The organism is uncultured Psychroserpens sp., assembly GCF_947492715.1.
Taxonomy (GTDB): domain Bacteria; phylum Bacteroidota; class Bacteroidia; order Flavobacteriales; family Flavobacteriaceae; genus Psychroserpens.
In genome coordinates this window covers 230686-288356 of record NZ_CANLNS010000005.1, presented here as the reverse complement: position 1 = coordinate 288356, position 57671 = coordinate 230686, and the positions used below count along the sequence as shown (strand labels likewise).

Annotated in this window: 67 protein-coding genes and 1 riboswitch (2 of these 68 only partly in view); of the genes, 46 read left to right on the top strand and 21 right to left on the bottom strand. The window is 33.7% G+C overall.

What is annotated here, in order from left to right:
* From Q0787_RS13905 to Q0787_RS13875, 7 genes are all read left to right on the top strand, one after another.
* Positions 1-70: the end of a GNAT family N-acetyltransferase gene (locus Q0787_RS13905; RefSeq protein ID WP_298903441.1), read on the top strand. The gene continues 470 nt to the left of window position 1, outside the view; the window shows 70 of its 540 coding nt (coding positions 471-540); the start codon falls outside the window, past its left edge; its stop codon occupies positions 68-70.
* A complete protein-coding gene (locus tag Q0787_RS13900; RefSeq protein WP_298903440.1) occupies positions 54-545 on the top strand; it encodes a hypothetical protein in 492 nt (163 codons plus the stop codon). Before Q0787_RS13905 ends, Q0787_RS13900 begins: the two co-directional genes overlap by 17 nt.
* A gap of 150 nt (positions 546-695) precedes the next feature.
* Positions 696-1235 carry a GRAM domain-containing protein gene (locus Q0787_RS13895; protein ID WP_298903439.1) on the top strand — a complete coding sequence of 180 codons (540 nt, stop codon included), beginning with the start codon at positions 696-698 and terminating at the stop codon, positions 1233-1235.
* Between the two features lie 225 nt (positions 1236-1460).
* Positions 1461-3242, top strand: coding sequence for a hypothetical protein (locus Q0787_RS13890; RefSeq protein ID WP_298903438.1), 1782 nt, complete (start codon positions 1461-1463; stop codon positions 3240-3242).
* 43 nt (positions 3243-3285) lie between these two features.
* The gene (locus Q0787_RS13885) at positions 3286-3867 is read left to right on the top strand and encodes an HAD family hydrolase (protein WP_298903436.1); all 582 of its coding nucleotides are present in this window, start codon (positions 3286-3288) and stop codon (positions 3865-3867) included.
* Between the two features lie 131 nt (positions 3868-3998).
* Positions 3999-4556, top strand: a complete 558-nt coding sequence (locus Q0787_RS13880; RefSeq protein ID WP_298903434.1) for a hypothetical protein — start codon at positions 3999-4001, stop codon at positions 4554-4556.
* Between the two features lie 420 nt (positions 4557-4976).
* A complete protein-coding gene (locus tag Q0787_RS13875) occupies positions 4977-5348 on the top strand; it encodes a DUF2200 domain-containing protein (RefSeq protein ID WP_298903433.1) in 372 nt (123 codons plus the stop codon).
* 59 nt (positions 5349-5407) lie between these two features.
* Here the strand turns inward: Q0787_RS13875 and Q0787_RS13870 are convergent, their stop codons facing one another.
* Positions 5408-6889 (bottom strand): PLP-dependent aminotransferase family protein, encoded by a 1482-nt coding sequence (locus Q0787_RS13870; protein WP_298903432.1) that lies wholly within the window; start codon positions 6887-6889, stop codon positions 5408-5410.
* 91 nt (positions 6890-6980) lie between these two features.
* On the opposite strand from Q0787_RS13870, the gene Q0787_RS13865 reads away from it, so the two are divergent.
* The 22 genes from Q0787_RS13865 to Q0787_RS13760 all read left to right on the top strand — a co-directional run bounded on the left by Q0787_RS13865 (position 6981) and on the right by Q0787_RS13760 (position 23981).
* On the top strand, positions 6981-7499 hold the full coding sequence (locus tag Q0787_RS13865) for a DinB family protein (RefSeq protein WP_298903431.1): 519 nt from the start codon (positions 6981-6983) through the stop codon (positions 7497-7499).
* Between the two features lies 1 nt (position 7500).
* Complete coding sequence (locus tag Q0787_RS13860) at positions 7501-7791, top strand: DUF1272 domain-containing protein (RefSeq protein ID WP_298903430.1); 291 nt, start codon at positions 7501-7503, stop codon at positions 7789-7791.
* A 3-nt stretch (positions 7792-7794) separates the two neighbouring features.
* A complete protein-coding gene (locus tag Q0787_RS13855; RefSeq protein WP_298903429.1) occupies positions 7795-8022 on the top strand; it encodes a hypothetical protein in 228 nt (75 codons plus the stop codon).
* A 1-nt stretch (position 8023) separates the two neighbouring features.
* Complete coding sequence (locus tag Q0787_RS13850; RefSeq protein ID WP_298903428.1) at positions 8024-8539, top strand: GNAT family N-acetyltransferase; 516 nt, start codon at positions 8024-8026, stop codon at positions 8537-8539.
* A gap of 2 nt (positions 8540-8541) precedes the next feature.
* The gene (locus Q0787_RS13845; RefSeq protein ID WP_298903427.1) at positions 8542-9201 is read left to right on the top strand and encodes a pyridoxamine 5'-phosphate oxidase family protein; all 660 of its coding nucleotides are present in this window, start codon (positions 8542-8544) and stop codon (positions 9199-9201) included.
* 103 nt (positions 9202-9304) lie between these two features.
* Positions 9305-9946, top strand: a complete 642-nt coding sequence (locus Q0787_RS13840) for a hypothetical protein (RefSeq protein ID WP_298903426.1) — start codon at positions 9305-9307, stop codon at positions 9944-9946.
* A gap of 118 nt (positions 9947-10064) precedes the next feature.
* Positions 10065-10469 carry an AraC family transcriptional regulator gene (locus Q0787_RS13835; protein WP_298903425.1) on the top strand — a complete coding sequence of 135 codons (405 nt, stop codon included), beginning with the start codon at positions 10065-10067 and terminating at the stop codon, positions 10467-10469.
* Positions 10470-10498: 29 nt separating this feature from the next.
* Entirely contained in the window at positions 10499-10894 is a 396-nt protein-coding gene (locus Q0787_RS13830; protein WP_298903424.1) for a VOC family protein, read from the top strand.
* 96 nt (positions 10895-10990) lie between these two features.
* On the top strand, positions 10991-11740 hold the full coding sequence (locus Q0787_RS13825) for a hypothetical protein (RefSeq protein WP_298903423.1): 750 nt from the start codon (positions 10991-10993) through the stop codon (positions 11738-11740).
* A 145-nt stretch (positions 11741-11885) separates the two neighbouring features.
* Positions 11886-12677: an alpha/beta hydrolase gene (locus tag Q0787_RS13820; protein WP_298903422.1), complete on the top strand. Its 792-nt coding sequence runs from the start codon at positions 11886-11888 to the stop codon at positions 12675-12677.
* A 5-nt stretch (positions 12678-12682) separates the two neighbouring features.
* Entirely contained in the window at positions 12683-14110 is a 1428-nt protein-coding gene (locus Q0787_RS13815; RefSeq protein ID WP_298903421.1) for a hypothetical protein, read from the top strand.
* Between the two features lie 164 nt (positions 14111-14274).
* The gene (locus Q0787_RS13810; protein WP_298903420.1) at positions 14275-14757 is read left to right on the top strand and encodes a nuclear transport factor 2 family protein; all 483 of its coding nucleotides are present in this window, start codon (positions 14275-14277) and stop codon (positions 14755-14757) included.
* Positions 14757-15125 carry a hypothetical protein gene (locus Q0787_RS13805; RefSeq protein WP_298903419.1) on the top strand — a complete coding sequence of 123 codons (369 nt, stop codon included), beginning with the start codon at positions 14757-14759 and terminating at the stop codon, positions 15123-15125. Before Q0787_RS13810 ends, Q0787_RS13805 begins: the two co-directional genes overlap by 1 nt.
* Positions 15126-15132: 7 nt before the next feature.
* The gene (locus Q0787_RS13800; RefSeq protein ID WP_298903418.1) at positions 15133-15768 is read left to right on the top strand and encodes a hypothetical protein; all 636 of its coding nucleotides are present in this window, start codon (positions 15133-15135) and stop codon (positions 15766-15768) included.
* Between the two features lie 146 nt (positions 15769-15914).
* Entirely contained in the window at positions 15915-16841 is a 927-nt protein-coding gene (locus tag Q0787_RS13795) for a DUF5050 domain-containing protein (protein ID WP_298903417.1), read from the top strand.
* 41 nt (positions 16842-16882) lie between these two features.
* Entirely contained in the window at positions 16883-17518 is a 636-nt protein-coding gene (locus Q0787_RS13790; protein WP_298903416.1) for a pyridoxal 5'-phosphate synthase, read from the top strand.
* A 188-nt stretch (positions 17519-17706) separates the two neighbouring features.
* Positions 17707-18777: a glycine cleavage system aminomethyltransferase GcvT gene (gene gcvT, locus Q0787_RS13785; protein WP_298903415.1), complete on the top strand. Its 1071-nt coding sequence runs from the start codon at positions 17707-17709 to the stop codon at positions 18775-18777.
* A gap of 22 nt (positions 18778-18799) precedes the next feature.
* Entirely contained in the window at positions 18800-19636 is an 837-nt protein-coding gene (locus tag Q0787_RS13780) for a sugar nucleotide-binding protein (RefSeq protein WP_298903414.1), read from the top strand.
* Between the two features lie 112 nt (positions 19637-19748).
* Entirely contained in the window at positions 19749-20039 is a 291-nt protein-coding gene (locus Q0787_RS13775; protein WP_298903413.1) for a 4a-hydroxytetrahydrobiopterin dehydratase, read from the top strand.
* 48 nt (positions 20040-20087) lie between these two features.
* Positions 20088-22145, top strand: a complete 2058-nt coding sequence (locus Q0787_RS13770) for a carboxy terminal-processing peptidase (protein WP_298903412.1) — start codon at positions 20088-20090, stop codon at positions 22143-22145.
* Between the two features lie 2 nt (positions 22146-22147).
* Positions 22148-23182 (top strand): hypothetical protein, encoded by a 1035-nt coding sequence (locus tag Q0787_RS13765; protein ID WP_298903411.1) that lies wholly within the window; start codon positions 22148-22150, stop codon positions 23180-23182.
* A 76-nt stretch (positions 23183-23258) separates the two neighbouring features.
* Positions 23259-23981 carry a YebC/PmpR family DNA-binding transcriptional regulator gene (locus Q0787_RS13760; RefSeq protein ID WP_298903410.1) on the top strand — a complete coding sequence of 241 codons (723 nt, stop codon included), beginning with the start codon at positions 23259-23261 and terminating at the stop codon, positions 23979-23981.
* A 55-nt stretch (positions 23982-24036) separates the two neighbouring features.
* Here Q0787_RS13760 and Q0787_RS13755 read toward each other — a convergent pair whose 3' ends face one another.
* Positions 24037-25266 carry a glycosyltransferase family 4 protein gene (locus Q0787_RS13755; protein ID WP_298903409.1) on the bottom strand — a complete coding sequence of 410 codons (1230 nt, stop codon included), beginning with the start codon at positions 25264-25266 and terminating at the stop codon, positions 24037-24039.
* A gap of 14 nt (positions 25267-25280) precedes the next feature.
* Positions 25281-25751: a heme-binding domain-containing protein gene (locus Q0787_RS13750; protein WP_298903407.1), complete on the bottom strand. Its 471-nt coding sequence runs from the start codon at positions 25749-25751 to the stop codon at positions 25281-25283.
* Positions 25752-25789: 38 nt separating this feature from the next.
* On the opposite strand from Q0787_RS13750, the gene Q0787_RS13745 reads away from it, so the two are divergent.
* Positions 25790-26356, top strand: a complete 567-nt coding sequence (locus Q0787_RS13745; RefSeq protein WP_298903406.1) for an adenylosuccinate lyase — start codon at positions 25790-25792, stop codon at positions 26354-26356.
* Here the strand turns inward: Q0787_RS13745 and Q0787_RS13740 are convergent.
* Positions 26353-27288: a DUF1028 domain-containing protein gene (locus tag Q0787_RS13740; RefSeq protein ID WP_298903405.1), complete on the bottom strand. Its 936-nt coding sequence runs from the start codon at positions 27286-27288 to the stop codon at positions 26353-26355. The two genes, Q0787_RS13745 and Q0787_RS13740, sit on opposite strands and share 4 nt — an antisense overlap.
* 133 nt (positions 27289-27421) lie before the next feature.
* Here Q0787_RS13740 and purB point away from each other — a divergent pair, with 133 nt between their 5' ends.
* Positions 27422-28765: an adenylosuccinate lyase gene (gene purB, locus Q0787_RS13735; RefSeq protein WP_298903404.1), complete on the top strand. Its 1344-nt coding sequence runs from the start codon at positions 27422-27424 to the stop codon at positions 28763-28765.
* A gap of 13 nt (positions 28766-28778) precedes the next feature.
* The gene (locus tag Q0787_RS13730) at positions 28779-28970 is read left to right on the top strand and encodes a hypothetical protein (RefSeq protein ID WP_298903403.1); all 192 of its coding nucleotides are present in this window, start codon (positions 28779-28781) and stop codon (positions 28968-28970) included.
* Positions 28971-29014: 44 nt separating this feature from the next.
* On the opposite strand, the gene Q0787_RS13725 is transcribed toward Q0787_RS13730, so the two are convergent.
* Genes Q0787_RS13725 through Q0787_RS13710 form a run of 4 tightly spaced genes read right to left on the bottom strand, consistent with a single transcriptional unit; the run spans position 29015 to position 31164 of the window.
* On the bottom strand, positions 29015-29563 hold the full coding sequence (locus Q0787_RS13725; RefSeq protein ID WP_298903402.1) for a DUF4252 domain-containing protein: 549 nt from the start codon (positions 29561-29563) through the stop codon (positions 29015-29017).
* 5 nt (positions 29564-29568) lie between these two features.
* The gene (locus tag Q0787_RS13720; RefSeq protein ID WP_298903401.1) at positions 29569-30138 is read right to left on the bottom strand and encodes a DUF4252 domain-containing protein; all 570 of its coding nucleotides are present in this window, start codon (positions 30136-30138) and stop codon (positions 29569-29571) included.
* 5 nt (positions 30139-30143) lie between these two features.
* Positions 30144-30668 carry a hypothetical protein gene (locus tag Q0787_RS13715; RefSeq protein ID WP_298903400.1) on the bottom strand — a complete coding sequence of 175 codons (525 nt, stop codon included), beginning with the start codon at positions 30666-30668 and terminating at the stop codon, positions 30144-30146.
* Entirely contained in the window at positions 30655-31164 is a 510-nt protein-coding gene (locus Q0787_RS13710) for an RNA polymerase sigma factor (protein ID WP_298903399.1), read from the bottom strand. Before Q0787_RS13710 ends, Q0787_RS13715 begins: the two co-directional genes overlap by 14 nt.
* Before the next feature lie 171 nt (positions 31165-31335).
* Here Q0787_RS13710 and Q0787_RS13705 point away from each other — a divergent pair, with 171 nt between their 5' ends.
* Complete coding sequence (locus tag Q0787_RS13705; protein ID WP_298903398.1) at positions 31336-32775, top strand: S41 family peptidase; 1440 nt, start codon at positions 31336-31338, stop codon at positions 32773-32775.
* Positions 32776-32838: 63 nt separating this feature from the next.
* Here the strand turns inward: Q0787_RS13705 and Q0787_RS13700 are convergent, their stop codons facing one another.
* Together Q0787_RS13700 and Q0787_RS13695 are read right to left on the bottom strand one after the other, a co-directional pair.
* Positions 32839-33405, bottom strand: coding sequence for a PAS domain-containing protein (locus Q0787_RS13700; RefSeq protein WP_298903397.1), 567 nt, complete (start codon positions 33403-33405; stop codon positions 32839-32841).
* 82 nt (positions 33406-33487) lie between these two features.
* Positions 33488-35419, bottom strand: coding sequence for a TonB-dependent siderophore receptor (locus Q0787_RS13695; RefSeq protein ID WP_298903396.1), 1932 nt, complete (start codon positions 35417-35419; stop codon positions 33488-33490).
* 64 nt (positions 35420-35483) lie between these two features.
* Positions 35484-35697: riboswitch (cobalamin riboswitch) on the bottom strand.
* A 69-nt stretch (positions 35698-35766) separates the two neighbouring features.
* On the opposite strand from Q0787_RS13695, the gene Q0787_RS13690 reads away from it, so the two are divergent.
* The 4 genes from Q0787_RS13690 to Q0787_RS13675 are packed head-to-tail and all read left to right on the top strand — an operon-like array spanning position 35767 to position 39133.
* Entirely contained in the window at positions 35767-36918 is a 1152-nt protein-coding gene (locus Q0787_RS13690; protein ID WP_298903395.1) for an ABC transporter substrate-binding protein, read from the top strand.
* Complete coding sequence (locus Q0787_RS13685) at positions 36919-37941, top strand: iron ABC transporter permease (protein ID WP_298903393.1); 1023 nt, start codon at positions 36919-36921, stop codon at positions 37939-37941.
* A gap of 2 nt (positions 37942-37943) precedes the next feature.
* Positions 37944-38339, top strand: coding sequence for a VOC family protein (locus tag Q0787_RS13680; RefSeq protein WP_298903392.1), 396 nt, complete (start codon positions 37944-37946; stop codon positions 38337-38339).
* Positions 38339-39133 (top strand): ABC transporter ATP-binding protein, encoded by a 795-nt coding sequence (locus Q0787_RS13675; RefSeq protein ID WP_298903504.1) that lies wholly within the window; start codon positions 38339-38341, stop codon positions 39131-39133. The genes Q0787_RS13680 and Q0787_RS13675 overlap by 1 nt, the downstream gene beginning before the upstream one ends.
* Positions 39134-39162: 29 nt before the next feature.
* On the opposite strand, the gene Q0787_RS13670 is transcribed toward Q0787_RS13675, so the two are convergent.
* Entirely contained in the window at positions 39163-39813 is a 651-nt protein-coding gene (locus tag Q0787_RS13670) for a hypothetical protein (RefSeq protein WP_298903391.1), read from the bottom strand.
* A 141-nt stretch (positions 39814-39954) separates the two neighbouring features.
* Complete coding sequence (locus tag Q0787_RS13665) at positions 39955-40314, bottom strand: hypothetical protein (protein WP_298903389.1); 360 nt, start codon at positions 40312-40314, stop codon at positions 39955-39957.
* A gap of 91 nt (positions 40315-40405) precedes the next feature.
* Here Q0787_RS13665 and rmuC point away from each other — a divergent pair, with 91 nt between their 5' ends.
* Together rmuC and Q0787_RS13655 are read left to right on the top strand one after the other, a co-directional pair.
* Positions 40406-41725, top strand: coding sequence for a DNA recombination protein RmuC (gene rmuC, locus Q0787_RS13660; protein ID WP_298903503.1), 1320 nt, complete (start codon positions 40406-40408; stop codon positions 41723-41725).
* Positions 41726-41732: 7 nt separating this feature from the next.
* Positions 41733-42284 (top strand): acyl-CoA thioesterase, encoded by a 552-nt coding sequence (locus Q0787_RS13655; protein WP_298903387.1) that lies wholly within the window; start codon positions 41733-41735, stop codon positions 42282-42284.
* Here the strand turns inward: Q0787_RS13655 and Q0787_RS13650 are convergent.
* The 3 genes from Q0787_RS13650 to Q0787_RS13640 are packed head-to-tail and all read right to left on the bottom strand — an operon-like array spanning position 42281 to position 46042.
* Positions 42281-44572, bottom strand: coding sequence for a TonB-dependent siderophore receptor (locus Q0787_RS13650; protein ID WP_298903386.1), 2292 nt, complete (start codon positions 44570-44572; stop codon positions 42281-42283). The genes Q0787_RS13655 and Q0787_RS13650 overlap by 4 nt on opposite strands.
* On the bottom strand, positions 44556-45470 hold the full coding sequence (locus Q0787_RS13645) for a FecR family protein (RefSeq protein WP_298903385.1): 915 nt from the start codon (positions 45468-45470) through the stop codon (positions 44556-44558). Before Q0787_RS13645 ends, Q0787_RS13650 begins: the two co-directional genes overlap by 17 nt.
* Positions 45471-45517: 47 nt before the next feature.
* Positions 45518-46042 carry a sigma-70 family RNA polymerase sigma factor gene (locus tag Q0787_RS13640; protein ID WP_298903384.1) on the bottom strand — a complete coding sequence of 175 codons (525 nt, stop codon included), beginning with the start codon at positions 46040-46042 and terminating at the stop codon, positions 45518-45520.
* Positions 46043-46157: 115 nt separating this feature from the next.
* On the opposite strand from Q0787_RS13640, the gene Q0787_RS13635 reads away from it, so the two are divergent.
* The 6 genes from Q0787_RS13635 to Q0787_RS13610 all read left to right on the top strand — a co-directional run bounded on the left by Q0787_RS13635 (position 46158) and on the right by Q0787_RS13610 (position 50406).
* The gene (locus Q0787_RS13635; protein ID WP_298903383.1) at positions 46158-47231 is read left to right on the top strand and encodes a hypothetical protein; all 1074 of its coding nucleotides are present in this window, start codon (positions 46158-46160) and stop codon (positions 47229-47231) included.
* 131 nt (positions 47232-47362) lie between these two features.
* Positions 47363-47743 (top strand): hypothetical protein, encoded by a 381-nt coding sequence (locus tag Q0787_RS13630; RefSeq protein WP_298903382.1) that lies wholly within the window; start codon positions 47363-47365, stop codon positions 47741-47743.
* Positions 47744-47767: 24 nt separating this feature from the next.
* The gene (locus Q0787_RS13625; protein WP_298903381.1) at positions 47768-48535 is read left to right on the top strand and encodes a T9SS type A sorting domain-containing protein; all 768 of its coding nucleotides are present in this window, start codon (positions 47768-47770) and stop codon (positions 48533-48535) included.
* Between the two features lie 61 nt (positions 48536-48596).
* The gene (locus tag Q0787_RS13620; RefSeq protein WP_298903380.1) at positions 48597-49445 is read left to right on the top strand and encodes a DUF5777 family beta-barrel protein; all 849 of its coding nucleotides are present in this window, start codon (positions 48597-48599) and stop codon (positions 49443-49445) included.
* Between the two features lie 47 nt (positions 49446-49492).
* Positions 49493-49855 carry a hypothetical protein gene (locus Q0787_RS13615; protein ID WP_298903379.1) on the top strand — a complete coding sequence of 121 codons (363 nt, stop codon included), beginning with the start codon at positions 49493-49495 and terminating at the stop codon, positions 49853-49855.
* A gap of 14 nt (positions 49856-49869) precedes the next feature.
* Entirely contained in the window at positions 49870-50406 is a 537-nt protein-coding gene (locus tag Q0787_RS13610) for a YceI family protein (RefSeq protein ID WP_298903378.1), read from the top strand.
* Between the two features lie 52 nt (positions 50407-50458).
* Here Q0787_RS13610 and Q0787_RS13605 read toward each other — a convergent pair whose 3' ends face one another.
* The 6 genes from Q0787_RS13605 to rpmH form a co-directional block, all read right to left on the bottom strand.
* Positions 50459-51232, bottom strand: a complete 774-nt coding sequence (locus Q0787_RS13605; RefSeq protein WP_298903377.1) for a T9SS type A sorting domain-containing protein — start codon at positions 51230-51232, stop codon at positions 50459-50461.
* A 131-nt stretch (positions 51233-51363) separates the two neighbouring features.
* The gene (locus Q0787_RS13600; RefSeq protein WP_298903376.1) at positions 51364-52236 is read right to left on the bottom strand and encodes a T9SS type A sorting domain-containing protein; all 873 of its coding nucleotides are present in this window, start codon (positions 52234-52236) and stop codon (positions 51364-51366) included.
* 135 nt (positions 52237-52371) lie between these two features.
* A complete protein-coding gene (locus tag Q0787_RS13595; RefSeq protein ID WP_298903374.1) occupies positions 52372-53172 on the bottom strand; it encodes a T9SS type A sorting domain-containing protein in 801 nt (266 codons plus the stop codon).
* Position 53173: 1 nt separating this feature from the next.
* Positions 53174-53671 (bottom strand): ankyrin repeat domain-containing protein, encoded by a 498-nt coding sequence (locus tag Q0787_RS13590; protein WP_298903372.1) that lies wholly within the window; start codon positions 53669-53671, stop codon positions 53174-53176.
* A gap of 111 nt (positions 53672-53782) precedes the next feature.
* A complete protein-coding gene (gene carB, locus Q0787_RS13585; RefSeq protein WP_298903371.1) occupies positions 53783-56635 on the bottom strand; it encodes a carbamoyl-phosphate synthase large subunit in 2853 nt (950 codons plus the stop codon).
* Positions 56636-56733: 98 nt separating this feature from the next.
* On the bottom strand, positions 56734-56895 hold the full coding sequence (rpmH, locus tag Q0787_RS13580; RefSeq protein WP_298903370.1) for a 50S ribosomal protein L34: 162 nt from the start codon (positions 56893-56895) through the stop codon (positions 56734-56736).
* Between the two features lie 198 nt (positions 56896-57093).
* On the opposite strand from rpmH, the gene Q0787_RS13575 reads away from it, so the two are divergent.
* On the top strand, positions 57094-57671 hold the 5' portion of the coding sequence (locus tag Q0787_RS13575; protein ID WP_298903369.1) for a DUF6263 family protein. It continues 322 nt past the right edge of the window; 578 of the gene's 900 nt are visible here — the first part of the coding sequence; the start codon lies at positions 57094-57096; its stop codon lies off the right edge, out of view.

Here is a 57671-nt window from a genome sequence, read left to right as displayed (position 1 = left end):
CGAAAGCGAAGACGCTATTTGGTATTGGTGTGACAAAAATCTTATAAATGCAAATGCCAAATATAGATAACGACATATATATATTTAGAACATTAAGTGTCGTAATTGGCGTTATCTGTTTGATTGCTGGCATAGTTTCAATCGCGCTCGATTATAGAAATTTTGGCAGTCTTCTATTATTAGGTGCCGTTTTATCTTTTTTTTGGTTCTATATGCTAAATGGCACATACAAAACATATAAAAAGGTGTATTTAGAATATTTACCTGCCAATAAAGTTTCAGAAATGTTGCATTTTGGTTCATTTAAATTCACAGACGAAAGCCTAATATATGAAAGCAAAAGAAACCATCAAGACATAAATTGGACAGATATATTGAATTATAAAGTGGTCAATTCAATCCATATTGTTATGTTTAGGAAAAATAAAGACGAACACAATTTGATAATAAGTGAAACCCAAATGGATGCATCTGATTTTCAAAAAGTACTTGGGTTTTTAAAAGAAAAAGTAAAAAAAAGACCTTACGATAGCGTATTTAATTAATTACTTTGGCATACTCTGAAGTTCATCTTGATGTCCTTCTGGTTTAGAATAATCTGTAACTTTATGTATACTAACACTACTAACCTTAGACAAACACATCCCATTATATCTTAGAAAAGCAATATGGAAATAGGAACGAAATTAATAAAAATGAGCTTGAAATTCCGAATACTATTCGCCGTCGGAACTGCAATTCTTTATTCCATTTTACTGTGGACATTTGATTATTTTTCAGATGAAGACATTTACACTAGTAATAGTATCATTTTTCAAGGCGTAGTATTCGGGATTATTTTTGGAATCGGTTTTCCTTACATTAATGAAAAACTTGCTGGAAGATTCTCGAATACAATGGGAGCTGCAATAAAACCAGAATTAGAACCCGACGAAATTATTGAAATTGAAGGTCCTGCAAATGTATTTCGAGGGATAGGTGGTGTTGGTGGAAAACTATTTCTGACCAATAAAAAAATGATATTTAAGTCGCATAAATTGAATATCCGAAAAGAACAAACGACTATTGCATATCAGAATATCAAAACAATCATTAAAGGAAAAACCGCTAAAATTATTGACAACAAAATCAAAATTGTAACACTTGATAACAAGGTCTTTAATTTTGTTGTTAATGAAAGAGACTTATGGTTTGAGAGCATAGCAGAATCAATTAAAAAACACGCCTCACAATAGCACTTTTGATATATATAAGTAAATTTTAATCTTATAGCGATTATATTATTACTATGTATTACAAACAGTATTGATCGCTTAAAAGTTGAAAGGAATACATTAAAAACCCCTGAATAGAACACAATCCAAACAGCAACGTGTTCAGTTAATTAATAGTCCTTAGAGTGTTAAAAATCACGTGCTAAACGTCTATTTTTATTATATTTCTTTTTAAACTTAATAATCATGTCGAAATCACATCTTTTTATTTTGTCGAATGTGTTGTTTCTTTTCTTCATATCCGATTTTTGTGTGGCCCAAGATGAATTTCAACTTGTAAATATTGTCAAGCAAAAAGGACCTGTAGCTTATCGCGATCCTATTGGTGCTGTATCACCAGATGGTAAATTAGTTGCCTTTTCTGATTCAAGGCGATTAGAAATTCAATCTATTACTGGAGGCATATCAACTAAACTCGCTAATAACGGATCTATTATTCGCTATTTTACGTGGACACCTAATGGCAATCTCATTACCTACGAATTAGGAGGACCACGCAAGACATGGTATACATACAACATTCAAGCAAATACTAGTAAACCGTTATGGCCAGATAAAGAGGCATTTATTGTAATAAAGCCAGATGGTACAAAAACCGAGATTTCTCGGCATAACCTGCGAGAGCTTACTTGGTCTTTAGACGGAAAACACATTGCTGGTAGTGCTAATCTAAATGGAAGAACCGCTGTCATTGAATTTGAAGCAGGTGGTAACAATCCAAAAGTGGTTTCAGATTTTGAACACGTAACATCCTTACAATGGAATCCGAACTTATCTTGTTGGGCCGGAATTGTAATTAAAGATGATGAGCGCTATATTCAGCTTGATCTTGGAAACCCAAAAGCTCAAAAAATAAGTGGAAACATTTATGGTAAAATTGCATTTACAAACGATGGTAAGTCCATGTATTATGCCTCAGGAAATGACAATAAAATTTTAGAATTATGGAAACAAAATCTAGAAACCAATCAAAAACAGCAACTTACAAACTTTTCTAAGGACACTTATGCTCCAAGCATCAGTAAAGACGGCAAAGTGTTATTCAAATTAAAAGATTATCGCATATCCATTGCAACTGTTTCTGGTCAAGGCGGTCCATCTACCACACTCACAGGGTTTCAATCTGAAATTCCTTACTGGCATCCCGATGGAAAAAGAGTGGCTTTTACCTATGGCAACTGGAGGACTGTAATGGACGATGCCAAGTACCCAGATATTGATCAAAATCTAGGTTGGGCTTATGTGAACAGAGAAAGTCCGGCTAAACAACCCGATACCATCATAAGAGCTTCCTATTCAGAAGATCAAGGCATGTGCTGGTCCCCGAACCTCAAATGGATTGCATTTCACACACACGCAGATAAAACTGATGACCTTTGGATTATGCCTGTATCTGGAGATAAAATGGAGCAACCGCTAACTAAAGGTGGATATGAAACGGGTTGGCCAAGATGGTCAAAAGATGGTAAGTGGATTGTTTCAACAACAGGCACAAAACAGGGCGAAAAAATGGGTTTAATCATTGTTGGTATAGACCAGGATAAAGGTGAAGTTACCTCACCGCAAAAATTAATTTCCCCAATTGGTTTAGAAAATGGCAGTTTTACAGACGTTCAATGGACCTCTGATAGTAAAAGTCTAGTTGTAGAATATGTGGTGGATGACAATCGAAAAGAAATATGGTGCATCCCAATAGATGGCGGGAAAGGTAAATTAATCTATTCATTTAACAGTGATCAACTATATTCTGGAATTGGCCTATCATCCAACGACCAATGGATAGCTTATATTGCACCTGATGACCAAGGATATTATCAATTATACAAAGTGTCTTTTAATGGTAAACAATTGAAACAACTTACCTTTGACCCAACAGACAAAGCACATCCTGTCTTTTCCCCAGTTGAGGATAAAATAGCCTTTTCAGTCTTTAGCTATAAGGTCATATTTTGGCAGTTGGATAATTAAGTCTGAAATAGTAAAACAACCAAATCTCGCTAGTCTTTATAAAATGAATCAAAAAGAAGATCATAAAATATTACTCGTTCTAGACATTGACGAAACTTTAGTTCATGCAACTCCAAAGGAATTAAATAGAAAAGCAGATTTTAAAGTATTTGACTATTATGTTTATCGCAGACCATATTTAGATCATTTTTTAGATCAAATTAAGGATGACTTTTTAATAGCTGTATGGTCATCTGCATCTGATGATTATGTTGAAGAAGTTGTTGACATTATTTTTCCTGCAGAACTAAAATTAGAGTTTGTTTGGGGAAGAAGCAGATGTAAGCCTAAACGGTTTTTAAATACAGATGATTTTGGCAACTATGAAAGTAGATATATGGATCATTATAATTTTATTAAACCATTAAAAAAGCTCAAGAGAAGAGGGTTTAGCCTCGATAGGATGCTTATTATTGATGATACACCTCATAAATCAAGTGATAATTTTGGGAATGCAATTTATCCAAAAGAGTATGTAGGCGATCTCAACGATGACGAATTGAAAGCGCTATCTCAATACTTGAAAACGCTAAAAGACAAAACACATGTTAGAAACATTGAAAAAAGAGGATGGAGAAAAACTTGAAGTAAAATGAGGCTAATAGCTTATCAAACATTTTGACAAATCATCATCATTTTTCAACAATTCAGGCTTTGATAATTCTTAATAATCTAAAAAAGGTAGAATTTTAAAAATATTAATCAATCAAAACTATAATGAAATCAAAAACCATTTGTTTACTTGGACTAATCTTTTTTGTCATAAGCTACATCTACTTTGCTCAAGGTTCTTTGAGCGCCCAGAAGCATATCGACTTAGCCCATTGGTTTAACCTAATAGGAGCAGTATTATTGTTTTTTTTCAATTTCGTATTTCCTAAAAACAGACTTAATTCTGTTGCGTCTATTTTAACTGGACTAGGAGTAATAGCTCATATCGGACTTTGCACTATTGATTTTATGATGTGGAGTTTCGGAAATGACGATATGGGAAGAAATGCATTAAGCGAACAAATAAGTAATACACCTTCGATTTTATATCCTTTTGTGATAATTGGACCATCATTACTTTTCGTCGGTTTAGCCCTACACGCTTTAAATTTTATCAAAACCAATACAATAAGCTCTCTTATGGTTATAATAGGTGGACCATTTGTTGGACTCTCTTATTTTATCTGGAATAATGGGATTTTAATGTTAATTAGTTGTGTCGTATTCGCATCTGGACTAGCACTACTTCTTTATAGAAAAGAAGAATTAACAACACACAATTAGCCATAAACGAAACCACAGCTATTCATTACAAAATGTATTCTGAAATAAAAAAATTTAAACAATTGATAAAAGTGTTTGTAATCTAAATTCTAAGAAAACTCTGTTCATTACAGTTGTCTTCTTGCCCTTTTATTTCTACTGCTCCTGAAGTTCTTCCCATTTCTGGTAAAATAGGTCGTAAAACCCCAAACTACACTTATAACTATAATTAAAATAATTATCTGATAATATTCTTCTGATAAACTCATATCTAAATATACGAAAATCTTTAAACTTGTATCTAAACGAAAACCATTGGTTCCTTAGCTGTCCATAAATAAACATCATTTCCTCTGGCTCGTTTTCTTTTATTAACTTAGTCCCTAGTCTACAGAACTATTCATAAATGGATATGTTCACACTAACTAGATAGGATTAAAAATGAAAGTAACTGCTGAACATAACGAACGTATTGCAAACTTGGTCTTTGGCTCAATTTATCCACATTATGTGACTAAAGTGGAGAACAAAGGACGAACCAAGGAAGAACTAAATCAAGTCATAGAATGGTTAACTGGTTTTGATAACCATCAATTACAAGAATTAATTGACAGTAAGGTAAACTTTAAAACATTTTTTGATAAGGCAAGCATACATCCAAATGCTCACCTTATTAAAGGAGTGATCTGTGGTTATAGAATTGAAGACATTGACAATGTACTAACACGACAGATTAGATATATGGACAAGTTGGTTGATGAACTAGCAAAAGGTCACAAAATGGAAAAAATTTTGCGAGAAGAAAAGAAATAAAACTTCCATAACAGCTATATTTTAACTGCATAAATTAGTGCAAAGGTTTAAGGTAATTTTTATAAGTTTTTAACCTCATCCATCGTTTTCTTGAATCTATTTACCAATTCGTAAATTTCTTCTTCGTTATACGATGCAAAACCAATTCTAATATAATTATGCTTTAGTTTAGCGCTATCATAGCGTTTCCAGTTACCAATGTCTAAGTGGTAGGTCTTAGCAACTTCAGAAACAGTTGCCCAAGAATAATTCGAATTCAACTTTGCCCAAACAGCCATTCCTCCCTTTGGAATTTCGAAATGGAAAAAAGCACCTAATTCTTCATTAAAAAGTTTACAAAACAAATCGCGACGTAGCTTATAGATTTTCATCACTTTTCGAATATGTCGATCTAAATCTCCAGATTTTATAAAATCTGCAAATGTCAATTCTAACAAGGCATCACCTTGCCTATCAACAAAGCCTCTTAGTTTAGCAGCTTCATCTACAAATGCTTTTGAAGCAATTAGATAACCAATTCTATATACTGGAGCAACCGCCTTACAAACCGAGCCAATATAAATAACATTTCCATTGACATCATGACTGGCTAAAGGTAAAATTGGAGCGTGATTATAATTAAAATCGTAATCATAATCATCTTCAATAATCGCAAAATTGTATTGCTTTGCTAGATTTAAAAGGTGGATTCTTCTTTTTGCTGAAAGCGTTACTGTAGTAGGATGATGATGATGCGTTGTTACATATACGGCTTTAATTTGTTTTCGTTTACACAGCCTTTCAATCTCATCGGTTATGATACCATTCTCATCAACCGTTACGCGTTCTATTGTCGCTTTCTGATATAGAAAAGTGGAATCTGCCGATTCGTAATTAGTAGTTCCTACAACTATAATATCTGCTTTTTTAAGCACCAATTGTGAGGTCAGCCAGATACCCATTTGACTCCCGCGCGTAATCAGTACATTCTCTTTGGTTATATGTAAACCTCGTGTAGCGTTCAAATAATCAACCAATACATCACGTAAAGAGTCATTACCATAAGTAGAACCATATGACAAATGCTCGAAAATCCTTTTTTTGGTACAAACTCTTCTGTATGTTCTGGCTATGTCATCAATTGGTGTCAATCTTCCATCAGAAATTCCATCATTCAAATACATAAAATCAGCATCGCTTTTTGAAGGCTTTTCAGGCAAATTCGCATGGTTATAAAAAGAAAAACCAGCAGTTGTCTTGACACCAAAAACCTCAGCGTCATCTAACTTTTGCTGATGTAATATTGGCAGACTACCAAGTACAAATGTTCCTTTCTTGGGAATACTTTCAACCCATCCTTGTAATAACAACTCCTCATAACACGCTACAACCGTTTTTCTATGCACATTTAATAGTTCTGCTAAAGTCCTACTCCCCGGAAGTTTAGTATTAGGGGCTAAGGTTTGATCTTTAATATATTGAATAATTTGATTTGCCAATTGTAGATACAAGGCCTGATTACACGTTCTATCAAATTGAATACTCGTTTTATATGGAAACACCTGGACTATTAATTATATTAATTCTGGATCATCAATGTAGTCCATAAATATAATATTTTTGAATTATAAAAGCATAAAAGCCTTAATTAAAATGACAAAACTAGATTTAAAATCAGCAGAATTCGATAACTACTATCTAAGATATATTGACAAATTATCTCATAAAACTGAACTAAAAAAAGGCTTTTCAACAGGTAAAGACACCTTAATTGATTTTTTTAAATCAATTCCAAATGAAAAGCTCATGTATCGCTATCAAGCCGAAAAATGGAGTATAAAAGAAATTTTGCAACACATCATAGATACCGAACGAATTTTCATGTATCGCTGCTTTAGAATTGCTAGACAAGATACGACACCTTTAGCCGGATTTGATCAGAACGTATATATGAAACCATCTGAGGCCAACCTCAAATCAATAGAACATTTATTGAACGAATTTGAAATCAATAGAAATCATTCCATATCATTATTAAATAGTTTATCTAATGAAAACTTATCCTTTATAGGAAATTCTAACGGAGGAGCTATGTCTGCACGCGCAGCAGCTTTTACAATTTTAGGTCACGATATTTGGCATATGGAAGTCATAAAAAACAAATATTTATAACATGTTAGACCTTAGACCCAATTGTGAGCATTGTGATAAAGACCTGCCCTATACATCTACCGAGGCAATGATTTGTTCCTATGAATGCACGTATTGTAAAACATGCGCGCTCGAAATTTTCGAGAATGTATGCCCTAGCTGTTCTGGGAATTTTGTTGAGCGTCCAATTAGACCTAAAAAAGAAATAGAAAGGAACCCAGCTTCAAGCAAACGCATATTTAAACCAAAAGATGTACAAAAGACCAAATTAAATTCAGATAGATATAAAACTATTCCTCCAGAAAAAAGATAACATATGAGTCCAGTTTTAATTGATAGTATTGGTTATGGAGCGCTAATCATCAATTTGTATTCGATGTCTACAAAAGGGGAATATAAATTAAGATTAATCTCACTAATTGCTAATGTATTTTACATTCTTTATGGTGTACTGATTAGTGCAGCTCCAGTAATTGTTGGATGCGCTATTGCCGTACTTCTGCATGCATATCATTTAAAAAGATTACAAACAAAAAAAGCGTGAAATGATAAAAATAAAAAAAGCTATAGAATCAAATACAGACGTTTTAGCTCTTTTAGGTCGGCTTACTTACGTTGAATCTCATGGTCGCTTTATTGATGACAAGAATGACCTACTTCAATATATTAACGAAGCGTTTTCTGTATCTAAAACAAAGGAAGATATAAACAACCCTAAAATCATATTCTACATTATTTATGTTAATGATCTGCCTGCTGGTTATGCCAAATTAATAGTAAATGCTTACCACAAAGATGTGGTTTCTCAAAACAATTGTCGACTAGATCGTATCTACATCTTAAATGAATTTATACCATTAAAGATTGGGCAACAGCTACTAACTTATGTTGAAAAGCAGGCCAAAGAACTGCAATTAGATATGATATGGCTTTCGGTCTACGTAAAAAACCATAGAGCCATTAGATTCTATGAGAAAAATGAATTTAAAAACGTAGGAGAATTAAACTTCCTAGTTAATGGAAAACCATATGACAATATCGTATTCTCAAAACACATATAACAATGACAGACTATTCAAAATCAAAATTAAATAGAATAAAACGCGGACAAATACGAGCGTCCTATGATGTTGAAAAAATCAATACTATTTTGGATGCGGGTTTTATTGGTTACGTAAGTTATGTTTATGAAGGTAGAGCCATAACGTTACCTATGGCTTACGGCAGAAAAGACAACAAAATATATTTACATGGCTCACAAGCAAATAGGATGTTGCTCCATTTATTAGAATCCAAAAAAATGAGCATGACTGTCATGCATTTAGATGCATTAGTTTTAGCGCGTTCAGGCTTGCATCACTCTGTTAACTATCGCAGTGCAACGTTATTTGGCACAATTAAAAACATTAATGATCCGAAAGAAAAGGAACTAGCTCTTCATTGTTTTATGGAACATATGATGGAAGGGCGTTGGGATGGTATTAGACCCATGCATCAAGAAGAACTAGATAGAACATTAGTAGTGGAAATGACTATTGAAACCGCTTCAGCTAAAATTAGAGATGTTGGCGTTGGAGACGAACCCGAAGATTATAATTTAGATGTTTGGGCCGGATTAATTCCTATAAAGCAAGTAGCCGAATACCCTGTCCCTGATGAAGGTTTACCTCAAAAAATGAAAATCCCTAAACACATTTTAGATTATTATCATCAAAACAAATAGAACCTTATAATCTATTTTCTATTCGGTTTGTATTTCCTATTTTAGTTGCCTAAACACGACGGCATTACGTAAACCTGTAGTAGCCCCTTTTTAAGCCTCCTAAATGGAAAAGAATTATTGCCCAACATGTAGCATCGAAATTGAAGGAAACTATTGCTCAGAATGCGGAACTAAAGGACTTAACAACAATAAAACAGAAGCGCTATCTATTCCTAATTGGCGTACAGAAAAAGACTTCGACTTGTTAATCAAAAACCCGAAAGTTCATAGTTTTATCTCTCATTTTCTAGAAAATTCTAAACGCTCTATTTCTGCAGAAGTATTTTTAGAACGTGCAGACTTACTCATTGCTCCGCTAACAAGCTTATCGGTAAAAAGAACCGCAGATATTATAATTCCTATCTATAAAAATCTTGGTGTAAAAACGGGGAGGTCTAGCACAGCACATTTCGACATAATCATTCAAGAACTCTTTATAAAAATCTTGTGTTCACTAGCGAAAAACAACTACCCTTTAGTTAGTGTTGAACAAGCAGATAACGGTGTTGTAATGCTTGCAGAAATTCCATCCGACTTTAAAACTTTCGGAGGAGATATTATTATCTCATTACAAGAACATGACGATAACATAAAAATGGACGTCGATGCAAAAATTAAAGGCCAGCTTATTGATTGGGGAAAAAGTAAAAGCGTTATCAAAAACATTTATAAGGATATCGAAGAGATAGAATTGAATTTAGATTAAACTGTTTGTTCTTTTTATGCCCTAAATTACATACATATATTACTCTACTTCGTTTTCTTTTGCTAACTTAGTTCCAAACCAGGACAACACATTTACTGCCATCTAAGACAACAAACTAATGACATTTTACGAAAAAGAACTTGATAGAATTCGTGATGTAGTCTATTCAAATGAAGGACAAATTAACACTGTAATTGGGATTCGAAACTACATCGAAAACAATTATGATGTCGACTTAAATTTGGATGTGTTGTCTCATATGCAGTATGTTTCTAAGTATCATTTGCTACGCTTGTTTAAAAAATATTATGGACAAACGCCAAGACAATACTTAATAGACAAACGAATTGAAAAAGCCAAGGAACATCTCGTAAATGATATGTCGGTAACTGAAACCTGTTTCGCTGTCGGTTTTGAAAGTCTAGGTTCATTCAGTACTTTATTTAAGAGAAAAATAGGAAAATCACCTGCCAAATTTCAAAAAGAGCAACTTTCGAGAAGTAAAATAGATAGGGAGTTCTGAACTTTGACTAACAATAAAATAGAATCAAGATGAAAGTAACACTAATTAGTATTCCAGTTCGTGACCAAGAAAAAGCATTACAATTTTATACAGAAAAGCTGGGCTTCTTAAAAAAGAAAGATCTGCCATTAGGTGGAGGCAATAGATGGCTAACCTTAGTTTCAAAAGATTGGCAGGATGGTCCAGAATTATTACTAGAACCTGCTCCGCTTCATTTTGAACCGTCTAAAGTCTTTCAAGATGCATTGATGGAAGCAGGATATCCATGGACTCAATTTGATGTAGACGATGTGCAATCTGAATATGACCGACTTATAAATCTTGATGTTGAATTTAGTGTAAAACCAACTGAGATGGGCACTGTAAAGGTTGCTGTTTTCAATGACACCTGCGGAAATAATATTCAATTAGTAGAAGAATTATAAAACCTTATTCCCAAAACTTAACGTATAAGTCAATCATTTCCATCCCAGCCTAACAGCAACGGAACGATATTTGATAAATGTTATAGAACTAACATTATGAAAAAACTTGTACTTCTCTTTATCTTTACTTTTGGCGTTAAATCGGCTTTTGCAGATTGCTCTAGCAGTGGAATGTACTTCTTTCCTGAGCAAAAGAACATTAGTTTAAATCCTATGTTTATCATAGAAGGCTATTATTTTAGTCAAAAAACAGTTAATAGCTTTAAAGAGCGCAGTGTTTATTTGGAGAGTGAAAATGGAGAATTAATTGAGTTAAACCTTCAAGACATATTAAAAGGTCAAATGCATTTAACCCAGGCTATCTTTTGCACATCAAGCCCTCTAAAGCCAAACACCACTTATGTCCTCAAATATGCTAATCAAACAAATGCTGAATTAGCAGAAATGGTAAGGTATAATAGAGAAAAAAAGAAAAGAGAAAAAATTTATTGGACAACGTCAGATAAAGAATCACTGGCCGAGCTAAACTCGGATTTAACGGTAGAATTTAAAAAAACAGAAACAGTGTTTTATGGCTGCGGACCAGCATCTTATGCTATTTTCAATGTAAAGTATATACCAGATGACGAATTATGGTTTAAAACAGAAGTTGTTGAACTTTCCTCCAACAAAAAAACAACCTATTACTTACGCATGTGGAATGAAAAACTAAGTGTTGGACATGGCATGTGCTCTGGAGCCTTTACCTTTAATAAAAATGGAAAATATAAGGTTAGGTTTATCCCAATGACCATAGATGGAAAAGCATTAAGCCCAACCCGCTGGAAAACTTTTGATAGCCCTTGAATATCCAAAAACGCCCTTTCGGATATTAAAATATTATAAGCTCTAACTTGTATCATTATAACGTCATCGGAAAATTCGTGTCAGATTTTCAGAAGGTTCGTTTTCTTTTGATAACTTCGTTACTACCTATCAACACATAGTTCAAATGAAAATACACACAATACTTATACTACTAACTTTAATGTCAACTCATATGTTTTCTCAAAACTTAAAGACGTCAGAATCTGTATTAGTTAACGGAAAACATATATACTATGAAAGCTATGGACAAGGAGAACCTTTGTTTCTTTTACATGGTTATTCACTGTCTTCAAAAGCATGGTTACCTTACGTTGAAAATTTTGATTCATCATACAAAGTTTATCTAATTGATTTAACTGGACATGGTAAATCGGATGCTTTTAAAGAAAACCTATCTATAAAATCGGTAGCAGAAGATCTTAATGCTTTAATTCAATATTTGAAATTGGATAAGATTAAAGCCATAGGTTTTAGTTTTGGTGGTGACGTCCTGTATCAACTTGCTTTACTAAACCCTTCTTTAATAACCTCTATGATAACAATTGGCGCTGTTGGGACTTGGACTGTGAACGATTTTCCTGAATACCAAAATGCTTTTACTTTTGAAAATAAAGAAGACTTTCCGTGGTTATCAGATTATCATGGCTCTGATGACAAAATAAAGGCAATTATGAAGCAGTTTAATAATTATACGGTTGCATTAACCAATGAAGAATTAAAAAGCATAAAGCCCGAAGTTCTAATTATGATGGGTGATGATGATGAAGGTATGGATTTAGAAGAAGTTGCTCGAGTAAGAAAAAATCTGCCTTTATCTGATCTTTGGATATTACCAAATGTATCTCATGGAGCTCATGAAGGTGAAACTAAAGATGAATTCATTTTGAAGTCAAAAACCTTTCTCTCTAAACATTAAAACGCATGAAAATAAAAATTTTAGCACTCGTACTAGTTCTTATATGCGGAAATGTTTTTTCTCAAGAAAATGAGGTAGAGATAATGATTAACCTACTTGAAAACGAAAAAATAAGCGACATTAACATTGATGAAGACGCATTTATCAATTCGATTTCAAAAATTACAGATTACTGTAAATCGAGCTTTAATGACCTCCCAAAAACTCAAAAAATTGGAATCTTAATAATTGCCCATAAAAAAGGAAAGCCAACCTATGAAATCTATTCAAACCCAAAAATAGATAACACTTTAAAGGATCAAACTTTAAAAGACTTAAGTAAACTAAAAATAGACAATACTAAACTCGTCGATTTTCCTATTTTCATTTCTATAAATAGTACTAACAATAGAGAAATAACCGACTTCAAAGCATTTACAAATCCAGTTAAATTAAAATTAGATGCATATAAAAAAGCAGATTTAAAAACGAAATTAAAACTAAACAAAGCCTATGCTATTAATGAAGCGCTTCCAATATTAAGTGCTTATCAAGTTATTGTAAATGACAAATTCGTTGGGGTTAAAACATTTGGAAACCTCATACAGAATGCTAATTTTAATAAGACATATGACACTCAAAAAGCAACAAGTTTAAACACTAATTATTGGAGAGCTACTCTAGAAATGGATAGAGGAAATCAGCTCATTCCAATTACTAAAATCTATGCATTAGTAGCACAAGGTGAATTTGATCATGCAAAAAAATATATCGAAATTCTTCGTCCATTTTCAAATCCACAAACAATTTCAAATGATTACTTAGAAACCATTAATTACAGATTAAATTTGTTTTATCAAGATCTAGAAAAAGAAATACTTAAAGGAATTTCAGAACACAATAAAGGCAACTATAAAGTAGCAATAAACATCTATAATGCTATTCTTGACATTTACCCAAACTCTGCTTGGGCACTTTATGAGAAATATTATTCTGAAAACGCACTAAAACTAAAAGAAGATAAGATATCACCAGAAGACAAAAAAGATTGGGATATTGCCAAGGTTGAAATTTATAAACATAACCCGTTATATCATATGGATGTAAGAGCAAAGACAGGAAAAGACGCCTATCTTTTATTTAGACGTCAAGAAATTGGTGGTTTATTCAAAAATGAAAATGAAAAATTAAGCGATGTCTTCAAATATGCAGAAATAGCATCCGATTTAGGGATTTATGATTTTGCAGCGCAGTTATTTTGGCTAACAGCAACGTTTGATAAAGATAATTCTCAAAAGTCAATTCATAACTTTCTGTATTGTTTAGACAAGCTAGGAGACACTCAAATAAAATCAAATTTCAAAGGTGACTTTGAAAGCATATTTAAGGCTATCGAAAAAGAGAAACAAACTAAAATGGAAGATAGTGCGATATTTAAATCAATGAAAAACTAGCGACACTACTAAGAATAATGTATACCGTTATTAATTCTTAAAAACAGGTGTAAAATTAGGCACAACCCCAAAACTTCGTTCTTTTTTCCTAACTTAGTTCACAAGTCAGAGTAAGCATTTCACACTTATTTATTGCGAGTTATGACATTTGAAAAACATATGATATGAAGATTCATTTATATATCCTAATCCTTGGCCTAGTTATATTTGGATGCAATACGCCACAAACGAAAACGTCTAATGAAGACACCGCCAAGTTAGAATCTTTTATCACACAGTATTACTCGGTAATGTCTGAACGAGATTGGAATACATACCGTCAATTTTTTGCAGATAAAGCAATACTAACAACAATTTGGCATGGCCCAAATGACCCAAAACCAACACTATTCTCTAATTCAATTACAGAATTTTTAGCTCAAACAAAAAACGGTCCCGATAATCAACCCATTTTTGAAGAAAAACCTTTAACAATAACTACCGACATAAAAAATGATTTAGCAAGTGTATGGGTAAAGTATACAGCAAAGTTCGGAACAGAAAGTAACTTAATGCAATGGCAAGGTTACGACGTATTCAGTCTTATCAAATTTGAAAATAAATGGCACATAACCTCTATCACGTATTTATCAATCGAATCAGAATAATGATGACATATAAAACCTATCCTACAATTCAAACGAGCGATTGTAAATGTCATAAACCTCCACTTTTATTCTCAGATTATAAATCACGTTTGGTTGGTATCGATACTACTAATGGTAGGTATGGAGAGGTTACCATTGAAAAATGCGTGCATTGCAAGTCGCGATGGTTACACTATTTGGTAGAATATGAATCCTTCTCAAGATCTGGCAGATGGTATAGAGGCTTAATTTCAAAAAAAACGATTAAAACAATTACACCCGAAAATGCAGTAGATGTACTAAAATCCTTAGAATGGTATCTTTATGGAGGTAGCTACTTTAGTTCTACTGGCCAAAAAGGACAAGGACATGTTAACGTAGACAGGTGAATCTAAAATGATAAAAACAGTCGCTGCATATAGGAGTAAGTTTATACTTTGGGTACTTATAATAAGTTGTTACTCTTGCACATCGAATCCAAAACAAATTGGCATTCAACCTTATGGAGAGCCTGATAAAGCAATCATTAACTCGGTTACTAAAATCTTAAAAGAAACCTACAATGCTAATGTCATAGTGCTAGATAAAAAAGCACTCCCAAAACAGGCATTTGTCAATATTAAAAGCCCTCGATATCGTGCCGATTCTCTTCTCAAAGACTTACTAAGGCATCGTCCAGATTCTATTGATTTCATACTAGGAATCACGTCAAAAGACATTTCTACAACCAAAAGAGATGTCAACGGAAACATTAAGCAACCCGAAGCAAAATATGGAGACTGGGGAATTTTCGGATTAGGATATAAACCAGGTAAAAGCTGTGTCATTTCTAATTTCAGATTAAAAAATACAACACCCAAAACGTATATAAATCGAATTCAAAAAATTGCTGTCCATGAAATTGGACATAATCTAGAGCTTCCCCACTGTGATACAGACAAATGCGTCATGCAAGATGCAGTAGAAACCATTAAAACTGTAGACTTGGCTGGTTTTGAATTATGCAAAAGCTGCTTGCACAAGATAAACTAATCGGTTCTTAAACATCTTTGTGCTGCGACGTTACCCCTTTGGTTAACTTTTATAAGACTTTACCTTTCTTTCTTTCATTTTGCTACTTTTAATTATAACCATATGAATACACACTCAGTAGACCTGAAACTTATAAACCTTTTTTAATGAAAGAATCAGTACTAAAACTTCAAACATTTATGTCATCAATATCTAAAATGCTCATCGTTTTTTGTCTTTTCTTCTGGAGTAATATAAGTAGCTCTCAATCAAGAAATGCATCATACTCTAAAGATGGGAGCACCATAGTTTATGTGTCAAACGTAGATGGTATCAACCAAATTTTCACGATGAACACTAATGGCTCCAATAAGAAACAACTCACCTATCTTCAACATAGTTGTTATTACCCTTTCTTTTCACCAGATGCCTCCAAAATTGTATTTATGTCTTTAGCAGGAGAACACACTATTATTTGCCTTATTGATAAAGATGGTAGCAACTATAAAGCCCTAAGTACTGAAAAAGATATGACTTCAGATCCTAATTGGTCTCCAGATGGCAGCCAGCTCATTTTTAGCTCAGCAAAAGGAGGCAATAACAATATCTATGTAATGGATGTAACTGGAAAAAATTGGAAACAACTCACCCATCACGAGGCTTCAGATCAAACCCCTTCAATTTCTCCCGATGGTAAACATATTGTTTTTGTATCTAATAGAGATGGGAATAACGAGTTATATATCATGAATAGTGATGGCACTAATGTAAAACGCCTAACAACCGACCCACGGTCAGACCGTGTTCCGAGATGGTCACCCGATAGCGAAAAAATTATTTGGTACTCAAGAGAACCATCAAAAGTTGCAGGTTCTGCAAAAAAATCGTGGTCAGGAGCAGAAATTTACGAAATTCAAAAAAACGGTTCTAATCGAAAACAAATTACACATAATAGCTATAGAGACCAAGGTCCTAATTATGTACCAGGTAAAAATCGCGTTATCTTTACTTCAAAAAGAACAGGGACATATCAGCTGTTTGATTTCAATCTTGAAACATCAGAGGTGACACAACTTACCAACAAAAACGAATAGCCTACGACAACAATACTTGTAATTTCCTTTCGTTCTTTCTTTTGTTACTTCATTTTAAACGATGTAATTTTACAAACACATGTAACAAGATAAAACTAAGCATGAATCCGCTAAATTTGTTTAACACATGGTATCAGGAAGAACTTAATAAAAGTACAGTTCCTCTACCTTCCGCTTGCTGTCTAAGCTCCATTGGATCGGACGGCTATCCTAATTCCAGATTTGTATCACTTAAAGAGGTTATAGACCAAAAATTTGTGATTACTGGACCAATTAAGTCTAGAAAAGGGGTAGAATTATTGGCAAACCCAAAAGCAGCGCTCACATTTTGGTGGACAGCTACTGAACGTCAAGTGAGAGTTCAAGGTGATGCCATTCAAATTGAAAATGACCTTGCCAAGACTTATTTTAGTAAAAGATCCAAAGGCGCACAAATAGTAAGTCACATCTCTAATCAAGGTGAACAAACCAATGACTTTTCGGAATTGGTGAGCACATTTGAAAAAGAAAAAATAAATACTGTCAATTCTATCATAGATAAACCAAAACATTGGTCTGGTTTTTATATTGTTCCTAAACGAATTGAACTTATGACGTTCAAAAAAAACAGATTACACTATCGCGAATTATATGTTAAAACCAACAACAAGTGGTCTAAATTTATTTTACAACCCTAATGCATACCAGGGTATTGCCTTTTATTAACTTAATATATCAAAAACCCTAACCACAATAGCTATTCGACACAGTAACGTTTTAACAAATTTTTAATCCAATTTTCTTCGGAAACAGGTATTAAGAAATAGATATTTTTCGATACATTTGCCTGTGAAAATCAAGACTACTAACTGATAATTACTCTAATATGAAAAACACAGCTTTAACCGCAACTCACGAAGCCCTAGGTGCAAAAATGGTACCTTTTGCAGGATACAATATGCCTGTACAATATGATGGTGTTAATGTAGAACACGAAGCCGTAAGGACTGGAGTTGGTGTATTTGATGTGTCTCACATGGGAGAATTCCTTATTGAAGGACCTCATGCTTTAGACTTAATTCAGAAAGTATGTAGTAATGACGCCTCTAAATTAACAATTGGAAAAGCACAATACAGCTGTCTACCAAATGATGATGGTGGTATTGTAGATGATTTAATTGTCTACAGAGTAAAGGATGAAACTTACCTTTTAGTCGTTAATGCTAGTAATATTGAAAAAGATTGGAACTGGATTTCTTCAAAAAATGACATTGGTGCTGAAATGCGTGATTTAAGTGAGTCTTACTCCTTACTTGCTATTCAAGGTCCAAAGGCAGTAGAAGCCATGCAGAGCTTATCAAGTCATGACCTTTCAGAAATTAAATTCTATAATTTCGTTGTTGGTGATTTTGCAGGTATTGAGCATGTTATTATTTCGGCAACAGGCTATACAGGAAGTGGTGGATTTGAAATCTACTGCAAAAATGATGAAGTGAAGCAAATTTGGGATAAGGTTGTAGACGCTGGAGCAAAGCCTATTGGCCTAGCTGCACGTGATACGCTACGTTTAGAAATGGGATATTGTCTCTACGGAAATGATATAGACGATACAACATCTCCAATTGAAGCTGGTTTAGGATGGATTACAAAATTCTCAAAAGATTTCACTAATTCTGAGGCTTTAGAAGACGAAAAACGTCGCGGGCCAGAACGTAAACTTGTGGCTTTCGAATTAGACGATCGTGGTATTCCTCGACAAGGCTATGACATTGTTGATTCTAGTGGAAAAACAATTGGAAATGTCACTTCTGGAACTATGTCGCCAAGTTTAGGAAAAGGTATAGGCCTTGGTTATGTGCCAATCATCTTCTCGAAAGTTGATAGTAAAATTAACATACAGATTCGTAAAAATGCAGTGCCAGCTACTGTAGTAAAATTGCCTTTTTACAAAGGATAATTTATAGATTGAGGCGTGATTAATGAAGGCATTTGAAAGTAAACATCGTATTTTAATTTTAGGTGCTAGCGGGTTTATTGGTAACGCGATTTACAAAGAACTCTGTGCCTATTTCAAAACCTTTGGCACCTATCGTATTCCCAAAAAAATCTATGAAAACAATCATCATTTTTTTCATTACAATGTAGAGGAAGACGATGTCTATGACGTACTAGAAGCAACTAAGCCATCTATTATTATATCTTGCTTACGTGGCGATTTTAGAGCGCAAACTATAGCACATCAACATATCGCAGAATATCTTATCGATAATGACTGCAAGATTATTTTCTTGTCGTCAGCAAATGTATTTGATGGCTATAGTAAATACCCAAGTTATGAACTTGATAAAACCCTAAGTGATAGTATTTATGGGCATTTCAAAATTAAAATTGAGAACATGCTCTTACGCTTACCTAAAAAAAAGGTTGCCATCGTAAGATTACCTATGGTTTTAGGCTCACAATCTCCAAGATTAAAAGCATTAAAACAACATCTTCAAGAAAAAACCGCCATTGAAATTTTTCCCAATATTATAATGAATGTGACCACAGATACGAAAGTCACCCAACAAATTCACTATATAATTAATCGAAACAAACATGGCATTTTTCACTTAGGTAGTACAGACTTGGTCCACCATGATGAATATTTTAAAGATATTATTAAGCAGTTATCTTCAAAAAACGGCGTCGTATACAAACATGTATATACAACTAATGAAGACCGTTATCTTGCTGTGCTTCCAAAATTCAACAAACTACCAAAACACCTAGAAATTACAAGTTCAGAAGTATTAGAAGACCTTTTGAAGTCTTAGAATGTACAGTTTACAGTAAAAAGTATTCGGTTCGTCTTTTTTTATAGTTCCAACCAGTTATTCCTCTTATTTTACATCAAATTATAGTATTTTTAAGTAAACCTTTTACAGTATGAACGTTATGAAAGATGAAAACATTGAAAAGCGATTACTCCGCTTTCCTGATTGGGAACATAGAAATAATGCATTGTATGCCGAATTTGAATTTGATAATTTTAAGGACTGTTTTAGTGCTATGAGTAGAATAGCATTTGAATGTGAAGCGCAAAACCATCACCCAGAATGGACCAATGTTTACAATGTTTTAAAAATATCGTTATCTACTCATGATGCCGACGGTGTTACTGAAAGAGATTTTAAACTTGCTGAAGCCATAGAAGCCATAGTTGAAGTTCAAGACTAACATATTTGGTGCGATTTTTGATTTATTTTCCTTATCTAATCTCTATTTATGCTTAAACGATTTTCCATAATTTTATTATTGTCTGTTTGCAGTTTTGGTCAAAGCCAAAACAGTAATCTATTCTGTGAACAGTTGCAGGCATTAAAAAAACTGGTAAAAACAAGTCATTATTCGCCAAAAGAAATTAATGATAGTTTATCAACACACGTGTTAGATTTGTTCTTATATAGTTTAGATGAAGACAAACGTTTATTCACCAATGATGATGTCATAATTTTTGAAAAAGACAGAAATACTTTAGACGATTACATTAATAATAATACCTGTGATTTTATTGATAAATACGTTGAAATATTATCTAAACGTATTGAAAATTCCAAAGAGGTTATTTCTGCGCTTGAACGAGAAACATTTGATTATTCGGGAAAAGACACCTTACGATTTAAGCCTGAAACCAAGTATAAATACTTTAAAGACAATGCAGCAATACAGAAATATTGGAGTAAAAGAATGCGCTATAACATTCTATATACGATAGTAGAAAATGATTCGGTTTTGGAGAATTTGCAAAACAATTTCAAAAGCCTAGAGGCCGAATTAAAACCTAAACTGATCCAAAAAGAAATCTGCAAACTAGAAGAATTAAAAAACAGACTTGGCAACGTTGAGAATTTTGTCAAAGAAGCTTTTTTTAATGCCTACCTTCATTATCATGACCCTAATTCTTTATTTTTTACACCTACAGAAAAAGACATTTACGAAAACTCTTTATCCAGTAATCAATTGTCCTTCGGAATCATTACATCTAAAAATGACAATGGCGATATTATAATTGCGCATATCACACCTGGAAGTGCAGCTTTCAATAATGGCAACTTTGATGTTAACGATGTTATAAAATCGCTAACATCTAACACTGATACTTTAGAAACCTATTGTATTTCTAACGATGATGTCTTGGCTTTTACAAGCAATCAAAAGCATCAAACAGTCACTTTCAAAATAAAAAAACAAAACGGAGCTGTAAAAGATATCGAGCTTACAAAAACAGAAACCAAAATTGAAGAAAATACGGTCTCTGGTTATGTTATTGAAAACAAATCAAAATTAGGTTATATCAATATCCCAAGTTTTTATTCAGATTTTGAATCTCCTAATGGTTTGGGGCTTGCCAATGATGTGGCAAAAGAGTTGTACAAACTCCAAAAGGAAAAAATAGAAGGACTTATTCTGGATTTAAGGTTTAATGGTGGAGGCTCGATGAAAGAGGCTGCAGACCTTTCAGGGATGTTTATTAATAGAGGCCCCATTTCAGTATTAAAGTACAACAATGGTGAAACCTATACAATTAGAGATGTAAACCGAGGTTCATTATTCACAAAACCAATAATCGTTTTAGTAAATAACTATAGCGCCTCTGCTTCTGAGTTTTTTGCAGCAACCATGCAAGACTACAATAGAGCAATAATCGTCGGAGCAAGTACACATGGTAAAGCCTCTGCTCAAGCCATTTTACCATTAGGTGATACCGACTCTTTAGGCTACTCTAAACTAACCGTTGAGAAATTCTATCGTGTAACTGGTAAGAGTCATCAATCTGTAGGCGTGATTCCAGATATTATTTTACCTAATGTATATGATGGTTTTGGAACCCAAGAACAGTATGAAGATTTTGCGCTTCAAAATGACACCATTCCTGGAGTAAAAAAATATCCAAAACTCAAGCCACTTCCCATAAATGAACTAAAAAAAAGAAGCGCATTGCGTATAGCCAACGACAAGTCTTTCGCCTCTGTAAAAGACCTCAACACATTAATTATCGATAACTATTTTCAGATAGATACCGAATATCTTCTTACCTTAAAAAATGTCTATACTGAAATGACTAATTATCGTAAGCAATGGGAAATTATCAACTTACCCATTGATAATAACGAATCTGATTTTACCGTAAAAAACTCAGCCTTTACTCAGGAAGTTATGAGCTATAATGAAGATCAGAAATTAATAAATGAAACCATTTTAAAAGACATAAAACAAGACATTTATATTGAAGAGGCTTACGCTATTCTTCAGGATCTTCTAAATTTAAATCCTTTAAATTAAGTATGAAAAACATTAGCTTAAAACTAACCATCGCCTTTTTATTTGTAATTACTTCTATGTCTGCTCAAAACTTCAAAAGCGCAACAGACTATTTAGATTTTGTTGGAAAAGAGCAAAAAGCCATCACTAAAAATATGTGGCGATATACCAAAGCAGTTGCACACAGCAAAAGTGATCGTAGCATTGATGGTAAACGAAAAAATCTTCTAAAATCTGTTGATAGAGCCATCTTAAAAATTAAAAAAGCCAACGGTTTTGACGGCGACGATTACAAGAACAAAATATTAGAACACCTCACTTTTAATAAAAATCTACTCAATCAAGACTACGCTAAAATCATTGACATGAAGGCCGTTGCAGAACAGTCATATGATGCTATGGAGGCCTATATTTTAGCTCAAGAATTAGCAGATAAAAAAATGGAGGAATCGCAACGAGATTACGAAAAAAACCTGCATGAGTTTGCCACTAAACACAATATAAATATTGTTGAAAATGAAACCGACCTTGGAAAAAAAATGAAAATTTCCAACCAGGTATTTGAACATTATAATGATTTGTTTCTAACTTATTTTAAAGTATATATCAATGAGGTATATCTCTGGGAAGCTATAACGGCTAATGATGTGAGTGCTATTCAACAAAACGCAAATGCCTTGAATACTGCAGCTAAAGACGGATTAGAAATTTTAAAAACTAAATCCACTTACAAAAATGATACTTCAATCCTGAATGCAACTAAAAAAGTGTTTGAGTTTTTTATAGACGAAAGTGAAAACCAAATTCCGGTGATCACCGAATTTTTAATTTTGAATGAAGATTTTGAAAAAATCCAAGCATCTATTGATCAAACACCAGAACGTAAACGTACTGAAGCTCAAATTGATAATTACAACAAAAAAGTAAAAGAAATCAATGAGGCCGCTGATAATTACAATAAGGTAAACGTAGAATTAAATGAGCAACGCCAGAAAATGATCAATAGTTTGAATGCCACTAATTCGAAGTTTTTATCAAAACACATCCCTAAAGACTAAGCTCTAGTATTGTCAAATCGATATAATTTCGATAATTTTGAACTTCACTAAAATGATTTTTTAAAACAGAACACTAATGGGAAGAGCTTTTGAATTTCGCAAAGCAAGAAAAATGAAACGATGGTCGGCAATGAGCAAGGCCTTTACACGTATTGGTAAAGACATTGTTATGGCTGTTAAAGAAGGAGGACCTGATCCAGATTCTAACTCTCGATTGCGTGCGGTAATTCAAAACGCAAAGGCCGTTAACATGCCTAAAGACAATATCGAGCGTGCTATTAAAAGAGCTTCAGATAAAAATCAAGGCGATTATAAAGAAGTTGTTTTTGAAGGTTATGCACCTCATGGTATTGCCGTTTTAGTAGAAACTGCAACCGACAATAATACGCGCACAGTAGCTAATGTTCGTAGTTATTTTAATAAGTGCGATGGTAGCTTAGGGACATCTGGATCTGTAGTCTTTATGTTTGATCGTACCTGCAATTTTAGAATAAATGCTGAAGGTCTTGATCCAGAAGAAATTGAATTAGAATTTATCGATTATGGTGCTGAAGAGGTTTTTGCTGATGACGATGGTATTTTAATTTATGCCCCTTTTGAGAACTTTGGTACCATTCAAGCCGAATTAGAATCAAGATCTATTGAAATTTTATCATCTGGCTTTGAACGTATCCCACAAGTCACAAAAAAACTCAGTACAGAACAAGCTGAAGAGGTAGAAAAATTACTCGAAAAACTGGAAGAAGATGATGACGTTCAAAACGTCTACCATACCATGGAGGAGTCTACTGACGAATAAATAAAATGTAATCCTATATACCCGAACTTGTTTCGGGTTTTTTTATGCTTTTAAATCACGAATTTTTTGCTTCAATCCACTTACTCATAAACTTAGTACTTTGCAAAGTATGATGTTGAAGTACTTGTCCGATAAAGTTTTTCTGCCTATGTGATTCTAAGTCTTTGCAAACCACATGCAATCGGTCGTTAAACTGAACTTCAAAGTTTGTCTTTGAGAATTGTGTGTTTAAAATCTGAAACCCCATCTTTTGTTGCGTAGTCCAAAGTGATTCGCTTTGATATAGCTCTACTGCGTAATCTATAAATTCTTCTGCCACATCACACACAAAATCCTGCTCTGCATCTTCTACAACACCCTCTGCTCCAATTGTAGTTGTTACATATGGTGTGCCATTTTGCATGGCATCAAACAACTTTCCTTTCAGCCCTGCTCCAAACCGAATTGGGGCTAAAAGCACTTTCGATTGCTGCATAACATCTCCAACGTCTAGAGCAAAACCCTTAATTAAAAACCCTTCATTTTCGTTATGTAACTGATCTACTTTCTGAGAAGCGTAGGCGCCATAATTGTGCAATTGGGCTTTAGGTAGTCGTTGTCTAATCCCTTTCCAAATGGTTTCTTTTAAATACAACAGTGCGTTATAATTGGGCTCATGAAGAAAATTTCCTATTGATATAAAATGCTGGCGTTCTTCAAAAGTAGAACATGTTTGTTGTTGTTCTTCGGAAATAGGATCGATAAGAAATGGAAGATAAAGCAATAGCGATGAATCAATTTTAAACATCTGCTCTAGTAGTTGCATTTCGGCTTTTGAAATAATTAAACTCAAATCACAACGATAAATACTAGCGATTTCTCGTTTTGTCGTGTCATTAAAAATATAATCGTTAGAGACGGCTTTCTCATCTTTAAATGCCTGCAGTCGTGCTCGTCTCAAGAAATGTAAATCTTCTGTATCTAAAATTTTGATAGCCTCTGGGCATTGCTCAGTAATTCGCCAACCAAACTGCTCTTCGGTCATAAACCGATCAAAAAGCACAACATCTGGATTTAGCTGTAATGCAAAATCATCAAAACTTGAATGGTTGAGTTTAATAGTGATTCTATCTACTCCAATCGTAGAGAGGTCAAATGCATTATCACTCTTAGCACAGGCGCTCGCAAAACTGACGCTATAACCTTCAGACTGAAAAAATGCAATGAGTTGCATCATTCGGCTTCCTGCCGCCGAGCTCTTAGGCTCTGGCCAAACAAAACCAATAATAAGCAGTTTTTTATTCAAATGACACGGAGTTATTATGGTTGCATCTGCTCGCTATACTTAGCTCTAACTGCTTTGCCCCAATCGACAATAGCTTTAATTTGTGCTTCAGAAAGTTTAGCATCACCATGAGTCCATGTATACGACGGAAGCGGCATCTCTTTAGCCTCAACCATTTCGATAAGCTCATCCATTTTGTGATCTTTCTTTTTTAGAGAATACCCTTCCCAAGACGATACATCAAAATGGCCTTTTCCATGATCTATATGATCTGCCATCCAATAATTTATAGGTGTGATTTTATTATACCATGGATATCTTGTCACATCACTATGACAATCAAAACAAGCATTTTTTAAAATTTCATGTACATCGTTAGGCGGATTTGTATCTGCTATAAAAGCATTTATAGAGGTTAAATCACCCTCGTTTTTGTCTGGTCCGAAAAATTGCATAATTATGAAAGCAATTAATAAAACAACAAGTATCTTTTTTATGATTTTCATTTTATATAATTTTAGTGATCTAAAAATACAAAATCAAGGTGACTACAGATCAACTTTATCAAGAATTAAATTATGTGAATCACTCTCGTGAAAAACGCCTCTATTATGCCAACTTGGTCATTAATAATCCAGATTTAATTCCGAAGCTATTAAACATTCTTTTTATGGTGGATGATAAAATATCCTGTCGTGCTGCATGGGTGTTTGAATTTATGTGTGGTGAGCGTTTAGAAGCTAGTCTTCCATATTTGGACGAATTTACCGAGAACATACACAAAGTACATTTAGATTCCGCCGTAAGACCTGTTGCCAAAGTTTGTGAATATTTAGTAACAGCTTATTATTCAAAACACGATAACAAAATAAAAACTGCGCTAACCCCTAAGCATAAAGAGAAAATTATTGAAGCCTGTTTTGATTGGATGATTAACGACGAGAAAATTGCCCCTAAGGCTTATGCCATGAATTCACTATACCTTTTAGGACAAGATGAAGATTGGATTCATCCAGAATTGGTTATGATTTTAGAACGCGACTATCAAATGCAAAGTTCTGGTTTTAAGGCCAGAGCTCGTCATATTTTAAAGAAGGTTAAAAAGAATTAAAGCGCCATAACTTTTGCTAGTTCATTTTCGGAAATAACTAACAACTTACTTTTAACCAAGCGTCCAGTTAAAATCCGCCAGTTATTGTCTTTTTCAAAAATAGATTTCAACACAGGATGCGCTTTGTCAAACTCTTTATTATTTAATAAGTTAATAGCGTACCAGTACTGCATTTCAAGGTTATCTGGAAATAATTTTTGTGCGCTAAGATATAATGATTCCGCCTTTTCAGAATCACCAGCTTCCATCGCCAAATCGCCTTTATTCATAAAGTCGTAAGCCTTTTGAACTTTAATCAATCGTTCTAATTCGTCAATGGGTTTTTCATGATCTTCCACCCGCAAATCCATTATAGTATCTTCCCACGAGTTACCTGTTGCTGTTCCTTTTACAATTAAAATTGCAGCAGACTGTTGACCTCTAATATCTCCTTTTTCACCTTCGGCAGCTTTTAGTGCGGCAAGAATTCGGGTACTTAAATCACCTTTGGTAGTTTCGAAGGCTTTCGCCATGGCATCCCAAACGGTATTGCTAAGCATCATATTTGCTTGTACCGAAAAATTCTTACCTTGTCGATGTCCAGCTTCTGCAATGCATAAACTACCAGTATGTGTAGCCACATCTCCTTTTACATTTAAAAAAGCCACTTGACGATACATTTCTCCCTCATCTTCACCTATTAATGTCTTTAAAGCATCATTAGGACTTATTCCTTCGGCCATCAAAGCCAATCCTTTTGGTCCATAAGCAGGATTTACTAAAGACTGAGTTGCCACAACACCAACGCCAGCTTCACCATAAGTCACTACAGAACCAACACTAAACCAATGGGATTGTACAGCAACACCAATATCTCCTGTAACAGAATCTCTGGCAACAATAGAATAGGTATGCGTAAAGGGTTCTGATTTTTTATAAACTTGTGAAGACATGGTTTGAAAACTTAAAATAAAAATGAATAGAAAGAGCTTCTGCATGATAGTAAAATTTATGCCCTAAGATAACTAATTTATCTTCAATTTAACGTTCGATTTTTCTATCTTTGCTACCCTAAACACACAACTAATGTCAATATCATCTCTCAACGCCATCTCACCAATAGATGGTCGCTACAGGAATAAAGTAGATAAGTTAGCACCCTATTTTTCTGAAGAAGCACTCATTAAATATCGCGTTTTAGTAGAAATAGAATATTTTATAGCACTTTGCGAAGCCGAACTTCCACAACTTTCAGATATTGACACTTCGGTTTTTGATGATCTTAGAGCAATTTATAGGACATTTTCTTCGGAAGATGCTCAGGCTATTAAAGACATTGAGGCCATTACCAATCATGATGTTAAAGCTGTTGAATACTTTATTAAAGAACAGTTTGACACGCTTAATTTATCAAAACACAAAGAGTTTATCCATTTTGGATTAACGTCTCAGGACATTAATAACACGGCCATTCCATTAAGCATAAAAGATGCTATGAATGATGTTTATGTTCCTGAATACTTAGAAGTTCTTAAAAAACTAAAAGAATTAGCAAGTGAATGGCAAGCTATTCCGATGTTAGCCAGAACACATGGTCAACCTGCATCGCCAACGCGTTTAGGAAAAGAAATACAAGTTTTTGTGACGCGACTGGAAGAACAATTTAATTTGTTAAATGATGTGCCTAGTGCTGCCAAATTTGGAGGTGCAACTGGAAACTTTAATGCACACAAAGTAGCTTATCCAAATATGGATTGGAAAGCTTTTGGTACCAGTTTTGTTCAAGAAAAATTAGGTTTGCAGCATTCGTTTCCTACCACGCAGATTGAACATTACGATCATATGGCAGCCTTGTTTGATGCTTTAAAACGTATCAATACTATTGTTATTGATTTAGATCGTGATATTTGGACATACGTGTCTATGGATTACTTTAAGCAAAAAATTAAGAAAGGTGAAGTTGGAAGTAGCGCTATGCCACATAAAGTGAATCCCATAGATTTTGAAAACTCTGAAGGAAATTTAGGAATCGCTAATGCTATTTTTGAGCATTTATCAGCAAAGTTACCTATTTCGAGATTGCAACGTGATTTAACAGATAGCACAGTACTTAGAAACATTGGTGTTCCATTTGGTCATACCTTGATTGGTTTCAAGTCGACTTTAAAGGGTTTAAATAAATTATTACTAAACGAAGATAAGTTTGCTCAAGATTTAGAAAACAATTGGGCTGTGGTTGCAGAAGCCATTCAAACCATCCTAAGGCGAGAGGCTTATCCTAATCCGTATGAAGCCTTAAAAGGCTTGACGAGAACTAATGAAACGATTAATGAAAGCTCTATTTCAGAATTTATTGATACCTTAGAGGTTTCCGAAGCCATAAAAACGGAATTAAAAGCTATCAACCCAAGTAATTATACAGGAATTTAATCTACTACTACAAATGCCTCATAAAAATACAATAACGCTAGTGTTTTCAGGATTGATTTTCGCTGGATTCTTTGTATCAGGCGTTTTAGACATTTTAGATTACTTTATTGTAAAAGCTATTTTATTCTCGGCATTTGCTTTCTTGGCTGTTCACTTAATACTTATTGTTCTCAAAGACTCTGAAAACAAAAACCACCTTAAGTAGTCAGACTTAAAGTGGCTTTCTATTAACATTTTAAATATTAAGATCTATTTAAAAAATTTGGCGATGTCTTTGAACTGAGTTTCCTCAATACTATTTTCATCAAAAACAGATGCCAGTTCCATTATTTTATTAAAGTTCATATCGTCACCAAGAATTCTCACAACAACAAATCCGTTATCGTTAGAATTTCCGAAAAGGATAAACTCATCAACATTATCACCTTCACCACCAATACATTTTACAACGAATTTTCCATCGGTAGAATTTCCACCTCTCATGAGTTCTTCATACTTGCTGTCTTTTAAGATGGTTTTTATTTTAGCAATTTCTGTATCCATTTCTGCCTTGTTGCTATCGTCTGCAACAAAAGCTAAAAGGCTTAACTTGTCTATAGACTCATAAGCATCTTTCTGTGCTTCGGTTAACGTGCTTTCATCAATTTTAAGCATACTTGTTGGTACGTCTAAACTTGTGAAACCTGGTGCCAACTCACTATCTACATAATAGGTTTGCAATGTTAAATCCTGGTTGCAACTTTGTATAGTCACAACCAAGATTAACATTTTGATTATTGTTTTGATTGATGTATTCATAATCTTTAGTTCTTTTTACTTGCCTTCTTTAATTGGTCTCCGCCTGGCATGTTCATCTGGCTTGTTAACTTAGAGATTTGTCTTAAATCTATATCTCCCGTAAGCGTTAACAACACAGTTTCTACTTCTCTTTTCTTCCCGTTTATAGTAATATCCTTACCGTTAGTAAATTCTTTCAAACCGTTAATGAACATTAATAATTCTTTCACGTGGTTTTCATCTTTACCTTCTTTTACATAAAACTTCACCGTTTGGTCTCCATCTTTGATACGCATTAATTCATCTAATTTTGATGATTTTAAATACCCATTTACAGTAGCATTCATATCGGCAGAGATTTTTTCATCTCCAGTAGTAAATACTTTAAGTCCTGTAATCTTTTTTGCCATATCTACATAGGCTTTCATTTCTGGATCGTCGGTATCTATACCTACTGTAGCTAACATTTTAAACATTCGCTGTGTAAGTACAACTGTCATTACACCTTCTTTATCTTCATATTTATCAAAAGCACTTTGAGCAAACATTATATTTGACGATAAAGCAATTGTAAGTATTAATATTAATTTCTTCATGATTTCTAGTTTTTGTTTTTACTTGTTTTTTTCTTCTTAATTAATTTGTCTGTTGTTTTGCTAAACTCACTCACGTGGCTCGCTTTTTCTGCACCTTTATTAAAACTGGTAGATACAAGACTCAGTGTATTTACGCTACTTGCTGCATCATTAAAATTTGATGATAACATTGATAACGCTTCTTTGGTTTCGGTGTAAACTTTACGTTCTTCATCAGTTAAACCTGCAAGCGGGTCAACTAGTTCTTCACCTCCCAAAACTTTAGGAACCATAATTCCTAACATAAGAACCGCAACTGCTGCGACAGAAATCCATTGATAGATATAGCTTTTTCTAGGTTTTAATGGAACGTCTTTCGTATAAAGCTCTTGTTTTGTGTTGTTAAAGTATTGAAACATCATTTTGTACGACTCTAAATGTGGAGCAACTTCTTCTTGAGCGAAATAAGCTTTTAAATGCTGCTCTTCTTTTAGCGTTGTTTCGCCATTGTCATACTTTTCCAGTAATTTTTCTATACTATTTAATACCATAGCGATGTGTATTAGTTAATTTTTCTCTTATTGTTTTTCTTGCTCTTGATAAAGCGACTCTAATGGCTGTAGGATTCATGTCTACTACTTTTGCTATTTCATCAAAGTCATACTCTTCTATATCTCTGAGTTGTAATATTATTTTTTGTTGTTCTGGTAATTCTTCAATTATTTTTGATACCCAATCAACACTATCTTTATTTTCTACTTGTTTTTGTAAAGACGTGTTATTGTCTTGATAATTACTGTGAACAATTTTTAAATTTTGCGCTTGTTTTGATTTTAATCGATCTAAGCAAAAATTCTTTGTCATTGTCATTGAAAACGCTTCTACATTTTTATATTCAGCTATTTTCTCTCTATTGCGCCACAATTTCATTAAAATCTCTTGCGTTGCATCTTCAGCTTCTTCTGTAGAAACTAGAAGTCTTTTTGCTAAACGAAAGACTTTATCCTTAAAAGGTAATACCAATTTTGTAAAATCAGTTTGTGTCATTTGTGGTTTGTTAGTTCAAAACAGTTGATTATTCTGCTTCTTGATATTACGACGAACGTGCTTCAATTTTGTTACACGATATTTTTTAATTTACAATAATGTAAGTAAATTTATAGTTTACTAGACCAATAAACTATTGGTTTAGCTAATAAAATTGAAAAAGAAAAAGATATGAAATTTTTAAAATTATGCATTGTGTTGCTACTTGTTGCATCTGTAACAAGTTGTTTCGAAGATAGAGATGACAACTCTATTTCGGCAAGTGAAATTAATGACTTTGTTTGGAAAGGAATGAATGCGGTCTATTTATACAAAGACAATATTCCAGATTTGGCCAATGATCGCTTCTCTTCCAATGAAGACTATGCCAATTATCTTAATAGTTTTGCTGCACCTGAAACTTTATTTGAAAGTTTAATTTTTGAACGAGAAGTTGTAGATAGGTTTAGTATCATTATCCCAGATTATATTGAATTTGAGCAGTTATTAGCGGGAACATCCAAAAGTAATGGCCTAGAGTTTAATTTTTATTTAAAACCTGGTAGCGCCACTGAAGTATTTGGTATCATTAGACTTGTACTTAATAACAGTGTTGCTAGTGGATTAGGTTTAGAACGCGGACAAATATTCGACGCTGTTGATGGCATTGCCTTATCAACGAGTAACTTAAACACTCTTCTTAATCAAGATACTTATACGTTAAACTTTGCAACCTATAATGACAATGGTACAGAAATGATTGAAGACGACACTATCGTGTCTTCTAATGATAGTATTGAACTCACAAAACAGGTTTATACAGAAAATCCAATACATCAAACGAATATTATTGATGTAGATGGCGAGAATGTGGGCTATTTGGTATACAATGGGTTTAACTCAAATTTTAATACCCAATTAAATGATGCTTTTGCCGAGTTTGCAGCCAATAATGTTCAACATTTAGTATTGGATTTAAGATACAATCCAGGAGGCTCCGTAAACACAGCTTCACTATTGGGAAGTATGATAACAGGACAGTTTAATGGAGATATTTACTCTAAATTAGTATTTAATAGTGATCAGCAGGCTTCAAACACCAATTTCACCTTTGTTAATAATTTTAACGGAAATACTATAAATAGTTTAAACCTCAATAAAGTTTATGTGTTAACAACAAGTCGTTCTGCTTCGGCAAGTGAATTGGTAATTAATAGTTTAAGTGCTTACATTGATGTAGTCCAAATTGGTGACGCTACTACTGGAAAAACCCAAGCATCTATAACCATTTACGACTCCCCAGATTTAACTTCTGTGGATATCAACCCTAATCATACCTATGCTATGCAACCATTGGTAGCAAATTCTATAAATGTAAATGATGTAGCCGTACCTTCTGATGGTTTAGCTCCAGACATTGCTTTAATCGAATCTCCAAGAAACTTTGGAATTTTAGGAGACATTAACGAACCACTGTTAGCTTTAGCGCTTGCAGACATTCAAGGTTTAGGTCGTTTTGGTAATTTTCAGATTGATTTTCACCCTATAAGAACAGATATAAACATCAAGCCTATTGAAGAGAACATGTATATAGGTAATGAAATTCCTTTAAATCGTTTAGAGTTTAAATAATAAATATGATAAAAAAAGCCACAATTAATTAATTGTGGCTTTTTTTTAACGCTGTTTCGCCAGTTAACTCACTTGACGCTCTAAAGCTATAAAATGTGTTGTCTTGTTGTTACGTAACGGAAATATCTTGACTTCACACCTATAAGCTGTCTTATTTTTTCTATAGTTAACAATAACCTCTGTAAAATGAACATCTTCATCAAGTTTAGTTCTTATGTGATTTCTTGATGTATTAGAAGTACCTATCCCTTGCAATAGACGTGGCGTTTTATCCAGTACTTCATTTTTAGAGTAACCTGTCATTGTGGTAAAACCTTGATTCACCCATATAATGTTTTGATTAATATCTGTTATAAGAATAGCTTCAAACTGTTGCTGTTCAAAAATCGAACTCATATCATTTTCCCAACCAAACCTTTTAGCTAGCGACCTTACTTTGAGAATATCTTGTGAGCGTTGCGCTTCTTCTAATTCTCTTCTTCGAGTCTCACTAAATATATCCCAACTCATTAAAGGTAACTGAACCTTTTTATTTTGGTTTAGTTTCTGAGAGACCTGAGCGTATTCATTTTCATTTAACGATGACAAGTACAAATCTAAAGCCATCATATTAGACAAACCATACTTCATAATACAAACTTATTTATTTAAGTTATGACACTACTGCATGCGGGTCAAATAAAAAGAGCCACTTAAAAAATGGCTCTTTATGTTATAAACTTAGCGCAAACCCTATATTAATATTTCGCCCTCTGGTTGAGAAACCAAACAACTCTTCATACGCTTCGTTTAAAATATTGTTCACGTTTGCAAAAATTGTTACCCTATCTTTTGCAATTTTATGACTTATATAAAAATCTATTAAACTATACGATTTCAAATTAACAGTTTCACTTTCAAAAGTGACGCTATTAAAAAAGGCATCGTCTCTATCATCATTAAACTGATAGCTAAGACTCATAAACGTTTGGTCATTGCATTGATAACTTAACGCAGCATTTATTTTTAATTCTGGAATTCTAAGATTTAAATCTTCATCAACCTTAGTATAGGTTCCGTTTGCACGCAATTTTAATGCTTCGGTTATGGTAACATCTGCAACAAGTTCAATACCACTTGCCGTAAAATCGTTATTCGTATTTACATATTGAAACATAAAACTTCCTTGATCTACGAAATCTACAAAATTCTCTTCAGAGCGATTAAAATACACCACGCTCACGGTTGCTTTGTCTTTTATGTTTAACTCTGCTCCTACTTCTATGGTCGTATTTTCTTCTGGTTCTAAGTCGATATTTCCGAAAGAAGGTTCAAATAATTGATATAAAGAAGGCGCTATGAAGGATGTGCTATAACTTGCTAATCCTTTGATATAACCAAAATTGAGTTCCTTTTTAAAGGACGGATTTAAACTATAAACCAAATGGCTGCCATATTCACTATGGTTATTTAGGCGTAAACCCGCGTTAACGTTAAGTCCGAAATCTGAAACAAAGACAACATTGGCATAAGGATCAATAATAGTGTGGGTTGCATTTTCTGGGCTAATGTCTTGAGCAAAGGCTGTCCCTCCAAATGGGATAGAGAAACTCTCAATTTCATTTTGTTGTGCATTAACACCTAAAACGGTATAAAATTTATCATTAAAATTGTAGCGATTATAGATATCTCCTATAAAACTTTCTGCGTTGAATAGCGTTGGAAAGCTCGATTCTACCTCTCGTTCAACATTATTATAGGCCGCATTTAACGTGATACTCCCTTTATCATATGAAAACTCAGATGATACGCCTACTCTATGTTGATCTGTAATTGACAAATTACCGGCATCTATAAATCCGAAGGCATCATCAAAATCTGCCTTGAATGAATCAAAACTCGCATAGGCATTTAGCTTAAACGCATTAGAAAATCGATATCCAAGTTTTACATTTCCATTGTATGCATTGTATGCATCCGATTCGCTACCTGAAGCAATTGCTGATAATCCATCTGTAAACTGATGACCAAAACTGGCTAAATAACTGAACCTATCTAAGGTTCCATTAACAGAAACACTATTTACAAAATTTTCAACTGCATAATTATCATCATCCTGAGACTGATTGGTTCCTAAAGTACTTTTCAAGTTTAATACAAAGGCGTCTCTTGAGGCTTTTTTCAAAGTGATATTAATCACAGCAGTAGATGCTCCAGTACCATAGAGAGAACTAGAAGCTCCTTTTAATATTTCAATACTCTCTACCTGATCTGCATTTAATAAACGTAAATCATAGTCATTAGCAATTTGGGAAGCATCAGTTATTGCAACGCCATCAATAAGAACTAGGACCTGACGATTTCGTCCGCCACGAATAAAATAACTTAAATTCTGACCAGCATTACTTTTGGCTCCGTTAATTTCAATGCCAGCTGTAGCATTAATAATTTCTGCAATAGATTTCCCCTGCAAGTTTTGCAGTTCTTTTTGAGTGATTTTGGTAATAACCTTACCAGAATTTTCACGTTTCAATTTAAATTTAGAATCGGTAATAACAACCTCATCTAATTGCTCTATTTCTAGAGTGTCGGTTTGCTGTTGCGCAAAACCACATGCCGCTACGCCAATAGCTAGCATACCAAAAAACTTTGTTTTTGTGTTCATTGTAATGTTTAATTACTCGGAATAGTATGACTCAACACACCAAAACTCTTATCCCGAAAGTTTGACTTATTTGTTCGAAATTGGCAGGTCTCCTGACTTGCGTCTTGCTATTGGTCTTCCCATCTTTTTAATTAATAAGACAGTGACATTGAAGGTAATAGCAAGCATAATAGCTTACAGTTGCGGGAACAGTTCTGGACTTGAAATATTTGTTCTCACCAGATTCCCTTTTAATCTATTTGGAAGCACCAAACAGAACCTAAATTCGCTGCGAAATTAAACATTTTGTTTAATGATTCACTCAAAACTTGAAATAATATTACTTTTGAAGAACAAAAACCTCTATTTTGAAAAAGATAATTCTCGTACTTCTATTAATTGTTTGTTCCTACTCTTGTAATTTTGATTCTAGCTCAAAGAAAAGCACCTTAGAGATAAGTACTACTGAAAAACCTGGTCTAAAACATGCAGATGGATTTGAAATTCGTCATTTTAAAGCACTTGATCTTTTAGAAATTACGAATCCGTGGCCTAAAGCAGACAAGACCTATAAATATGCTTTACTCACTAAGGAAAACGCAGCCAAAACAACCCTTAATAAAGATGAATTTGACGCTATTATAACGGTTCCTATACAATCAATAGTTGTAACCTCCACAACACATATTCCGGCTTTAGAATTGTTGGGTGTTGAGCAAACTTTAATTGGGTTTCCAGGTACTAATTATATTTCTTCTGAAAAAACCAGAACTAGAATTGATAACGGAAGTGTTAGAGAACTTGGTAAAAATGAAGGTATTAATACTGAAGTGTTATTAGAATTACGTCCAGATGTTGTTGTGGCTTTTGGTGTTGATGGTACGAATAAAAGTATGGAAACTATTGAAAAAGCCGGAATCACAGTGATTTACAATGGTGACTGGGTTGAAAAATCCCCATTAGCAAAAGCCGAATGGATTAAATTCTTTGGTGCTTTATACGACAAAGAAAATGAAGCTAGAATGCTCTTTAACCAAATTGAAGAAGATTATAGCGAAGCAAAATCTATAGCTGCTAAAGCAACATCGAAGCCAACAGTTTTATGCGGAGCGATGTACAAGGACGTTTGGTATTTACCAAATGGGACGAGCTCTGAAGCGCAGTTTTTACATGATGCCAACGTTAATTATTTATGGAGCGACACAAAAGAAACAGGGAGTATCGCCCTTAGTTTTGAAACCGTATTTGACAAAGCTAAAGACGCAAAATTCTGGTTGAGCCCTTCATATTATACAAGTTACCACGCTTTAGAAAAAGCAAATTCCCATTATACTCAATTTGAGGCATTTCAGAATAAAAACATTTTTACCTTTTCGAATACCACAGGCAAAACGGGAGGTGTAACATACTACGAATTAGGTACAGCAAGACCCGATTTAGTACTCAAAGACATGATAAAAATTTGCCATCCCGAGTTGCTCCCACACTATAAAACGACATTTTTCAAGCCACTAGATTAATTGAAAACTCGCTATACATATACGTTTTTAACTTTATCAGTAGTTTTAGTACTATGTTTTTTCGCGAATGTTAGTTTAGGTTCTGTAGGCATTCCAATAGAGGAAGTTTTTCAGAGTATTTTAGGAACGTCAACCAATGAATCTTGGCAATATATTATTAGAGATTACAGATTACCTAAAGCATTTACTGCTATTTTAGTTGGTTCTGGCTTAGGTATCTCAGGATTGCTCATGCAAACACTTTTTAGAAATCCGCTAGCAGGACCATTTGTGTTAGGAATTAGTTCGGGAGCCAGTTTGGGTGTTGCGCTCGTTATATTAGGCGCCAGTATATTCGGCGGTGCTTTTTCTGCTTTATTGGTTTCAAAGTGGAGTATTGTTATTGCCGCAAGTTTAGGTAGTTTTCTTGTGCTATTGGCTGTTTTACTAGTATCTTCAAAAGTAAGAGATACCATGGCTATTTTAATCATTGGTTTAATGTTTGGTAGTATCACAGCTGCAGTTGTAAGTGTGCTCTCCTATTTCAGTTCAGCAGAACAATTACAACAGTATATTTTTTGGGGTTTTGGAAGTTTAGGTAATTTATCATGGAATGAACTCTTTATTTTCTTCGGCATTTACCTCTTAGGATTAATACTAACCTCATTATCAATTAAGGCCTTAAACACCCTCTTACTTGGAGAAAACTATGCTAAAAGCCTTGGATTAAACATTAAACAAAGTCGCTTAATTATCATAATTGCAACAAGTTTATTAGCAGGAACAATAACTGCTTTTGCTGGACCGATTGCTTTTATTGGTTTGGCAATTCCTCATATGACGCGTCAATTGTTTCATACTTCAAATCACAAAATACTATTACCAGCTGTATTTTTGTTTGGAGCGATTATAATGCTTATTTGCGATAGCATTGCTCAATTACCAACAAGTGACTATACCTTACCTATTAACGCCATTACCTCTTTAATTGGTGCTCCTGTAGTAGTGTGGTTACTAGTAAGGAAACGTAAAATGATATTTTAATTATGAAGCAAGAACTTGTACATATAGCTCTGGTAGTGGACGACTATGACGAAGCCATCGCTTTTTACACCAAACAATTAAATTTCGATTTAATAGAAGACACAAAACTTAGTGAAACGAAACGATGGGTTGTGGTAAAACCAAAAGGAACAAATGGATGTTCTTTGTTATTAGCCAAAGCTGCAACTGATGAGCAAAATACTAGAATAGGCAATCAAACTGGTGGACGCGTATTTTTATTTTTACATACAGATGACTTTAATAGAGATTATAACAACTTATTGCGTCATAATATTGCTATTGTACGACCACCTTCGGAAGAAGTCTATGGAAAAGTACTTGTTTTCTCAGATTTGTATGGTAATCTTTGGGATTTAATAGAACCGAAAAAGAAATAGTGGCAGAACAAAAGCAACATATCATCCTCGAAACTCAGGGTCTTTCTATAGGCTACCAATCTAAGAAAGCCACATCTGTTATTGCCAGCGATATCAACATAGCACTATATCAAGGTGAACTCGTGGGACTGGTTGGAGCAAATGGTATTGGAAAATCGACACTATTAAGAACACTTACGAACATCCAACACCCCTTAGATGGTTCTATTGCCTTAAAAAAAGAGCCTCTTGAAAACTATAGTGCTATGGCCTTAGCAAAGACAATGAGTTTGGTATTAACCGAACAACTTATGTCTAAAAATTTATCGGTTTTTGAACTTATAGCGCTTGGTCGACAACCTTATACCAACTGGGTAGGTAACCTCTCTGAAAACGATATAACTATTATAAACAGATCGATTGATCAAACACATCTTTCAGATTTAAAACATCGCAGGTGTTTTGAACTAAGCGACGGACAACTACAAAAAGTCATGATTGCTCGAGCATTGGCACAAGACACCAATTTGATTATTCTAGATGAGCCAACCACGCATTTAGACATGTATCATAAGGCTTATATTTTAAAACTTTTGCAAAGACTAGCAAAAGACACCAATAAAACAATTCTATTCTCATCGCATGAAATAGATTTAGCGATTCAATTATGCGACAGCATGATTGTTATGACAAATGACCAAGTCATTTCTGATACACCTTGTAACCTTATTGAACGTGGTATTTTTGAAACATTATTTCCTGAAGACCTTATCGATTTTGACAAAAGCACTGGACGTTTTAGGGTGAAGAAATAACTTACTTCATCTAACTTTAAATTATAAATTTAATTAATCACGTCAACACCATCTTGAGCGTTTAAAGTAAATTCAAAAGTTCGTTCATGACTTTCTACAGTAAAACCAAATTTGGCTTCTGTCTTTATTTTAACATTTAACACCAACTGAGGTATTGGATCAGTCTTTGTCCCCATATTAGACACATATTTTTCATCAATTTTGGCTTCGCCATTAATAATCCATGGAAAATTCGCATGACATTCACTAAATGTTATGTGTACATTTGGAATCCATTGCCCACCAAAATCGGGATTTACAGCGCGGTATGTTCCGGCAACCTTAAATTTCACCTTATAGCAATTAACACCCGCAAAATTATCTAATTTATACGTAACTTCCTTCGATTTGAAATTTTGAGCTTTTTCATAATCCTCCCATCGGTCGTCCTTTACAGATAAAATTCTGGATGTTGTAGCCGCAGTTGCTGCAGAAGCTTTAGAGTCCTTAATAATATCCCATACAAATTTTGAAACTTCAATAACGTCTCCAACGCTTGCCTTGGCATTCATTAAAGGAGATTGTTTATGATTTAATGTTTGTTCTTCTTGAACTTGGAGTTCAACTAACGTTCCTTCTCGGAATGATGTCTCTTGATCATCAATTAATACAATCTCTTTAAACCTCTCTTCTTGTCCCATCTTAGCTTTTATTTATTTTAGATATCTAAACAAAGAAAAAGGAACAATTTTTCACTTTTCCGAAGACTAATACGTAATTATAAAAACAGGTGTTTTTACCTAAAAGTTGATACCATGTGCATTTTTAAACTGCTAATCATCTTACCTCCAACTAAATTTTCGATACCAAATCCAAACAAACATAAGATTGATACTAAGGGTATAGAGTAATAGATAAAAAAAACCTAGCCAAATAAAACAAGCGCCGAATGCAATCATAGATGGTAGCATAAACGCCGAAATTTTATCTCTCTTACTCTGAAATTCAGGAATTAAAAAATAGATGCCATAAATTAATAGGCTAATCACACCCCATACTATCACGCCTACATAAAGTATTTGAATTTCTCCCGTTTCATCACCTATAACAACTTTAGAAATCACATAAGGTAAAACAACGTTGAGCACTAACGAGATGAGGTAAAAATAAATTACTAATTTTTTCTGTTCTGAAACTGCCATTACAAAATACTTGAGCTCAAATTTAAATAATTTTATACATTCCTTTTTGTGAACAAATCGCTTATCTTTGAGTAAATTTCTATTCTCTTTTATGAACGATAATCTTATTCTCATTTTAGCTATTCTTATCTCTGCGGCTATTGGTGCTTATTTGGGCATGCTTTTTATTAAACTGAAAAGTAAAAGCGACCAGAGTACACTTGAAGAGCGCCAACACCAAATGACGTCTACCATTGAAGACTTAAAACAAAATGTATCCAAATTAGAGAACACGCGAGATGAGATTAGACGAGAAAAAGAATTTCTAAACACAGAGTTAGCTCGTAAAAATACAGAGTACGAAAATCTCCAGCAACAAAACTTAAAGCGTGACGAAGAAATAGAAGAACGTCAAGAACAGTTGCGCAAAGACTTTGAATTATTGGCCACGAAAATTCTAGATGAAAAATCTGAGAAGTTCACTCTTCAGAATAAAGAAAACATTAAAAATATATTGAATCCGTTACAGGAAAAAATTCAAGTATTTGAGAAAAAAGTTGAAGACACACAAAAAGAAAGCATTAGCATGCATTCGGCCTTAAAAGAACAACTTTTGGGTTTAAAAGATCTCAACCAACAAATGACAAAAGAGGCTACCAATCTCACTAAGGCTTTAAAAGGAGATAGTAAAATGCAAGGAAATTGGGGTGAATTGGTACTAGAGCGTGTCCTTGAAAAATCTGGTTTAGAAAAAGACCGAGAATATTTTGTACAGCAAAGTTTCACACTACCCGATGGCACAAGAGTACTTCCCGATGTGGTATTACATTTGCCAGACAACAAAAAAATGATAGTCGATAGTAAAGTATCGCTAACCGACTATGAACGTTATGTCAATGCCGATGATGACGATCGTAATTTTCATTTAAAAGCGCATATTAATTCTATAAAAAAACATGTAGATCAGTTATCTGACAAAAACTATCAGGATTTGTACGACATTGAATCACCAGATTTTGTATTGTTGTTTATTCCTATAGAACCTGCCTTTGCTGTTGCCATCAATGAAGACAGTTCATTGTATAATAAGGCTTTTGAAAAAAACATTGTCATTGTAACTCCTTCAACATTGTTAGCAACGTTGCGAACCATAGATACGATGTGGAATAATGAAAAGCAACAACGAAATGCCATCGAAATTGCTAGGCAAGCTGGTGCGCTCTATGATAAATTTGAGGGCTTGGTAAAAGATTTGACTGGTGTAGGTAAAAAGATTGATGACGCCAAACGTGATTACTCATCTGCCATGAATAAATTGGTAGAAGGTCGTGGTAATCTTATTACGAGTGTAGAAAAACTCAAGAAAATGGGAGCCAAAGCGAAGAAATCGTTGCCTGAAACTATAATTAAGAGAGCGAAAAACAACGAATAAGAGCATCATGGCATACAAGACAGTAGACTCTTCTCGAATTAGTATTTCAGAATTAATGCAACCATCACATTCTAATTTTGGTGGTAAAATTCATGGTGGTTACATTTTAAATCTTATGGATCAAATTGCATTTGCATGTGCCTCCAAACATTCTGAAACCTATTGTGTAACGGCGTCGGTAGATACGGTTGATTTTTTAAGTCCAATAGAAATTGGTGAGCTCGTAACGATGAAAGCGTCTATTAATTATGTTGGTCGTACTTCAATGGTTGTTGGTATTCGCGTTGAAGCCGAAAACATTAGAACTGGTGAAGTAAAGCACTGCAACTCATCTTATTTCACAATGGTTGCTAAAGATGATCAAGGCAACATTGTAGAAGTTCCTGGTCTTATAGTAAATGACAAAACTGAAGTAAAACGTTTTTTAAAATCTATTAAACGCATCGAAACCAAACGTTCTAGACAAATAGAGTTTGATCGAGAAAACTTCTCACCTACCGATTATTTAGACGATTTAAAAAAGTACAAGGTTAAAGTAGAGCTTCCCGATAGCTATTAAAAGTGCACTCGCAATACAGCATTTGGAGTTAAGCCCAAAGAACTTTGCAAGGTTTCATTAACACCATCATTAATAATTCTGTAAAAATTATTTATTTGATTGTTTTTGTCTAGCACATTCCAAATGGAAATTCCTAAATCTGCTTTAGTATCCTTCCAAAGGTTTAAGTCATAAAGCGCAGAGATATCAATTCTTAAATAATCATTTAATTGACTCGAATTTGTTCCTTCAAAATTAATCGCATCATTTACAATTTCATTACCAGGTATTGGTCGTGTCGTCGGTTTACCAGAGTGCCAATTGAGTCCTGCAGACAACTTCAAACGTTCCATTGAATAAGCAGCTCCAAACGTAACAGAGTGACTGATGTCAAAATTATTTGGAAACGAATTTTCTGGAAGTCCATTAAAGGTATAATTACTATTCATATAGGTATAACTTAGCCAGGCAGTAAAATCTTTAATTTCTTTTCTTAAAATGAAATCTGCACCAAAAGCATCATAATTTCCGTTGGTTTTTACAAATTCATATTGATTTTGAAACCCTTGACTTTGCGTTGTAATCCCCTTCACATATTTGTAATATCCATCTGCACTAAGCAACCAACCTTTTTTAATATAACTCAAACCGAAAGACACCTGTTTACTTCTAATTACAGGAATATCTGCATCGTTTGATAATTGCCATCGTCGTTTTTCAATCCCTAAAAAGTCATTTTGAAAATTGATAATTTGTGATGTATTTTGATGTTTAAATTCTCCTAAAATCTCAAAATTAAAATGGCTTAAAAACTTATGATTAAAGGCTAATCTTGGTTCTAGAATATGCCTTTTAAACTTATCAATATAATTATATCTTAATCCGAAATTTAAGTTCGTTTTCTTATTGGAAGACCTATAATTTAGCTGAGAAAATAGACCATGAGTTCTTACAACTTCAGATACCAACGAACGAAAACGCGGATTATCAACATCATCAAGATTAGTGATTTCGGTTTCAACAAAATGGTAGCCATTGAACCATTGCAACTTATCGTTTATCTTATAATTAGCTTTAAGTTTTAGGCTTGTTTCAGACACCACGTTTTCTTGCTGAAATCGTTGAGCGTCAATAATATTGGCATTGATAGCCTTTAATTTATAATCGGTTTCATAAATTTCAAACGTTGTTTGCCAGATATCATTCCATGATCTTTTATATTGAATTCCCCCAGCAATGCTGTTCTGTCTCAAACTACTCTGACGTGAGGTTTCGAATCCATCTAAGATTGAATTTTCGTTAAAGCTTAATTCGTTACTTGCATTCAAAAAATTAACCTGAAGTCGGTCTTTTTCAGAAATAGAATATAACCAACGAAAGGACATATCATAAAAATCGAACTCTTGGTCAGAATTTAAAATATCATTAGTATTCATTTCTACTTCGGTATCTTGAGCAATACGATCAAAGAAATTCGCATACGTTGGTGTTTCAGTAAAATCGCTAATCGATTTACGTGCAGCAACCTGCAAAGATGACTTTTCATTGATGGGAATATCGGCGAAGCCATTGGTATCTATAAAATTAAGGCCTAAACTCCCCTTAAATTTATCATTAATTTTAGTGTTAGTTTCCATTGAAATCGTCCCTGATACACCATCGGTAAGTGCAGTTTCAGTACCATTCTTTAGGACACTAACTTGTTGAGTAATTTGAGGATTAAACATTGAAATTAACCCAAAAAAATGTCCCGATTGATACATTTTTATACCATCCCATAAAATGAGATTCTGATCATGTGTTCCTCCTCTTATATTAATATTCGATACAGTTTCATTGATACTTTGAATCCCTGGAAGTGCCTGTACTGCTTGCAAAACATCAGTATCTGTTAATCCTGGAAGAATATCAAACTCCGAAAAATTAATTTCGTAAGCCCCATCACTCAATCTATTAATCCCCTTAACAATATATTTGGAGACAATAACTTCAGAAAGTTGTTGTAGCTCAAATGGAGTTTCTTTAAGGCGAACTAAAATAAATGTGCCATCAAGATTTTGAAATGATAATTGGGTATTATGTTCCAAATAAGATAAGACTTCAGTCAAGCTAAGATCTCGTTTAGGAGGAATTACATTAATACCTTCTAGGCTATCTTCGGCATAATTAAATTGAACGTTATACTGCTGTTGTAAGCGTGTAAGGACTTCCGTTAACGGCAAAACTTCTCTAGTCTCTTGAGCACAAATTTCAAAAGAAAATATAAAAAAAAGAAAACATAAAAAATACAGCTTATTTTTTATTGCCATGAATTACAACGTCGTTTGATCCATTAATTTTAAAGGTTAGATCCATTGGTTCTGTAACAGATAAAAGGGCTTTCTCAATATCGTCATGCATAAATCCTCCTGTAAATAATCGTTCGGTATTTACATTATCAACTATAATCTTTATGTCATATTGTCGTTCCATTTCAGCAATAACGGCCTCAAAAGGCACCGCTTTAAATGTACTTCTGTTTTGGGTCCATTGCGGTTCTACAAACGTTGTTTTACCCCAAGTATATACATCGTCTAATAAGCGATAAGTATCTCCTGCTAAAAGTTCTTTCGTTTTACCTGCTCTCGAAGTTACACGTACAATCCCTTCAAAGCATTGTACTTCAAAATAATTTTCTCTTTGCTTTACATTAAATTCGGTTCCTACAACTGTAACCGTAGCTTGAGATGTAATAACATCAAACGTTTTACCCTTTGCTACTTTAAAATAAGCTTCGCCACTAAGCGTTAATCGTCTATTATCCTCCCAATCTTTTTTATCATATAAAATAACTGAACCTGCATTTAATGTGACTTCAGATTGATCTGGTAATTCAATCGTAGTTTGTTCACTTGCCAGTGTTTCTATATGAGCAACCGTTTTATAGAATACACCATAATAGATCCCAATAGCAATAACAACCATACCAGCTATTCGTAGTATTCTGCTTCTCCAATTTGAAGTTTTACCTGCGGAATGTTGCGCCTCATAAGCCGATTTAAAATCTTCAAACGATTTAGGTTCTGAAAAGTCTGAAGCCTTAAATTTTTTAGCACCACCAACAATCGCTTGATATAATGCAAAATCTTCGTCCTGCTCGAACGCTTCTTTTTCGGCAGGTGTTAACTCATCATTTAACCATTTCTTGATGTGGTCTTCTGTATTCATAAATCGATTTACTACTTATATAACAACTTTAATTCTATTTCTCCTGATTATTTTATTTTAAAGCCTTCCAATTCTGTTTTTAATATTTTGAAAGCACTATAAATACGATACTCTACTACTTTTTTGGTCACACCCAAAAATTCGGCAATTTCACTATGCTTCTTCCCTTCTACTTTATTTAATAAGAAAGCAACACGTTGCTCTTCACTTAAACCCTCTAAAACTTCCTTATATCGCTGAAGAAATTGCTCTCCTTCTAAAATAAATTCTGGTGTTTCATTGGTGTGAGATTTAGGGGTATTCTTTTGATGGTTTAAAACTACTTTATGGTGTTTGATATCATTAAGCACCATATTATTAGCTACTGTAAATAAAAAAGACTTTGCTTTATTAAGTGTTACCTTTTTACAGTTATCCCAAAGCTTAATAAAAGCATCTTGCATTTTATCACTTGGGTTAAATTGCTCTCCATATTTATAATACAAGAAGTCATGTAAATCTTTTGAATACGTATTATACACATACTCAAAAATTCTGGCTTCGCATATGTTTTCATTTAGGTCTTGTGGCAAGGCTTTTTTGTTTTAGCATTTAAAGGTAAATAAATATTTACTTTAAAATTTCAGGAGTTTTAAAAGTTGAGTTGTTATATATTAAATTGCATTAAAATTATATAAATGCAAAATTATGAAAGCAACACTTAGATTCACATTAGTTTTTCTTTTTTCTTCAATGATGGTATTGACATCTTGTAGAAAAGAGGAGACAGAGTTTATAGAGACACCACCAGAAGACATATTACATGCAAATTCTGTGGCAGCCGATCTCATCCAAAGAACAGCATCTAATGACGGCTCTAACGATAATATTTTAGACTTTGCAAATTGTTTCAATATCAAACTTCCTATAGACGTTACAGTCAATTCTACAACTATTGAAATTAACAATGAAGATGACTATTATGAAGTAGAATCTATCTTTGATGATAACGACGATGATATTGATGAGTTAGATATTAACTTCCCAATTACTATTATTAATTCGGATTTCACTGAAACATCTATAAACTCGCTAAGCGAATTAAATGCCACTGCTATGAATTGTAATGGTGAGAATGTGGCCGACAACGATATTGAATGTCTGGATTTTGTTTATCCTTTTACGGTTTCAAAATTTAATACCCTCAATGAGTTAATATCTACGGAAATTTTAACGGGTGATAAAGAACTTTATGATTTTATCAATTCGCTAACTCCTGAAGACATTACAAGTATAAATTTTCCAATTTCAGTTGTACTATACGATGGTTCACAACTCGCTATTAATTCTTTAACAACCTTAGAGTCTACAATTTCTAACGTTCAAAATTCGTGTGATGAAGACGACGATTTCGATTATAACGATGATGACTGTAACCATTGTACTCCAGAATTACTGGAAGAATTCCTTGTAGGTTGTGAAGATTGGTACGTTGATAGACTCAAAAAAGATGATGTTAATTATCACGATGTATACGATGGTTATGATTTTAACTTTTTTGAAAATGGTACGATCACTGTGTATTGGAATGCAACATCAGCCAACGGAACTTGGCTTACAACAGGCACAGGGAATAATATATCTGTACTTATAAATATTCCAGCACTTCCTTTATGTAATAACAATTGGAGCTTGCAGGAAATTAATAATACCAGTTTAACCAAAATCGACCTTAGATTAAGTAACGTAGATCGATTGCGCTATAGAAATACATGCAATTAGCATTCACAACATTCATTGAAAAAGAAAAATAAGGGATCCTATTTTTGAATTAGTTGTTTGTGTTCCAAATTGTATTAAACTGCTTTAGCTAAAATAAAGTTAGAGCAGTTTTAACCAAAACATTAACAACGATGCGAAAACGAATTATCATCCTTATTGTTCTAGCTATTGGCTTAATTATAGGCTATAACTATATCTATCAAGATCATCGAGATATAGAAAGTGAAAATGCTAAATACAAGATGACTACATCTGATATTGCTTTAAGTTTTTCAGAAAACATCTCAGAATCTGAAGCCAAGTATCTCAATACTACCATTGAAGTGGTTGGTAAAATTTCAGAAAGTGATAGTCACTCAATTACATTAGATGACAAAGTCTTTTGCCAGTTTACTAATGCCATTCAAAACACAATAAAACCAAACTCTCAGTTAAAAGTTAAAGGGAGGGTTATTGGTTATGACGACTTGCTGGAACAAGTTAAGTTAGACCAATGCATTATTGCAAATTAATACAATCACTAAATATAAATTACTATGAAAACAAATTACTTTTTTAAAACCATTCTAGCATTAGTTTTTACTTTTGCACTAAATTCTAATATGAATGCTCAAATTAGAATCTTAAATGTCGATCCTGCTGGAGATACAGTTACTATTAAAAATTTTGGAGGATCAACTGTAAATATTGCGTCATATAGACTATGCTCTTTATTCTCATATAAAACTTTATCTACCCAAACAACTGTTGTAGATGGTTCGTTAAATCTTGGTCCAGATGCAGAAGTAACAATCTTTGCTGAAAACTATTTGAGTTTAAGTACAACTGCGGCCGATTTAGGGCTTTACTTTCCTACGGGCAATTTCGGAACAGCATCAAGTATGGTAGACTTTATGCAATGGGGAGCAGGTGGCCAAGGTCGAGAAAATGTTGCTGTTGCAAAAGGTATTTGGACTGCAGGAACTTTTGTAAATGTGGCTCCTCCATATTCATTTACAGGAAGTGCTGTAGATACAGGAGTTACTTTCTGGGACACCTTATTAAGTGTTGATGATATTGAAACGACATCAAGTTTTACCGTTTACCCTAACCCTACGAATGCACTATTAAATATAGAAATTACATCGAGTGAAGCAGGCCTAACGTATCAAGTTTTTGATATTCTAGGAAAGCAAATCATTTCTAAAAATTTAGAGTCTGAACGCTTATCTCAAATTGACGTATCAAACTGGAATAGCGGCTTGTATCTCATTAAAATTTCTAATGGAGATAAAACCGAAACAAAGCGTTTCATTAAACAATAACAACATAAAGCCAAATCTTTATTAAAGGTTAAGGTTTGGCTTATTTTTTAATCTATTAACTATGAAAAAAATATTCATACTGGTAGCTCTTATCCCAATTTTAACGGTAGCTCAAGATGATTTACTAAATGAAATTGACACAGAAAGCACAGATAATCAATACGCTACAGCCGCATTTAAAGGTCTTAAAATCGTGAATTTTGAATCTACAAAGTTAGTTGCAAAAGACGAATTAACTTTTATAGTTTCACATCGGTTTGGTAGTATTGAAAACGGGTTTGATAGTTTTTTTGGGTTGGATGATGCAGTGACTAGATTGAATTTCGTATATGGCATTTCCGATGGTTTTAATATTGGTATTTCTAGAAGTTCTTTTCAAAAAATATATCAGGCTTCAGCTAAATATAGACTTGTAAGACAGCAGGACAACGGCTTTCCTTTTACCATCGTTGGGTTTAATGCTGTTTTAATTAATACAGCACTAGACAAAAACAATTTGCCAAAGTTAGAATTTATAGATCGCCTTGGCTATACAACGCAAATAATTATATCTCGAAAGGTAAACACCAACTTTTCTTTTGAAATGGTGCCCACTTTTTTCCATGATAATTATGTACAGCAAAACAACCAAGATAATTCGCAATTTGCTCTGGGTTTAGGTGCACGTCATAAGCTCTCTAAGCGTTGGTCTATTAATGCAGATTATGGTTGGCACCTCAACAGAGCAGATAATTCTCCATTTAAAAACCCATTATCTATAGGTATTGATTTAGAAACAGGAGGACATGTATTTCAAATGCATTTCTCTAATGCACAAGCCATGAATACTAATGGTTTCTTGGGACAAGCTACTGGAGATTGGAGTGATGGTAACATCTATTTCGGGTTTAACCTAAGTCGCGTTTTTTAATTAAAATCTACAACATAAAATAACACCTTTAAACGAATTTTAGAATAATGAAAACTAAATACAATCTATATCTTATAAGCCTGCTACTACTTTTTAATTGTAGTAACACCAGCGAAGAAGATTTAATAGACGCCACACCAATTTTAACACTGGTAACGTATGTGGACAATATAAAACCCATTATTGATAATAATTGTATTGGTTGTCATAGCAATCCTCCAATAAATGGTGCTCCAATTTCTTTAATTACTTATGACAATGTCAAAAATGCTGTTGAAAACAACGGTTTGATTGATAGAATTTCATCTACTGATCAAGGGTTTTTAATGCCATTTGGTGGGCCACGACTACCACAAAACTTAATAGACCTTGTTATACAGTGGGAAGCAGATGGTCTACTAGAAAACTAATTAAATTTAAAACAATGAAAACTATTCTATTTGCATTCATATTTATGAACTTAAACGTAACAGCTCAAAACAAGTTTATCACTAAAACCGGAACAATTAATTTTGAAGCATCAGTAGCGTCTTTTGAGGAAGTTGCTGCAATAAACAACTCGGTCACAGCTATTATTAATGCCGAAAACGGAGAATTTGCAGCCCTAGCTTTAGTTAAGGGGTTTCGATTTAAAAATGCACTCATGGAAGAGCATTTTAATGAGAATTATGCGGAGTCTGACCAATTTCCGAAAGCAACATTTAAAGGAACCATAGAAGACTTTGACCTTAAAAAGGCACTAGCGACTTATACTATTAATGGAAGTCTTACATTTCATGGGCAAACAAAGACTCTAAAAGATATTGCAATTACTGTAAAGACAGAAGAAAATAAAATCATGATAAGCGGTGATTTTGTAGCTAGTGCTTCAGATTATAACATTGAAATCCCAAAACTTGTTAGTAATAAAATTGCAGAAGATGTAAAGGTTTCATTTCAGTTTGAGCTGCATAAAAAATAAAGACCATCCACATCTGGATGGTCTCTACAAACATTTTTTAGTTGGTTGACCTTTATTGTTTGATAAATCGTTTGGTTTGAGTTACATCATCACTGGTAACTCTAACAATATAAACACCAGTGTTCCATTTACTAACATCTATTGATAGTGCCTGAATACCGCTTATTTCTTTTTCAATAACTTTTTTTCCTAGAAGATCAAATACTTTGAGCGTTGCATTTTCAACACTTCCAGGGATTTCAATATTAAGGTGTAAGGATGCTGGATTAGGTGAAATTGAGAATTTTGAAACATCTCCAATATCATCGACACCAAGAAGTGTATCCCAAAAAGTTACACCAAAATCTGAAGTTCCGCCAGTAAATTCATAAGGTGCTGTAACATTAATAAATGTTCCTGCTGTCCAAAATCCATTGGTTACGGCTTGAGCTTCTCTACCAATACCTCCTGCTCCCCATTGCATAAAATCAATCATATTAGCAGCAACACCAAAATTTCCTGTAGGAAGATAAAGTCCTAAATCTGATGAGGCATCTGTAAGAACATTACCATTAGAAAAGGATACGGTCACTTCAACTTCTGCATCTGGTGCAAAATTCACAAGATCCCCGCTTAGTAGTGTCATACTGCTCAAAGCATTATAAGAAAACCTAGCACATAATCTATAGGCAGAAATATCTTCTGTGGTAGTTCCAAAGTTTTTAATTTTCACGCGTTCAGTAGAAGGATCTACCTCAACAATCCTAAATTGAGCATTTGATTTCTGAACAGAAAACCCAAAACAGAAAAGTGCAAATAATAGATAAAACGTGTATTTTTTTCTCATAATATTTCGGTTTTTAGATTTGAGTGCTATACAATTTAGTGAAATATTTTGATTGTTTTACAAAAATTAACAAAATTAAAAGCCCATCAATTTGAAATTGATGGGCTTTTATAAGTTTTATAATATGCCAATTATTGCTTTACAAAACGCTTGGTAATGGTTTGTTTATTGGTAGAAATTCTAACAAGATACACTCCTGTTTTCCAGTTAGATACATCTATTGATGATTCTATTGCGTTTAAGTTTTTGGCATGCACTTTTTTACCCAAAACATTGTAAACTGTGACATTTGCATTATCTAAAGCATTAGACAATTTGATATTCAATTTAGACGATGCAGGATTTGGAGAAATCTCAAAATCATTTTGAGTTTGTAATTCTTGAGTACTCAATGTTGTAGATGCTGTGATATTATCCAAGTTTATAGTTGATATAATAGTATCTGCACCTGTCCATGTAGGCGCTGCGCTACTCATAATTCGCATTGTACTTACAGCTTCAAGCGCATCTGCAATAGATACAGAACCAGAACCACCAACAGCAGTAAAATCAGAAGCAGAAATTGGAATTGTAATCGATTGCCATCCAGAGCCCGCAACTACATTAACTGCATTTGTTGTACAAATTCGTTTTCCTCCTGGTCCTTGGAACGCGACTCTTAAATTTAAATCTGTGGTTAATACCCTAACGTCCATTTTAATTGCTACTATACCTTCACTAGTAAAATTAGATGACCATTGATTCATAGCACTAAAGATGATCATTTTACTCCCAGCTCCACCTGATTCAGGCGGGGTTGACGTATAAGTCAAATAATTATCATCAATCCCATCTGGTCCACCACTAGGCTCGTTGGCAGGAGGAGACACGGCATCTCCAGGGCTTCCAATAATCCAATTTTGTGTTGTACCATCTTCAAAATCATCAACTTGCCCTGCCATAACTTGAGACAAAGCAATTGAAGATGTTAGCAGTAATGATAAAAAAAGTAGTTTTGTTTTCATAGTTTATCTTTTTCAGCACTTCAAATATAAAACAATTTATATTTAAACTAATAGGTATCAAAAATGAAGCCAATCATATAAAAACAAAAAAGCCACTAATTAAATTAATGGCTTTTGATATAAAATAAATGGTCTTTATTGCTTTACAAAACGTTTCATTTTTGAAGTGTTCTTGGTTGTAACCTTTATTACATATATACCAGTACTCCAGTTAGAAACGTCAATCACTGATGATAAAGAGTTTAATTTTTTAGAGAGCACTTTTTTCCCTAAAACATTATAAACCTCAATTTTAGTATCATCGGTATATGTTGGTAATTCTATCTTAAAGCTAGTCTTAGCAGGATTTGGTGAAATTTCGAAATTATTAACTTCCTGACTTTCTTCACTTAAAGTCAAAGATTGCATAGTAATTCCTCTATTTTCGGTGCCATGCCATTCTAAACTATAGCCTTCAAAACGAGCTCTTGCCCAAGCCAATTCTATAGACGTTGCCGAAGCTGAGAACACATAATCGTTATTATTACCTGTATTGGTTGCTCTTGTAGCGATTATTGTTCTTACTCCAGAATTTACGGTATTAGATGTTATAGACCAATCTCTTTCCCCTTCTAAATCTTCGGTAGGAATAATTCCGGTAGCGTCATCTCCAGGTGTTTGTCCATCAAACCCAAAATATCTATCTGTAAGTCTCGAGCCATCATAAATAACGACATCGTCTCCTGCAGTCATTCCTTGAACTCCAAACCCTAGACCTAACCATCTATTATCAGGTCCTATCATCGTTAAGGTAACAATAGTAGATGTTACATCAATTTGAACCGAATACTCTAAACCAGCTGTATTAGAAAGATTTACCAGGCCTGTTGAATACGTCTGGCTAAATCCAGAACTAAAACAAAATAGGGTAATTAAAGCAATTGTAATTTTTTTCATATTATTTTTCTTTTTTTATAAGCTTAATGATCGTATCATTCTGAGTCATCATTGCATAATCTTTTGCGTTCTTTCCTCTTTTATCCTTGAAATTTATATCGGCATCAGCATCCATAAGTAACTTTATTATTTTCTCATTACGAAAAATTATAGCATAATGCAGAGGTGTTGTTCCATTAGCATCAGCCGAATCTGGATTTGCTTTTAACTCAAGTAAGCGTTCAACAATTACAGGCCTGTTCTTATAAACAGCAGCCATTAATGGCGTACCATAATTACTGTTACCATCTATATCTTTTACTTTAGCGGCTAAAAACAAGGCAACGTCTTCATTTCCCTTATAGCAAGCTAGAGTTAATGGACAATATCCATTGCTATCAAAAGCGTTTATCGTATCAGCATTAATAGCCATCAAGGCTTTAACGTCTGTAATCGTTCCAGAACGAGCCACATCGAAAATATCACGTTGTGCCAATCCATGGAAAACAGAAAAAAACAAACAACTAATTAAACAAAGTGTTTTAACATTCAAAACAATAAATTTGAGAAATTCTAGGCTAAAATAGCAATTAAAAGCTGATTATTACAAGTCGTTTATCGAAAAAATAGTCTATTTGCTCAAATACATTTTACGTCTTGAGTATAAATTATAAAACTCATCATCCTTTAGACTATCAATAAACAGAATACTTTCGCCTGTACTTTTCATCTCTGGTCCTAATTTTTTATTCACATTAGGAAACTTATTGAATGAGAACACTGGTTGCTTAATGGCATATCCTTCAAGCCTTGGTTCAAACTTAAAATCGGTAACTTTCTTCTCTCCAAGCATTACTTTTGTCGCATAATTAACGTAAGGCTCTCCATAGGCTTTTGCAATAAAAGGAACAGTTCTCGATGCTCTAGGATTAGCTTCAATAATGTAAACCATATCATCTTTTACAGCAAACTGAATATTAATTAATCCAACGGTGTTAAGAGCTAAAGCAATCTTTTTGGTATGATCTTTTATTTGTTGCATTACAAATTCACCTAAATTAAAAGGTGGTAATGTTGCGTTACTATCTCCAGAGTGAATACCACATGGTTCTATATGCTCCATAATACCAATGATATATACATTCTCACCATCGCAAATGGCATCGGCTTCAGCTTCTATAGCGCCATCGAGATAGTGATCTAAAAGTAGTTTATTATCAGGCATTTTTCGAAGTAAATCGACAACGTGCTCTTCTAATTCTTTTCTATTAATTACTATTTTCATTCCTTGTCCACCAAGTACGTAAGACGGTCTTACTAAGATTGGGAAGTCTAATTTATCGGCAACAGCAAGTGCTTCATCTGCTGTTGAAGCCGTATCAAATTCTGGATAAGGAATATTGTTCTCTTTAAGTAAAGTAGAAAAACTCCCTCTGTCTTCTGCTAAATCTAGAGACTGATAGGTTGTACCAATAATTTTAATACCATATCTATCTAGCTTTTCTGCCAATTTTAATGCGGTTTGACCACCTAATTGTACAATAACACCTTCTGGTTTTTCATGACGAATAATATCGTAAATGTGTTCCCAAAATACAGGTTCAAAATACAGTTTATCGGCAATGTCAAAATCTGTTGATACTGTTTCAGGATTACAATTAATCATGATGGTTTCATAACCACACTCTGCACTTGCCAACACACCATGAACGCAGCAATAATCGAACTCAATTCCTTGTCCGATTCGATTTGGACCAGATCCTAGAACGATAATTTTCTTTTTATCTGAAACGACGCTTTCATTTGTTGAAAACTTCTCACCATTAGCTGTTTCTACTTCATTTTCGAAGGTAGAATAATAATACGGTGTTTGCGCCTTAAATTCGGCTGCACACGTATCAACGAGTTTGTAAACACGATTTATTTTAAACGCATCTCTTTTGTTGTAGACTTGACTTTCAAGACATTTAAGCATATGAGCAATTTGTCTGTCTCCATAGCCTTTTTGCTTAGCTTCTAGTAACAAATCGCGTTCAATAGTATCAATAGTATAAGTTGAAATTTCTTTCTCCAAATGATAAAGTTCTTCGTATTGTTTTAAGAACCACATATCAATTTTAGTAATTTCATGAATTCTACTTAAAGGAATTCCCATTTGAATAGCATCATAAATAGCAAATACACGATCCCAACTTGCGTAGGTTAACTTATCAATAATTTGTTGATAATCTTTGTATCCTTTTCCATCTGCACCTAACCCATTCCGTTTAATTTCTAAAGATTGGGTTGCTTTATGTAAAGCCTCCTGAAACGAACGTCCTATAGCCATTACTTCTCCAACAGCCTTCATTTGAAGACCTAGTTGTCTATCTGAACCTTCAAACTTATCAAAGTTCCAACGTGGAATCTTAACCACCACATAATCTAATGTTGGTTCAAATAATGCCGAAGTTGATCCTGTTATTTGATTACTTAATTCATCTAATGTATAACCAATGGCTAGTTTTGCTGCAATTTTTGCGATTGGATATCCTGTGGCCTTACTTGCTAATGCCGAAGAACGCGATACTCGAGGATTGATTTCAATAGCAATAATCTCTTCATTTTCATCTGGGCTTACAGCAAACTGCACATTACAACCACCAGCGAAATCACCAATACTGCGCATCATATGAATTGCCATATCACGCATTTTTTGGAATGTTTTATCAGAAAGTGTCATTGCTGGAGCAACAGTAATTGAATCTCCAGTATGAATCCCCATAGGATCCATATTTTCAATGGTACAAATAATAACTACATTATCATTTTTATCTCTTAGAAGCTCTAACTCATACTCTTTCCAACCAATTAATGCCTTGTCAATCATAACTTCATGAATTGGCGATACTTCTAATCCGCGGGTTAGTAGTTTATCAAAGTCTTCTTCTTTATATACGAATGAAGCGCCTGCTCCACCTAAGGTATAAGATGCTCTAATTACAAGAGGGAAACCAAAATCTTGGGCAATTTCTTTACCTTTTAAATAAGAATTAGCTGTTGCTTGCGGCGCCATACCAATACCTATTTTTAGCATAAGTTCTCTAAACTGTTCTCTATCTTCGGTAATATTAATTGCATCAATATCAACACCTATAATATCGACATCAAAATCTGACCATATTCCCTTTTCATCTGCTTCAATACAAAGATTTAAGGCTGTTTGCCCGCCCATTGTTGGTAATACAGCATCAATTTGCGGATGTTCTTTTAATACTTTTACAATAGATTTTGTAGTTAAAGGCAACAGATAAACATGGTCGGCCATGGTTGGATCTGTCATAATTGTTGCTGGATTGGAATTGATAAGTATGGTTTCAATTCCATCTTCACGTAGTGAGCGTAAAGCTTGTGTTCCTGAATAATCAAATTCACACGCTTGACCAATAATTATAGGACCTGAACCTATAATTAGAATAGACTTTAATTTTTCGTTCTTTGGCATTTTTGGTTTTTTAAGTGTTCAAAAATAGGTAACATATAGGTACAAAAAAAGGTGTCACACCTAAGTAACACCCTTAAAATATTAACAATTGTTAATCATTATTTCTTATGTCTTGTTTCAGATGATACAGACAATTTCTTTCTTCCTTTAGCTCTTCTACGTGCTAAAACTTTTCTTCCGTTTACAGAAGCCATTCTTTCTCTAAAACCGTGTTTGTTTCTTCTTTTTCTTTTTGACGGTTGAAACGTTCTTTTGCTCATTGTCTTATATCTTTAAAAAACTTTTATCTTTTTTTGGTTGCTTCGAGCTGTTCTCAAAACTGCGTGCAAATATACAAAGAGTTTTGACTTTGGCAAACCTAAATATAAAATTATTTTTAGTTATTTATATCAAGTTATATTCTAGCAACAAATTGACAAAAAATTAGTTTCTTTGTAAATTGAAAAAACACGGATAAAATGAAGTTAGATATACTAAAGTTTTTTATCGCATTTTTAGTGATTATTAACTTTTCTACTGCTCAAACACAATTGGCTTACAATCTTAAAGTTGGTGACCAATTTAAAGTACAACAAATTGCTAATCAGGATATTGTTCAAGAAATGAATGAGCAAAAACATGAAATGACCAACCTCATTGAAGGTGATTTTACATTTATTGTTGATGGCGTAAACGATAGTCTTTATACTATAAAGTTTAGGTTTGACCGTTTTAAAATGTTGTCAAAATCAAATCTTGCTGGTGAACTCATGTCTATTAATACCAATGATGTTGTAGCCGATGATGACATTGAAGGAAAAATATTTGCTCAACTGGTTGAAACAGATCTTTCTATGAAAATGTATAAAAATGGAAAGATTAAGTCTATAAAAGGTTCTGAAGCCTTAATTGACAAAATGGTTAATGCTGTTGGAGATTTGGATGACTTTACCAAAGAAATTATGAGAGAAGCCATGCGAGGTGAGTTTAGTAACGAGAGTTTGGCCAAGAGTTTTGAGCAGATGACTTACATTTATCCTTCTTCGGAAACCAAAAT

Coding starts and splice junctions, on each gene's coding strand:
- Q0787_RS13900 (WP_298903440.1), top strand. CDS start 54: ATGCCAAATATAGATAACGACATATATATATTTAGAACATTAAGTGTC.
- Q0787_RS13895 (WP_298903439.1), top strand. CDS start 696: ATGAGCTTGAAATTCCGAATACTATTCGCCGTCGGAACTGCAATTCTT.
- Q0787_RS13890 (WP_298903438.1), top strand. CDS start 1,461: ATGTCGAAATCACATCTTTTTATTTTGTCGAATGTGTTGTTTCTTTTC.
- Q0787_RS13885 (WP_298903436.1), top strand. CDS start 3,286: ATGAATCAAAAAGAAGATCATAAAATATTACTCGTTCTAGACATTGAC.
- Q0787_RS13880 (WP_298903434.1), top strand. CDS start 3,999: ATGAAATCAAAAACCATTTGTTTACTTGGACTAATCTTTTTTGTCATA.
- Q0787_RS13875 (WP_298903433.1), top strand. CDS start 4,977: ATGAAAGTAACTGCTGAACATAACGAACGTATTGCAAACTTGGTCTTT.
- Q0787_RS13865 (WP_298903431.1), top strand. CDS start 6,981: ATGACAAAACTAGATTTAAAATCAGCAGAATTCGATAACTACTATCTA.
- Q0787_RS13860 (WP_298903430.1), top strand. CDS start 7,501: ATGTTAGACCTTAGACCCAATTGTGAGCATTGTGATAAAGACCTGCCC.
- Q0787_RS13855 (WP_298903429.1), top strand. CDS start 7,795: ATGAGTCCAGTTTTAATTGATAGTATTGGTTATGGAGCGCTAATCATC.
- Q0787_RS13850 (WP_298903428.1), top strand. CDS start 8,024: ATGATAAAAATAAAAAAAGCTATAGAATCAAATACAGACGTTTTAGCT.
- Q0787_RS13845 (WP_298903427.1), top strand. CDS start 8,542: ATGACAGACTATTCAAAATCAAAATTAAATAGAATAAAACGCGGACAA.
- Q0787_RS13840 (WP_298903426.1), top strand. CDS start 9,305: ATGGAAAAGAATTATTGCCCAACATGTAGCATCGAAATTGAAGGAAAC.
- Q0787_RS13835 (WP_298903425.1), top strand. CDS start 10,065: ATGACATTTTACGAAAAAGAACTTGATAGAATTCGTGATGTAGTCTAT.
- Q0787_RS13830 (WP_298903424.1), top strand. CDS start 10,499: ATGAAAGTAACACTAATTAGTATTCCAGTTCGTGACCAAGAAAAAGCA.
- Q0787_RS13825 (WP_298903423.1), top strand. CDS start 10,991: ATGAAAAAACTTGTACTTCTCTTTATCTTTACTTTTGGCGTTAAATCG.
- Q0787_RS13820 (WP_298903422.1), top strand. CDS start 11,886: ATGAAAATACACACAATACTTATACTACTAACTTTAATGTCAACTCAT.
- Q0787_RS13815 (WP_298903421.1), top strand. CDS start 12,683: ATGAAAATAAAAATTTTAGCACTCGTACTAGTTCTTATATGCGGAAAT.
- Q0787_RS13810 (WP_298903420.1), top strand. CDS start 14,275: ATGAAGATTCATTTATATATCCTAATCCTTGGCCTAGTTATATTTGGA.
- Q0787_RS13805 (WP_298903419.1), top strand. CDS start 14,757: ATGATGACATATAAAACCTATCCTACAATTCAAACGAGCGATTGTAAA.
- Q0787_RS13800 (WP_298903418.1), top strand. CDS start 15,133: ATGATAAAAACAGTCGCTGCATATAGGAGTAAGTTTATACTTTGGGTA.
- Q0787_RS13795 (WP_298903417.1), top strand. CDS start 15,915: ATGAAAGAATCAGTACTAAAACTTCAAACATTTATGTCATCAATATCT.
- gcvT (WP_298903415.1), top strand. CDS start 17,707: ATGAAAAACACAGCTTTAACCGCAACTCACGAAGCCCTAGGTGCAAAA.
- Q0787_RS13780 (WP_298903414.1), top strand. CDS start 18,800: ATGAAGGCATTTGAAAGTAAACATCGTATTTTAATTTTAGGTGCTAGC.
- Q0787_RS13775 (WP_298903413.1), top strand. CDS start 19,749: ATGAACGTTATGAAAGATGAAAACATTGAAAAGCGATTACTCCGCTTT.
- Q0787_RS13770 (WP_298903412.1), top strand. CDS start 20,088: ATGCTTAAACGATTTTCCATAATTTTATTATTGTCTGTTTGCAGTTTT.
- Q0787_RS13765 (WP_298903411.1), top strand. CDS start 22,148: ATGAAAAACATTAGCTTAAAACTAACCATCGCCTTTTTATTTGTAATT.
- Q0787_RS13760 (WP_298903410.1), top strand. CDS start 23,259: ATGGGAAGAGCTTTTGAATTTCGCAAAGCAAGAAAAATGAAACGATGG.
- Q0787_RS13750 (WP_298903407.1), bottom strand. CDS start 25,751: ATGAAAATCATAAAAAAGATACTTGTTGTTTTATTAATTGCTTTCATA.
- Q0787_RS13740 (WP_298903405.1), bottom strand. CDS start 27,288: ATGTCTTCACAAGTTTATAAAAAATCAGAACCCTTTACGCATACCTAT.
- purB (WP_298903404.1), top strand. CDS start 27,422: ATGTCAATATCATCTCTCAACGCCATCTCACCAATAGATGGTCGCTAC.
- Q0787_RS13730 (WP_298903403.1), top strand. CDS start 28,779: ATGCCTCATAAAAATACAATAACGCTAGTGTTTTCAGGATTGATTTTC.
- Q0787_RS13725 (WP_298903402.1), bottom strand. CDS start 29,563: ATGAATACATCAATCAAAACAATAATCAAAATGTTAATCTTGGTTGTG.
- Q0787_RS13720 (WP_298903401.1), bottom strand. CDS start 30,138: ATGAAGAAATTAATATTAATACTTACAATTGCTTTATCGTCAAATATA.
- Q0787_RS13715 (WP_298903400.1), bottom strand. CDS start 30,668: ATGGTATTAAATAGTATAGAAAAATTACTGGAAAAGTATGACAATGGC.
- Q0787_RS13710 (WP_298903399.1), bottom strand. CDS start 31,164: ATGACACAAACTGATTTTACAAAATTGGTATTACCTTTTAAGGATAAA.
- Q0787_RS13705 (WP_298903398.1), top strand. CDS start 31,336: ATGAAATTTTTAAAATTATGCATTGTGTTGCTACTTGTTGCATCTGTA.
- Q0787_RS13700 (WP_298903397.1), bottom strand. CDS start 33,405: ATGAAGTATGGTTTGTCTAATATGATGGCTTTAGATTTGTACTTGTCA.
- Q0787_RS13695 (WP_298903396.1), bottom strand. CDS start 35,419: ATGAACACAAAAACAAAGTTTTTTGGTATGCTAGCTATTGGCGTAGCG.
- Q0787_RS13680 (WP_298903392.1), top strand. CDS start 37,944: ATGAAGCAAGAACTTGTACATATAGCTCTGGTAGTGGACGACTATGAC.
- Q0787_RS13670 (WP_298903391.1), bottom strand. CDS start 39,813: ATGGGACAAGAAGAGAGGTTTAAAGAGATTGTATTAATTGATGATCAA.
- Q0787_RS13665 (WP_298903389.1), bottom strand. CDS start 40,314: ATGGCAGTTTCAGAACAGAAAAAATTAGTAATTTATTTTTACCTCATC.
- rmuC (WP_298903503.1), top strand. CDS start 40,406: ATGAACGATAATCTTATTCTCATTTTAGCTATTCTTATCTCTGCGGCT.
- Q0787_RS13655 (WP_298903387.1), top strand. CDS start 41,733: ATGGCATACAAGACAGTAGACTCTTCTCGAATTAGTATTTCAGAATTA.
- Q0787_RS13650 (WP_298903386.1), bottom strand. CDS start 44,572: ATGGCAATAAAAAATAAGCTGTATTTTTTATGTTTTCTTTTTTTTATA.
- Q0787_RS13645 (WP_298903385.1), bottom strand. CDS start 45,470: ATGAATACAGAAGACCACATCAAGAAATGGTTAAATGATGAGTTAACA.
- Q0787_RS13635 (WP_298903383.1), top strand. CDS start 46,158: ATGAAAGCAACACTTAGATTCACATTAGTTTTTCTTTTTTCTTCAATG.
- Q0787_RS13630 (WP_298903382.1), top strand. CDS start 47,363: ATGCGAAAACGAATTATCATCCTTATTGTTCTAGCTATTGGCTTAATT.
- Q0787_RS13625 (WP_298903381.1), top strand. CDS start 47,768: ATGAAAACAAATTACTTTTTTAAAACCATTCTAGCATTAGTTTTTACT.
- Q0787_RS13620 (WP_298903380.1), top strand. CDS start 48,597: ATGAAAAAAATATTCATACTGGTAGCTCTTATCCCAATTTTAACGGTA.
- Q0787_RS13615 (WP_298903379.1), top strand. CDS start 49,493: ATGAAAACTAAATACAATCTATATCTTATAAGCCTGCTACTACTTTTT.
- Q0787_RS13610 (WP_298903378.1), top strand. CDS start 49,870: ATGAAAACTATTCTATTTGCATTCATATTTATGAACTTAAACGTAACA.
- Q0787_RS13605 (WP_298903377.1), bottom strand. CDS start 51,232: ATGAGAAAAAAATACACGTTTTATCTATTATTTGCACTTTTCTGTTTT.
- Q0787_RS13600 (WP_298903376.1), bottom strand. CDS start 52,236: ATGAAAACAAAACTACTTTTTTTATCATTACTGCTAACATCTTCAATT.
- Q0787_RS13595 (WP_298903374.1), bottom strand. CDS start 53,172: ATGAAAAAAATTACAATTGCTTTAATTACCCTATTTTGTTTTAGTTCT.
- carB (WP_298903371.1), bottom strand. CDS start 56,635: ATGCCAAAGAACGAAAAATTAAAGTCTATTCTAATTATAGGTTCAGGT.
- rpmH (WP_298903370.1), bottom strand. CDS start 56,895: ATGAGCAAAAGAACGTTTCAACCGTCAAAAAGAAAAAGAAGAAACAAA.